The 57,671-nt window shown below is 41.7% G+C and carries 57 protein-coding genes (1 of these 57 running past the window's edge); 12 read left to right on the top strand and 45 right to left on the bottom strand.

Going from position 1 to position 57,671, the window contains the following annotated elements:
- Positions 1-262: the end of a GT4 family glycosyltransferase PelF gene (gene pelF, locus BMZ06_RS04740; RefSeq protein ID WP_089750640.1), read on the top strand. 1,160 nt of this gene lie to the left of the window's left edge; only the last 262 of its 1,422 coding nucleotides appear in the window; the start codon falls outside the window, past its left edge; it ends in the stop codon at positions 260-262.
- Positions 243-1,715 (top strand): exopolysaccharide Pel transporter PelG, encoded by a 1,473-nt coding sequence (gene pelG, locus BMZ06_RS04735; protein WP_089750639.1) that lies wholly within the window; start codon positions 243-245, stop codon positions 1,713-1,715. Before pelF ends, pelG begins: the two co-directional genes overlap by 20 nt.
- Positions 1,716-1,768: 53 nt before the next feature.
- On the opposite strand, the gene BMZ06_RS04730 is transcribed toward pelG, so the two are convergent.
- From BMZ06_RS04730 to BMZ06_RS04680, 11 genes are all read right to left on the bottom strand, one after another.
- On the bottom strand, positions 1,769-2,218 hold the full coding sequence (locus BMZ06_RS04730) for a hypothetical protein (RefSeq protein ID WP_089750637.1): 450 nt from the start codon (positions 2,216-2,218) through the stop codon (positions 1,769-1,771).
- A gap of 113 nt (positions 2,219-2,331) precedes the next feature.
- On the bottom strand, positions 2,332-4,407 hold the full coding sequence (locus BMZ06_RS04725) for an LTA synthase family protein (RefSeq protein ID WP_089750635.1): 2,076 nt from the start codon (positions 4,405-4,407) through the stop codon (positions 2,332-2,334).
- A gap of 251 nt (positions 4,408-4,658) precedes the next feature.
- On the bottom strand, positions 4,659-5,480 hold the full coding sequence (locus BMZ06_RS04720) for a carbohydrate ABC transporter permease (RefSeq protein WP_089750634.1): 822 nt from the start codon (positions 5,478-5,480) through the stop codon (positions 4,659-4,661).
- Between the two features lie 11 nt (positions 5,481-5,491).
- Positions 5,492-6,376: a carbohydrate ABC transporter permease gene (locus tag BMZ06_RS04715; protein WP_089750808.1), complete on the bottom strand. Its 885-nt coding sequence runs from the start codon at positions 6,374-6,376 to the stop codon at positions 5,492-5,494.
- Positions 6,377-6,525: 149 nt separating this feature from the next.
- A complete protein-coding gene (locus BMZ06_RS04710; protein ID WP_089750632.1) occupies positions 6,526-7,809 on the bottom strand; it encodes an ABC transporter substrate-binding protein in 1,284 nt (427 codons plus the stop codon).
- Positions 7,810-7,842: 33 nt separating this feature from the next.
- Complete coding sequence (locus BMZ06_RS04705; protein WP_089750630.1) at positions 7,843-9,957, bottom strand: amylo-alpha-1,6-glucosidase; 2,115 nt, start codon at positions 9,955-9,957, stop codon at positions 7,843-7,845.
- A 78-nt stretch (positions 9,958-10,035) separates the two neighbouring features.
- A complete protein-coding gene (locus BMZ06_RS04700) occupies positions 10,036-11,061 on the bottom strand; it encodes a LacI family DNA-binding transcriptional regulator (RefSeq protein WP_089750628.1) in 1,026 nt (341 codons plus the stop codon).
- Between the two features lie 225 nt (positions 11,062-11,286).
- Complete coding sequence (locus BMZ06_RS04695; RefSeq protein ID WP_089750626.1) at positions 11,287-12,324, bottom strand: LacI family DNA-binding transcriptional regulator; 1,038 nt, start codon at positions 12,322-12,324, stop codon at positions 11,287-11,289.
- 164 nt (positions 12,325-12,488) lie between these two features.
- Positions 12,489-13,331 (bottom strand): sugar ABC transporter permease, encoded by an 843-nt coding sequence (locus BMZ06_RS04690; protein WP_089750624.1) that lies wholly within the window; start codon positions 13,329-13,331, stop codon positions 12,489-12,491.
- A gap of 1 nt (position 13,332) precedes the next feature.
- Positions 13,333-14,622 carry a carbohydrate ABC transporter permease gene (locus BMZ06_RS04685; RefSeq protein ID WP_089750621.1) on the bottom strand — a complete coding sequence of 430 codons (1,290 nt, stop codon included), beginning with the start codon at positions 14,620-14,622 and terminating at the stop codon, positions 13,333-13,335.
- A gap of 77 nt (positions 14,623-14,699) precedes the next feature.
- Entirely contained in the window at positions 14,700-15,992 is a 1,293-nt protein-coding gene (locus tag BMZ06_RS04680; protein WP_089750619.1) for an extracellular solute-binding protein, read from the bottom strand.
- A 276-nt stretch (positions 15,993-16,268) separates the two neighbouring features.
- Here BMZ06_RS04680 and BMZ06_RS04675 point away from each other — a divergent pair, with 276 nt between their 5' ends.
- The 4 genes from BMZ06_RS04675 to BMZ06_RS04660 all read left to right on the top strand — a co-directional run bounded on the left by BMZ06_RS04675 (position 16,269) and on the right by BMZ06_RS04660 (position 20,478).
- Positions 16,269-17,999 carry an alpha-glycosidase gene (locus BMZ06_RS04675; RefSeq protein WP_089750617.1) on the top strand — a complete coding sequence of 577 codons (1,731 nt, stop codon included), beginning with the start codon at positions 16,269-16,271 and terminating at the stop codon, positions 17,997-17,999.
- A 514-nt stretch (positions 18,000-18,513) separates the two neighbouring features.
- Positions 18,514-18,969 carry a LytTR family DNA-binding domain-containing protein gene (locus BMZ06_RS04670; protein ID WP_089750615.1) on the top strand — a complete coding sequence of 152 codons (456 nt, stop codon included), beginning with the start codon at positions 18,514-18,516 and terminating at the stop codon, positions 18,967-18,969.
- Entirely contained in the window at positions 18,970-19,383 is a 414-nt protein-coding gene (locus BMZ06_RS04665) for a DUF3021 domain-containing protein (RefSeq protein WP_089750613.1), read from the top strand.
- Positions 19,384-19,587: 204 nt separating this feature from the next.
- Positions 19,588-20,478, top strand: a complete 891-nt coding sequence (locus tag BMZ06_RS04660) for a fructose bisphosphate aldolase (protein ID WP_089750611.1) — start codon at positions 19,588-19,590, stop codon at positions 20,476-20,478.
- A 127-nt stretch (positions 20,479-20,605) separates the two neighbouring features.
- On the opposite strand, the gene BMZ06_RS04655 is transcribed toward BMZ06_RS04660, so the two are convergent.
- From BMZ06_RS04655 to BMZ06_RS04555, 21 genes are all read right to left on the bottom strand, one after another.
- On the bottom strand, positions 20,606-21,868 hold the full coding sequence (locus BMZ06_RS04655; RefSeq protein WP_089750609.1) for a PucR family transcriptional regulator: 1,263 nt from the start codon (positions 21,866-21,868) through the stop codon (positions 20,606-20,608).
- A gap of 128 nt (positions 21,869-21,996) precedes the next feature.
- Entirely contained in the window at positions 21,997-23,544 is a 1,548-nt protein-coding gene (pruA, locus tag BMZ06_RS04650; protein ID WP_089750608.1) for an L-glutamate gamma-semialdehyde dehydrogenase, read from the bottom strand.
- A 31-nt stretch (positions 23,545-23,575) separates the two neighbouring features.
- On the bottom strand, positions 23,576-24,493 hold the full coding sequence (locus BMZ06_RS04645; protein WP_089750605.1) for a proline dehydrogenase family protein: 918 nt from the start codon (positions 24,491-24,493) through the stop codon (positions 23,576-23,578).
- Positions 24,494-24,777: 284 nt separating this feature from the next.
- Positions 24,778-25,536 (bottom strand): PRC-barrel domain-containing protein, encoded by a 759-nt coding sequence (locus BMZ06_RS04640; RefSeq protein WP_089750603.1) that lies wholly within the window; start codon positions 25,534-25,536, stop codon positions 24,778-24,780.
- A gap of 146 nt (positions 25,537-25,682) precedes the next feature.
- The gene (locus BMZ06_RS04635; RefSeq protein ID WP_089750601.1) at positions 25,683-26,630 is read right to left on the bottom strand and encodes an ArsA family ATPase; all 948 of its coding nucleotides are present in this window, start codon (positions 26,628-26,630) and stop codon (positions 25,683-25,685) included.
- Positions 26,631-26,655: 25 nt separating this feature from the next.
- On the bottom strand, positions 26,656-26,919 hold the full coding sequence (locus BMZ06_RS04630) for a cory-CC-star protein (protein ID WP_014644354.1): 264 nt from the start codon (positions 26,917-26,919) through the stop codon (positions 26,656-26,658).
- A gap of 3 nt (positions 26,920-26,922) precedes the next feature.
- A complete protein-coding gene (locus BMZ06_RS04625) occupies positions 26,923-27,306 on the bottom strand; it encodes a hypothetical protein (RefSeq protein WP_089750599.1) in 384 nt (127 codons plus the stop codon).
- 821 nt (positions 27,307-28,127) lie between these two features.
- Entirely contained in the window at positions 28,128-29,864 is a 1,737-nt protein-coding gene (locus BMZ06_RS04620) for a carbon starvation CstA family protein (RefSeq protein ID WP_089750598.1), read from the bottom strand.
- Between the two features lie 261 nt (positions 29,865-30,125).
- Positions 30,126-30,491: a gas vesicle accessory protein GvpU gene (gene gvpU, locus BMZ06_RS04615; protein ID WP_089750596.1), complete on the bottom strand. Its 366-nt coding sequence runs from the start codon at positions 30,489-30,491 to the stop codon at positions 30,126-30,128.
- A gap of 30 nt (positions 30,492-30,521) precedes the next feature.
- Complete coding sequence (locus BMZ06_RS04610; protein ID WP_089750595.1) at positions 30,522-31,736, bottom strand: hypothetical protein; 1,215 nt, start codon at positions 31,734-31,736, stop codon at positions 30,522-30,524.
- A 21-nt stretch (positions 31,737-31,757) separates the two neighbouring features.
- Positions 31,758-32,072 carry a gas vesicle protein gene (locus tag BMZ06_RS04605; RefSeq protein WP_089750593.1) on the bottom strand — a complete coding sequence of 105 codons (315 nt, stop codon included), beginning with the start codon at positions 32,070-32,072 and terminating at the stop codon, positions 31,758-31,760.
- 18 nt (positions 32,073-32,090) lie between these two features.
- On the bottom strand, positions 32,091-32,390 hold the full coding sequence (locus tag BMZ06_RS04600; protein ID WP_014644360.1) for a gas vesicle protein K: 300 nt from the start codon (positions 32,388-32,390) through the stop codon (positions 32,091-32,093).
- Positions 32,371-32,631 (bottom strand): gas vesicle protein, encoded by a 261-nt coding sequence (locus tag BMZ06_RS04595; protein WP_014644361.1) that lies wholly within the window; start codon positions 32,629-32,631, stop codon positions 32,371-32,373. The genes BMZ06_RS04600 and BMZ06_RS04595 overlap by 20 nt, the downstream gene beginning before the upstream one ends.
- 3 nt (positions 32,632-32,634) lie before the next feature.
- Positions 32,635-33,447 carry a GvpL/GvpF family gas vesicle protein gene (locus BMZ06_RS04590; protein ID WP_089750591.1) on the bottom strand — a complete coding sequence of 271 codons (813 nt, stop codon included), beginning with the start codon at positions 33,445-33,447 and terminating at the stop codon, positions 32,635-32,637.
- Between the two features lie 18 nt (positions 33,448-33,465).
- Complete coding sequence (locus BMZ06_RS04585) at positions 33,466-33,720, bottom strand: gas vesicle protein GvpG (RefSeq protein WP_089750589.1); 255 nt, start codon at positions 33,718-33,720, stop codon at positions 33,466-33,468.
- On the bottom strand, positions 33,717-34,481 hold the full coding sequence (locus tag BMZ06_RS04580; protein ID WP_089750587.1) for a GvpL/GvpF family gas vesicle protein: 765 nt from the start codon (positions 34,479-34,481) through the stop codon (positions 33,717-33,719). The genes BMZ06_RS04585 and BMZ06_RS04580 overlap by 4 nt, the downstream gene beginning before the upstream one ends.
- 14 nt (positions 34,482-34,495) lie before the next feature.
- Positions 34,496-35,404, bottom strand: coding sequence for a gas vesicle protein GvpN (gene gvpN / locus BMZ06_RS04575; protein WP_089750585.1), 909 nt, complete (start codon positions 35,402-35,404; stop codon positions 34,496-34,498).
- Positions 35,405-35,421: 17 nt separating this feature from the next.
- Positions 35,422-35,688 carry a gas vesicle protein GvpO gene (gvpO, locus tag BMZ06_RS04570; protein ID WP_089750583.1) on the bottom strand — a complete coding sequence of 89 codons (267 nt, stop codon included), beginning with the start codon at positions 35,686-35,688 and terminating at the stop codon, positions 35,422-35,424.
- Positions 35,689-35,758: 70 nt separating this feature from the next.
- Positions 35,759-36,061 (bottom strand): gas vesicle structural protein GvpA, encoded by a 303-nt coding sequence (gvpA, locus tag BMZ06_RS04565; RefSeq protein ID WP_089750581.1) that lies wholly within the window; start codon positions 36,059-36,061, stop codon positions 35,759-35,761.
- A gap of 20 nt (positions 36,062-36,081) precedes the next feature.
- On the bottom strand, positions 36,082-36,825 hold the full coding sequence (gene gvpQ / locus BMZ06_RS04560; RefSeq protein ID WP_089750578.1) for a gas vesicle protein GvpQ: 744 nt from the start codon (positions 36,823-36,825) through the stop codon (positions 36,082-36,084).
- 334 nt (positions 36,826-37,159) lie between these two features.
- Complete coding sequence (locus BMZ06_RS04555; protein WP_089750576.1) at positions 37,160-37,918, bottom strand: fumarylacetoacetate hydrolase family protein; 759 nt, start codon at positions 37,916-37,918, stop codon at positions 37,160-37,162.
- A gap of 205 nt (positions 37,919-38,123) precedes the next feature.
- Between BMZ06_RS04555 and BMZ06_RS04550 the strand changes: the two genes are divergently transcribed.
- Entirely contained in the window at positions 38,124-39,221 is a 1,098-nt protein-coding gene (locus BMZ06_RS04550; protein ID WP_089750574.1) for an acyltransferase family protein, read from the top strand.
- A gap of 41 nt (positions 39,222-39,262) precedes the next feature.
- On the opposite strand, the gene BMZ06_RS04545 is transcribed toward BMZ06_RS04550, so the two are convergent.
- From BMZ06_RS04545 to BMZ06_RS04535, 3 genes are all read right to left on the bottom strand, one after another.
- A complete protein-coding gene (locus BMZ06_RS04545; RefSeq protein ID WP_089750572.1) occupies positions 39,263-39,460 on the bottom strand; it encodes a hypothetical protein in 198 nt (65 codons plus the stop codon).
- Between the two features lie 17 nt (positions 39,461-39,477).
- Complete coding sequence (locus tag BMZ06_RS04540; protein ID WP_089750570.1) at positions 39,478-40,080, bottom strand: pyroglutamyl-peptidase I; 603 nt, start codon at positions 40,078-40,080, stop codon at positions 39,478-39,480.
- 126 nt (positions 40,081-40,206) lie between these two features.
- Positions 40,207-40,425: a DUF3899 domain-containing protein gene (locus tag BMZ06_RS04535; RefSeq protein ID WP_089750568.1), complete on the bottom strand. Its 219-nt coding sequence runs from the start codon at positions 40,423-40,425 to the stop codon at positions 40,207-40,209.
- Between the two features lie 222 nt (positions 40,426-40,647).
- Here BMZ06_RS04535 and BMZ06_RS04530 point away from each other — a divergent pair, with 222 nt between their 5' ends.
- Positions 40,648-41,511 (top strand): STAS domain-containing protein, encoded by an 864-nt coding sequence (locus BMZ06_RS04530; protein ID WP_089750566.1) that lies wholly within the window; start codon positions 40,648-40,650, stop codon positions 41,509-41,511.
- Between the two features lie 93 nt (positions 41,512-41,604).
- Here BMZ06_RS04530 and BMZ06_RS04525 read toward each other — a convergent pair whose 3' ends face one another.
- The 7 genes from BMZ06_RS04525 to BMZ06_RS04495 all read right to left on the bottom strand — a co-directional run bounded on the left by BMZ06_RS04525 (position 41,605) and on the right by BMZ06_RS04495 (position 50,004).
- The gene (locus BMZ06_RS04525; RefSeq protein ID WP_089750564.1) at positions 41,605-43,785 is read right to left on the bottom strand and encodes an FUSC family protein; all 2,181 of its coding nucleotides are present in this window, start codon (positions 43,783-43,785) and stop codon (positions 41,605-41,607) included.
- 206 nt (positions 43,786-43,991) lie between these two features.
- Positions 43,992-44,858: a MurR/RpiR family transcriptional regulator gene (locus BMZ06_RS04520; protein ID WP_089750560.1), complete on the bottom strand. Its 867-nt coding sequence runs from the start codon at positions 44,856-44,858 to the stop codon at positions 43,992-43,994.
- Between the two features lie 14 nt (positions 44,859-44,872).
- Positions 44,873-45,712 carry a carbohydrate ABC transporter permease gene (locus BMZ06_RS04515; protein ID WP_089750558.1) on the bottom strand — a complete coding sequence of 280 codons (840 nt, stop codon included), beginning with the start codon at positions 45,710-45,712 and terminating at the stop codon, positions 44,873-44,875.
- A gap of 18 nt (positions 45,713-45,730) precedes the next feature.
- Complete coding sequence (locus tag BMZ06_RS04510; RefSeq protein WP_089750556.1) at positions 45,731-46,624, bottom strand: carbohydrate ABC transporter permease; 894 nt, start codon at positions 46,622-46,624, stop codon at positions 45,731-45,733.
- Between the two features lie 82 nt (positions 46,625-46,706).
- On the bottom strand, positions 46,707-48,077 hold the full coding sequence (locus BMZ06_RS04505; protein WP_245755955.1) for an extracellular solute-binding protein: 1,371 nt from the start codon (positions 48,075-48,077) through the stop codon (positions 46,707-46,709).
- 58 nt (positions 48,078-48,135) lie between these two features.
- Complete coding sequence (murQ, locus tag BMZ06_RS04500) at positions 48,136-49,044, bottom strand: N-acetylmuramic acid 6-phosphate etherase (RefSeq protein WP_089750554.1); 909 nt, start codon at positions 49,042-49,044, stop codon at positions 48,136-48,138.
- A gap of 18 nt (positions 49,045-49,062) precedes the next feature.
- Positions 49,063-50,004 (bottom strand): N-acetylglucosamine kinase, encoded by a 942-nt coding sequence (locus tag BMZ06_RS04495; protein ID WP_089750553.1) that lies wholly within the window; start codon positions 50,002-50,004, stop codon positions 49,063-49,065.
- 266 nt (positions 50,005-50,270) lie between these two features.
- Between BMZ06_RS04495 and BMZ06_RS04490 the strand changes: the two genes are divergently transcribed.
- The 3 genes from BMZ06_RS04490 (at position 50,271) to BMZ06_RS04480 (ending at position 54,052) form a co-directional block, all read left to right on the top strand.
- On the top strand, positions 50,271-50,801 hold the full coding sequence (locus BMZ06_RS04490; RefSeq protein WP_089750551.1) for a YceI family protein: 531 nt from the start codon (positions 50,271-50,273) through the stop codon (positions 50,799-50,801).
- A gap of 132 nt (positions 50,802-50,933) precedes the next feature.
- Positions 50,934-52,331, top strand: coding sequence for a hypothetical protein (locus BMZ06_RS04485; RefSeq protein ID WP_089750549.1), 1,398 nt, complete (start codon positions 50,934-50,936; stop codon positions 52,329-52,331).
- 266 nt (positions 52,332-52,597) lie between these two features.
- Complete coding sequence (locus tag BMZ06_RS04480; RefSeq protein WP_089750547.1) at positions 52,598-54,052, top strand: outer membrane protein assembly factor BamB family protein; 1,455 nt, start codon at positions 52,598-52,600, stop codon at positions 54,050-54,052.
- 68 nt (positions 54,053-54,120) lie between these two features.
- Here the strand turns inward: BMZ06_RS04480 and BMZ06_RS04475 are convergent, their stop codons facing one another.
- Together BMZ06_RS04475 and BMZ06_RS04470 are read right to left on the bottom strand one after the other, a co-directional pair.
- On the bottom strand, positions 54,121-55,389 hold the full coding sequence (locus tag BMZ06_RS04475; RefSeq protein ID WP_342708465.1) for an L-lactate MFS transporter: 1,269 nt from the start codon (positions 55,387-55,389) through the stop codon (positions 54,121-54,123).
- Between the two features lie 217 nt (positions 55,390-55,606).
- Positions 55,607-55,789 (bottom strand): hypothetical protein, encoded by a 183-nt coding sequence (locus BMZ06_RS04470; protein WP_089750545.1) that lies wholly within the window; start codon positions 55,787-55,789, stop codon positions 55,607-55,609.
- A 202-nt stretch (positions 55,790-55,991) separates the two neighbouring features.
- Between BMZ06_RS04470 and BMZ06_RS04465 the strand changes: the two genes are divergently transcribed.
- Positions 55,992-57,380 (top strand): glycoside hydrolase family 18 protein, encoded by a 1,389-nt coding sequence (locus tag BMZ06_RS04465; RefSeq protein WP_245755954.1) that lies wholly within the window; start codon positions 55,992-55,994, stop codon positions 57,378-57,380.
- Between the two features lie 45 nt (positions 57,381-57,425).
- Here the strand turns inward: BMZ06_RS04465 and BMZ06_RS04460 are convergent.
- On the bottom strand, positions 57,426-57,671 hold a 246-nt coding region (locus tag BMZ06_RS04460), incomplete at its 5' end, for a zinc ribbon domain-containing protein (protein WP_139205799.1).

Raw genomic sequence — 57,671 nt, 5'->3', positions numbered from 1 at the left:
TGACGTAGGGTCCTGTTCCGAACTAATTTATGGACGTGATGATGACCCCTATGGCCCCGCCGGTTTTGTCGTTCCTCCTGTTAATCCTAAGCAGATAGCTGAATACTGTGAGTGGATCTATAATCATCCTCAAGAAGCGATCAAATTAGGAAAAAACGGTCAGAAGCGTGCAGAAACTTACTATCAAATTCATCAGTTTATTGACCAGTATTCTGAACTCTATAAAGCAAGGGGGCAACAATATGGCCGGTATAGGATTTAAACTGCAGAGATTATTTCAGGAGGATTATTTTTCTTCCCGTATAAAAGCCTATACATTTGCAGGACTGGTTACCTCAGGCCCCTGGCTGGTTGTGATTGGCACCATCGCTCTTATCCAGTGGATTACCTCCTCCTTTCCCTTTTTGAACCTGGAAGAAAGAAGATTATTTAACATCTCTGTGGCTTACTGCTTTATCTTCTCGCAGGTCTTGTTTGGCATTCAACAGTTAATTGTTACACGTTATACCGCAGACTTGTTTTATCAAAAACGGACAGGGGAAGTTTTTTCTACTTTTATAGGTATGACGAAGGTGACTCTTGGGCTTTCTCTATTAAGCTGGAGCATCTTTACTGGATTGTCCTCTCTCCCTTTTATCTATGAACTGCTAATACTTACCCTGTATGTCACTGTAAATATGATTTGGGTGCTATTCCTGTTTTTAAGTGCTGCAAAGTTTTATCAGGCGGTGGCTTACAGCTTTTTGAGCGGAGGCATTGTTTCCTTCGTACTGGTATGGCTGGTCGGAAGAAATATGAGCAGTCTTCCTGAATTTTCTCACTCTGCCAGCTTCTTTTTACTCCTCAGCTTTACGGGAGGCATGATTATTACCCTGTTCGGTCTGCTAATGTGTATGCTTATGACATTCCCTGAACGTTCAAAACAAGGTCAATACAGCTACCTTAGTTATTTTGATGAATTCCCGTCCCTGTTCTGGACAGGCTTTCTATACAACGTGGGGATTTGGGTTTGCAACTGGGTTATTTGGTTTGGAGAAGGTGGATCCACGCTGCTGGACTCCTTTATTTATCACCGGATTTATGACACGGCTATCTTCTGGTCATACTTAACGATTATTCCAGCCATGATTATGTTTGTGGTCTCATTGGAAACCCGTTTCTATGAACGATATCGTGTTTTTTATGGTTATATCAATGAAGGTGGAACGCTTCAGCAGATTAAAAAGTCGAAAAAAGCGATGCAGCTTGTGCTAAAACAAGAGATGGGAAAACTTATTAGAAGTCAGGGCGTAATCTCTCTGTTAATTCTGCTCTCTGCAGGTTACATTGTGTCCTTTGTTGCTCTTGATTCGCGTATTATTTCGATCTTCCGTTTCACTACAGTGGGAGCGTTCTCCAATGCAATGGTACTTGTGATCACACTTATCCTTCTTTACTTCGAAGACCGGAGAGGGGCTATGTACACCTCCATTGTATTTTTTGGTTTAAATCTTTCTTTGTCGCTCGTCTTTATCCCCTTCGGTTATGATGGTTACGGCCTCAGTTTTTCGATAGGTTCCACCTGTGCCTTTCTTTTCTCAGTTTTACGTTTAGTATTCTTTATCGAAAAAGTGGATTATTACGCTTTCTGTCAACCTCAGGCAATTTTAACAGATAAAAAAAGAACTCCTTTCTCCAAGATGGGGAGTTGGCTGAATAAAAACACCATACTTTAAATTGGATAAAAGAGGTGCTGATTTCTTTTACTGAGGAAATCTGCATCTCTTCCTCATTTTTTATAATCCCACGTCACTACCCATTTCTCTTTCACTTTTGTGACCACCACCTTCTGATGTAGTGTGAACAAGCCATATTTTCCTCGAAAGGTCTGGGCCACCGTCATGCTGTAAGCAATGGGAAAAGGTTTGGCTCCCTTTTCCATACGCCAATTTTTGATCTTCTTCATTTCTTCTATAGTAAAAGTAAAGGTATCAACCCCAAAGTGATTCATGAATACATGCGCCCGGTCCTGAATGTAGGGGCCCTTCGCAAATTTTTCTTTCATAAGGGGATGAAAAAGCTCCCAGGAATTCGAGTATTCACCTCTTTGTTCAAACGAATAGAAGTTTTCAACAACTGTTTTCGCTTGTTGAGCAGGACTCGTCTTATACATCACCACCCCTGTAATTCCGCCCGCGATAATCAGTATCCCAATGATCAGCGCTATCTTGCCGTTCATCACTCGTCCTCCTATTTCAGACTCCCTATTACCCTATGCACACAAAGCTTAGAATACGAATAGGACCTCAGGTCATCCATATTCTGGATGACCTGAGGTCCTATAAATTAGCTTTATTTCAAATCATACAATTCTTGGGTAACGTGTTGTTTTCCAGTCAGCACATCATATTGAAAGTGATGGTAATCTTTTAATATCTTTTGAGTGGATGATGGCAGCTCATCAGGTGAAGGAACGGTTTCGCCGTCTGGAGTCATATAAATCATGTCTCGAAAAGCCGGAAGTTCCTGTTGCATTCCTTCTAAAAAGTCATAAAATTTCGGTGTCTCATAATGAAGAGCATCTGCCACCATAGGCGCGAGGTAAACAGGACTTACTGTTTCAAATTCATTTTTCATATCCATTTCGAAATTAGACAGAAATAATAACGGAGTTTCATAGAACTTCGCCTGCCGTTTCTGGTCCTCTTCATCCCCAAATCCTGTCTCTTTATAAGCTTTCAAATTTGCTCCAATCGAAGGAAGATGGTCACCAAAGAAAACTACTACGGTCGGTTCGTCCATTTCCTGAATACTTTCATTAAGTTTTTTAAGTGTTTCATCTGAGCGTTTGATCCCCTCTGAATACACTTCAATCTGTCTCTTGGTATCAGGAGAAAGCCCCTCTCCACTCACATCAATCGTGCTTCCCCCCTCATACTTATCTTCACTATAGGGAAGGTGATTGGCAATTGTGACCGCATGGATGAAAGCCGGTTGTTCCTGCTGTTCTACCGTAGAAAGCAGTTCTTTCACTACAGAGCTGTCTGAAACGAACTGTTTATTATCTTTTTTAGTATAAGTCATATCATCAAGGAACGTAGATTGATCAAATCCAAGATTCGGATACACTCGCTGTCTGCGGTAGAGATTGCCTCCATTTGGATGAATAGCTTCACTGTAGTATCCGCGATCGTTTAAATACGACACGACCGATGGATAGTTGTCATTCGCTAAAATATGATTGAAAGGATTCCCTCCCGGATTGATATAACTCATCGAATAGCTGGTCAATGCCTCAAATTCTACATTAGCCGTTTCTCCACCAAAAGAAGGGCTCAAAATCTGCCCTGAAGGGTACTCTTCCATGAGACGTCGTGTGTTTTTCATTGGGTCTTCTGAGAATTTGACATCCAGCTTGGTTGGATCCCAGAAGGTCTCATTCATAAAAAAGATAATATTCGGCTGTACCGATTTTTCTTTTTCATCGTCTGGTCGTGCGGAAACTTCATTCGCGTTTACCACGGAATCTTCCATGACTGTTTGATTGTATGGATCAGGCTTTTCTACTACATCCAACTTAATGTTAGAGATCATCCCAAGCACAGGACCATTGTAATAATAATTGTTTTGCTGATTCCAAGGCATGAAGCTTGTATATTCTTCATAGTAGCTCTCTGTAAAACGATCATCATAGAGCAGAAAGGAATACAGTAGATAAGCCACCGGCACAAATATAACCAGCCGGGTAATCCACCCTATTTTTATTTTCGGCATTTTATACCAGGCAAACAAACCAGCTACTATGACTCCTATGATTAGCAAAGTAGCCGTTATGGAAATGGAATCTGATATTAATGGAATGACATCCTGAATCTGGCCGATTTGAATAAAATCATTAGGAAACAATGGTTCATTCCGATAGATCTGTTTGTAATGATTCACCAATGCCAGTATAAAGGACACTAGTATAGCAATGCCTCCACCCATGTAAGTTTCTCCTACAAGGAGAATAAGCGCCAAAGTAAAGAGGGATAACAAAAAAGCCGTAAACATATAACGCTCCGGATATTCCTGAACCCATTCTGTTGCCCTGCCCAGCGTAATATCCAGATGGAAAACCATGAATAGATAGGAAGCAGCCGCGCCAATCATTGCCGAAACGAGCAGGGCTGTTCCAACTCTGTAAATACGAGATTTATATAAAGTGTCTATCTTATTTCGTTTATGCAGCCACCAGGCAGCTGTCCCCCACATAACCAATGAAAGTACTAGAATAGATGTTCCTAGACCAACGGTATGAATTTGAGCCCAGTCTATTACAGTGTTCCATCCCGAAGAAATGGAATACGTAAGAATGCCGTAGCATAAACTTAACGCTACGGTAAAGAAAAGAAATAGCGGAAATGTACGAATCAAACTCTTTCCCATCCAAGGTACCTCCCAGTTCTCTATTAAATCCGAAATAGTTCTATATTCTTCTCATTTTAGTATTAAATGTAAACAAAATCTATATTTTTGTTAAGATAATGTAATTTTTTTAATAAATATCTTCCAATTCAAGTATCATAGTTTTATAATTATAAGTTTTGATAATATACATATACCAAAAACCCCCACCTCAGGTCATCCATAATATGGATGACCTGAGGTGGGGGTTTTTGGTAGTTCTTTAATGTTTATTATTTCCCTCCGGTAAAGGTTACGCCTTTAATAAAGAAGCGGTTGAAAAAAGCATAAATGAGCAGTGAAGGTAGCGTCATCAATGTCGAAGCCGCCATAATTAAATTCCAGTAGCTAATATACTGTCCTTTAAATGTATTTAAACCAAGGGTAAGGGTAAACATGTCCTTATCAGACATAATAATTAATGGACGCATAAAATCATTCCATGAGCTCATAAAAATAAATACTGCCTGAGCTGCCAGGGCGGGCTTTGCGAGCGGCATAACTATTCTAAAAAAGGTACCAAAACGGCTAAGACCGTCCATTTGCGCTGCTTCCTCCAGTTCCTTAGGAAAGTTCAAGAAGAATTGACGCATCATGAAAATGAAGGTGGCGTTCACCATACCGGGAATAATTAGACCCTGATAAGTATTCAGCCAGCCAAAAGTTTTCAGGATTAAATAACTTGGAATAAGCGTTACCTGAAAAGGGATCATCAACACGGCAAGAATCAGGAAGAACCAGAACTTTCTACCGGCGAACCGGATTCGCGCTAGTGCATAACCTGCCATCGAGTTAAATACTATATTCAAAGCCACCATACAAGCGGTTATGATTACACTATTTAACATCCATCTGAAAAACAACGGTTCTCTGGAAAAAACTTCAGTGTAGTTCCCCAGTGTAAAGTTTTCGGGAATAAAAGTAATCCCAGATACAATTTCCGATAAAGGTTTAAAAGAAGACAGTACGGCCCATAAAAACGGTATAAAAGTTATGACCGCATAACCAATCAGAATAGTATAGACGAGTATTGAAGTAATTCTTTTTTTATTCAAATGGGGCCCTCCTAATCATGTAATTTTTCTTCGCCAAAGAATACTTTCTGAATTACTGTAACTACCATGATAAGGATCGCCAATCCAACGGCAAGTGCTGATGCATAACCCATATCTAAGGACTGGAAGGCATACTGGTAGATTAACAGCACTATGGTAAGCGTTGAACTATTCGGCCCTCCTGAGCCTCCAGAGAATATATAGGACTGGTCGAACAGCTGAAATGTACCAATTAGTCCCATAATAACTACAAAGAACGTCACTGGTTTTAATATCGGTACTGTAATATAAATAAACTTCTGCCACCAATTAGCACCATCAATTGTCGCAGCTTCATATACGGTGTCCGATATATCCTGCATGGCCGCCAAGTAGATGACCATAAAGAAAGGTGCTGTAGCCCATATATTCATAATCATAATTGAGCGAAGGGCAATCGCAGGGTTGGAAAGCCAGTCATAAGTCGGCAAATGAAGAAATGATAAAAAGTTATTGATCAGCCCGTCCGGATAGTACATCCACATAAAAATCAGCGTTAAAACTGCGGAAGAAGTCACAGTGGGTAAAAAGAATATAATTCGGAAAAGATTTTTACCTTTAATATTTGAATTCAAGGCAGCGGCTAATAGTAAGGCTAGAATGGTTTGCACGGGAACCACAATAGCCACATATTCCGCTGTATTTAGGAGAGCAATTTTTGCTCTTTCATCATCAATCGTTCTCGTATAGTTATCCAATCCAAGAAATTCATAGCCTATTCCACCCAGCAAATCGACATCATTAAAAGACAGAAATAAAGCATACAGAATTGGGACGACCACAAATATACCAAGGGTGAAAATTGTCGGTGACATGAATAAGTAACCGGACAAAGATTCTTTCAGTTTCTTACCCATAGGATGTTTTTTAGGTGCTTTCGGATTAATTTTAGGCTTTGGCTTCTTAGGCTTGAAAGACTCAGAGTATTCGTTCTGTTTCGCCGGTTCCATTACAACACCTCATTCTTTAGAAATAGAAAAGGGAGAAGATCCCCCCTTTTCAAATTTTAATTGGATGAGCTAATTTCGTTATTAGCCGTATCCTCGGCTTTTTTCAGAGCTTCTTCCAATGTCTGTTCTCCTAATAGAGCGCTTACAAATTGGTTATCAAAGTTGTTCATAATAATAGGTAGATTCTCCCCAGCTTGCCATGGCTGTGCATATGAAGCTCCTTCTACGAAAGAAGACCGTAGTCCATCGTCGGCGTAACCTAATTTATCGGCTACAGATTTCCTCGTTGGAAGAGCGAATCCTTTGCTTGTCCATATTTCCATTCCTTCTTTTCCGGTCATAAATTCAATAAATTCCCAGGCTGCATCTTTAACTTCTGAATTTTTGTTCATAACATAAGCCACGGTAAAGGCAGCGGTTGCTTTTTCACCGTTAATTGCTGGCAGCTCAGAGGTTCCATAATCGACGTCAGGGAAATTGTTTTCTAGAAAAGGGATCGTCCAGTTACCTTCAATTACCATAGCCGCTTTTTGCTGCCCAAACATATCTCCACCGAATCCTGCTCCTACATCTGAAGGCAGTCCAGCAGTTTTCTCATTCTTGTACATGTCCACGATAGGCTTCAATGCTTCTACGGATTTCTCGTTTGCGAATGCTGCTTTTCCATCCTCTGTAACCAACTTACCGCCATAAGGCTGGAACTTATAGAACTGACGAGCTAATTCTTTTGCAAAACCAAGACCATAACGTTCCGGAGTGCCATCTCCGTCTTCATCCACAGTTAGCTTTTCTGCATACTCCCTCAGTTCCTCCCAATTCTCAGGAGGACCTTCCAGTCCTGCTTCCTCAAATGCCTGCTTATCATAAAACAAAGCTAGCGTTGAAAAGTCTTTAGGAAAACCATAATGAGTTCCCCCACTTTTGAAGGCGTTTACAAGAGGATCTTCAAAATCTCCTACATCGAAGTCTTCTGTCATATAGTCATTCAATGGTTCAAGAACGTCCTGCTGCATTAATGATGGAGCATCGAGAGCATCCAGGTAAAAGACATCAGCAGCTTCTCCTCCTATTAAACGTGTTTTGATGACGTCCATATACTGATCCGCGATCACCTCATGTTTAATCTGGATATTTGGATGCTCTTCTTCAAAAGCAGTGATCGTCTCTTTCAAAAGCTCTTCCTCTTCAGGACTTGAACCCCATCCGTTTAATTCAACCACTGTTTTTCCATCCGAGTTCGTTTGACTTGATGATTCTTCACTGTTACTGCACCCTGCTAAAGCACTCCCCAATAGTAAACTTGAAATTCCTAACGCTGCGAACCACTTGTTACCTCTCATATAAACTTCTCCTTTTTAAAGTGATTTATTTTATTATGAACTCGTAGTTTGAGTGGATTGCAAGAACACTTCAAAGCCCGTGGTATTCTTTAATACCTCTATTTCATAACTTTGCTTTACGCGATAAACTTTCAACGACAACTGACCATCTCCTAGTGATATATCTTTAACCACTAGTTCATTCATATCTGGAAGCAACTGAGGCTGCAATTTCATTTGGCGCTCATTTAGTTCGGGATAGATCCCAAGCATAGTTTGAATAAAAGTCAATGCCGTACCAGCGGCCCAGGCTTGCGGCGAACAGGCGACAGGATAAGGAACAACCTCTCTTTTTTCCATACTATAACCGCAGAATAATTCAGGTAGCCGGTTATACTCAAAGTGAGAGGCTGCTTGCAGCAATCCTTCAATTACACGTACAGCTTCTGTCTGACGGTGCTGCTTTCCCAACCCAAGCAAAATTAAACTGTTATCATGCGGCCATACACTTCCATCGTGGTAACTCATAGGATTGTAAGCCGCTTCTCCTTCAGCCATCGTCCGAATCCCATAGCCTGAAAACATTTCTTTAGAGAGCAGTCTGTGAACAACACTTTCCAGCTTCTCCTGAGGTATTAAATCAGCAAGTAATAAATGTCCTGGGTTAGAGGTAATCGTACCCACCTGCTGCTTGTTATGATCGAGAGCAATGGCATAGTAATCATGCTCATCCATCCAAAAAGCAGTGTCATACTCTGACTTTAATTTCTTAGTTTTTCTTTTTAGTTCTTCGGACTTTTCCGGAAGGTTTAAAGATTGATAAATATCTGCCATACCAGTCAATGCGTGATATACATAGCCCTGTACTTCTGCTAATGCAATAGGCGATTCAGCGAAGTTTCCGCTCCTATGTACAATGGAATCTTCAGAATCTTTCCATCCTTGATTAGCAATGCCTTTAGAAGCTTCCTGATGATATTCAACGAAACCATCACCATCCCGGTCACCATATTCTTCGATCCATTTGATAGCTTTTTCAAGATTTGGCCGGAGCTCTTCAATGAATGAAAGATCCTTAGTCCATTTAGCGTATTCTACAGCCAATACGACAAAAAGTGGGGTGGCATCAACTGTTCCATAATAAGGGGTGAAGGGAATCTGACCTGTACGTGCTAATTCTCCATACCTGATTTCATGCATGATTTTTCCTGGTTCTTCATCCCTCCAGGCATCTTTTTTCGTTCCCTGGTATTGGGCAAGTGTTCGCAAAGTACCTTTCGCAATTTCCGAATTGAATGGAAGCATCTGCAAAGCAGCAATCAAACTGTCTCTTCCAAATGGAACTCCAAACCAAGGAAGACCTGCAACCAGAAACGGACCATGACCTACATCTGTTACCAGGGTGTGCATATCACGAAGACTGCGCTGAACAACCTTCTGTAAAAGAGGGTGATCCGTTTCGATCTTCGTCGATTTGCTATTCCATTCTTCTTTGCGTTGTAAAGATTCTTCAATAGCTTGAGTTTTCGGTATAACTTCAGCTGTTACACCATAAATGAAAGGTGTGATAGTAAAAGTTACTTCATCAGTCTCCGAGTGATTAAGGGTAAAAGGCACTAGTAGATCTTCCTTTTTACTTTTAACCTCTTTGCCTTTCTCCCAGGATATTATGGTTTCACGTTTGATGTTATCTGCTCCCATATAGCCAAAAACAAGAGAGTCCTGACTGCTTATCGTTTCCAATTTCTGCCCTAACTCTCCATTTTGAAAGCCTCGGACAACAAACATATCTGCAAAATCAGCCTGGAATGAAAACTCTAAAGAAAATTGGAGGGGCTTAGGATTGTAATTTTTAACCTGAACAGTTTCATAGAGAATATCATTAGATATGTACCTAGTACGCATAATCTCTATCGATTCTCTCCAAAGTTCCACTTCTCCGTTTTTTTCAATATGAGGATTTGTAAGCATGGTTACTGGTCGATCATTTTGGTCTATATTCGACTGAAGCAGTATCGGCGCTTCTCCATTTATGGTGACATTCATTTCGCTTAAAAACCTGGTATCTTCTTTATAAAGTCCGAGTCCATAAGGATGATCTAGTGGGATATTTCCATAAAGATCCGTTAGTAAAAATAGTTGGTTATCTTTTAACACTTGATAGTTCACAATACCGCCTCCTACTTAAACGTTTCGGTTAATTTCAAAAATGAAATCCGAAACGTTTTGGAAAACCTATAAAAAAATTTATTTCTTAATTTTTGCTTGTTTAATTGTTGTTTCTCGAATCTTTAATTCGTTGTCAACCATGCAAATTCTTTCTACCTCTGTCTCCTCCAGGATTCCTACCAGCAATCTAGCGGCCGCGTACCCCATTTCAAAAGTATCCTGGGCAATGGTTGTAAGCGGAGGTGATACATAAGACGCAAGCGCAATATCATCGTAACCGACAATGGAAAGGTCTTCGGGAACTCGCAACCCATGTCGTCTGGCTGCTCTCATCACACCAAAAGCCATTAAATCACTTGCGCAGAAGACTGCCGTTATCTCGGGATGATGCTGTAATAATTGAAAGGCCTTCTCTTCTGAAATAGCCTCATCATAATCACCATTAACAACTAATCTAGGATGAAAAGTCTTTTCAAGATTTTCAAGCCCTAGCTTAAACCCTTTTAATCGCTCCTGGCTTACAAAAGCCTGATCGTGCCCGTTTACCATAGCAATTTTATCATGTCCAAGACTTACAAGATGGTCAATTGCTTTCATAGCTCCTTCAACATTATCAGTTGTTACGAAACCTACTTTTTCCCCTTCTGCGGGAACATCTACTAATACACAAGGGATGTCACTATTAAGAATTTCAATGAGATATGGGTCATCTTTTTTAATACCTTGTACAATGACACCATCTACACGACGCTCCCGGCATAACTGTGTGTATGTTTTTTCACCTTGGCGAGACGTAGAAGTACTGAAAAGAACAATATCATATTCATACTCCCCGCAATACTCGTGGATCCCTGTAAGGACGTCCATAACTATATGATCCTTTGAACCGCTTCGATTTAACCCTGAAACTAACAATCCGATGGTCTTTGTTTTTTTCATGACAAGACTACGGGCTAGGGCATTAGGACTATACTCAAGTTCTTTAGCAATATCGTGGATACGCTGCTTTGTTTTTATACTCACATCCGAATAACCATTTAGCGCTCTCGAAACGGTTGTGATGGAAACACCCGCAGCTTTAGCAATGTCTTTTATTGTACTCATCGTATTCTCCTAGCTTTCCAAAACGTTTTGGTTATTGCTTGTGATTAAGTATAAAACAAAATGAAAACGGTAACAACCATTTTCAGAAAATTTATAAACTCATTTTTGATGATTGGTTTTCTATTTCTAAACTAAAAACCTGTGGATATCAATGGTGCCATTAGAGAGGGTCCATAAGGGGAGGGAAAAGAAACCTAAATGAAAGAATTAAAAAAGAAGCATCCTCTACACTTTAGAGGATGCTTCCTTTTCTGTCGCAGACGCACGATGCTTAATCTCATAGGGAATAATGATACGCTTCGCAGGCTCCGACCGGTCTTTCACTTTTTCAATTAAACACTTAGCCGCCTGGCTGCCGAGCTGGTAAATGTGAATATCTACAGTGGTAAGCGGTGGCCTGGTTACCTCGGACAAATACACGTTGTTAAAACTGACAATCGAAACATCCTGAGGCACCCGTTTACCGAATTCCTCAAGCATATTCACCACGCCAATACTCATAAGATCGTCTGCAATTACGAGGCCGGTAGGAGGGTCAGGAATACTAAACAACTCATGCACCGCCTGGCGCCCGCCTGATTTTAAGAATTCGGTATGAATCCGGTAATCCTTTAAGAATGGTAAACCTGCTTCTTTTAGGGCCAGCTCGTAACCTCTCATTCGATCTATCGTCACTATTCTGTCCTGAGAGCCGCCGATGAAACCAATATTTTCGTGGCCGAGATTAATGAGATGGCTCGTAATGTCTTTACCGGCTCTAACATTATCGTTATCCACATGAGTGATTTCATCCACACGTTCTGACGGCTTTCCAACTACGACGAAGGGAAAATCCTGCTCGAGCAGAAAATTCACAACCGGGTCATCGATTTGGGAATATAGCAGGATAATTCCATCGACACGGTTGCTGTAGACCATCCGTTCGACGCCTTCCTGCATTTCTTCATCCGTTTCCCCTGTACTCAGAAGCAGAGAATAATCTAAGTGATGAGCAACCGCACTGATTCCCCTCAATACTTCTGGAAAAAACGGGTTTTGAAGCGCCTTGTCTGCACTGGTAGGCATAACCACTCCAATGGACTGGGTTGACCGATTAGCCAAGTTTCGGGCATTGGCATTCGGATGATACCCCATTTCTTTCATCGCTTTTTTTACACGCTTCTTTGTTGCCGTGCTGATCCTTGGGTGGTCAGCAATGACTCGTGAAACGGTGGACGGCGCTACCCCTGCAGCTTTAGCTACTTGTTTAATGGTTACTCCCAACACGATCACCTTCTATTTTTAAACAGTCTTTTTTAAATAATATATCTAATGATAACAGAAATCCAGACAGGCTTATAGAAACCGCTGATTTCATTCACAAAAAGAAGATGCCCTATGTAAGTACAAAAGACATCCTCTTTAAATTAAGCTGAACACCTTACAGATTAGCCCTTCGTACCTCCGGCTGTCAATCCTGAGACAAAGTATTTCTGCAAGGAGAGAAACAATATAGAAATTGGCAGGGCGATCAAGACCGATCCGGCTGCAAAAAGGGTGAATTCATTCCCAAATTGATCAGCAATTAATTCATATAAACCTACAGCCAACGTGAATTTTTCTTCTGTACGGAGTAAAATTCTGGCTAAAATAAAGTCGGTAAACGGTGTAATAAAGGTAAATAGAGAAACGACAGCAATCATTGGTTTTGCAAGCGGAAGCACAATTTGCCAGAATACACGGAAATTCCCCGCTCCATCCATACGTGCTGATTCATCCAGCTCTTTTGGTATCGTATCTAAGTACCCTTTCATTAAGTACGTATTCATCGGTATGGCTCCTCCTGTGTACACAAGAATGAGCGCAAGATGCGTATCCAATAGATTCGTTAAGTTCGCGAGTGCATAGATGGCAATGAGGGCGGCAAAGTTTGGAATCATTTGCAGGATCAAGAACGTCATCAGTCCGTTTTTACGTCCGTAGAAACGAAACCTGGAAAAAGAGTAGGCTGTCATACAGACAAGCGCTACGGAAATCGCCATCGTCAACAGGCAGATCTTTAACGTATTCCAATACCAGATTAAATAATTACTTTTCTCTAAATCAAATAACTCCCGATAGTGCTTTAATGTGGCATCGGATGGAATGATTGATGAGCCTGATAAACTATTCCCAGGGTTAAGTGAAGAACCGATAATCCATAGGATCGGATACAGGATAATCACTACCATGGCAATGATCACTACATAGGATAGGGTCAACTGTAAAATTCGTTGTTTATTTGGTCTCATATTACATCATATCCTCTTCTTGAAATGATTTCGTTCTTCTGAATTGCCATAAGGCCACAGTTATAACGATAAGGGAAAGGATCATAGTAATGGCGGCCGCTTTTCCATATTGCGCCGATGTCATAGTCAGGGAGTAGATCCACGAAATCAGAATATCGGTTCCTCCTGCATTTTGATCAGGAACGGCAGGACCTCCTCCATTAAAAAGGAAAATAACGTTAAAATTATTAAAATTAAACGTATATTGCGTAATCAGAATCGGGGCTGTTGCATAAAGCACAAGCGGAAGTGTAATGCCTTTGAACTTCTGCATAATTGTTGCTCCATCGACTTCTGCCGCTTCATATAATTCATTCGGAATCGATTGCAGAACCCCTGTAACCATTGCGAAGATAAACGGGAAACCGAGCCACGTTTGAATCATGATTAAAGCAATCTTGGTGTAAGTAGGATTAGTCAGCCACGGAATATCCCCCAGGCCGAAAATAGCCATAATGTCTTCATTAATCGTACCAAACGTTTCGTTAAACATCCCTGCAAATACGAGAATAGACACAAATGCCGGAACGGCCCAAGGCAATATGAATATGGTACGGATCGTTTTTTGCAGAACGATCCCTTTCTGGTTCATTAAGACAGCAAGGAAGATTCCAAGAGCTACTTGCAGCGTAGTAGCCCCAAACGTCCAAATAATCGTCCACGCAAGTACACTAAAGAACGTGTTACGCCAGATCGGGATCTGGAAGATCTCTATAAAATTCTGGAAACCGACCCACTCTACTAAATTGGCAGGCGGCGAATGGTATAAATCATAATTAGTAAAAGCTAATAAGATTACAAAAAGAATTGGAAAGATAACCACAAATATCAGCAGCAGAAAACCGGGAGTCATCATTAAATATGGGAATCCTCCGCCTACCAGGTTTTGATATTGCTGCCGTATGGAATTAGGGTGTTCATTTAGGTCCCTCTGTTTCCCCACTTTAAAAGCATCATTAAGATTCAGTACATAGATACCTAAACCAAGAATGGTAATTAATACGGTAAGTATACCTTCTACAAGCAGGACAATGGAGTGATCATATGCGGGATCGCTTCCAAGGGTAACTAATCCCCAGAATCCAAACTGCAGTAAATCCGAAAAGGCCACGAAGAAGGATCCAGTCAATACGAGAAAGATCAACCCTTTCAGCCACTGTTTATTATAAAATTGTCCGAAGCCTGGAATGATTGAAAGCGCGAGCGCAATTTTGCGTTTATTTGTTGAAGGTTTATTTCCCTGCTCCCCCATGTTCAGTCTCCTTTCACTTTCTGTATGTATGGGTAAAAAAGGAAAGCAGTACCCGGTTAAAGGGGTACTGCACAGCCCTATTCGTTCCCTGAGTGATTCAGTTCAATTTGCTTACTAATTGTGTCTGTCGCCTCATTTAAAGCATCTTCTGGTGACGACTTTCCAGTTGCGATCAATTGAAGCGCTTGAGCCATTGGTTCCCACACTTCACTCATTTCAGGAGTGTTTGGCATAGGAATGGCACGCTCAGACTGAACAGCTACCGCATTCGCTCTTTCATCATCGGCAATAATTGGGTCTTCAATTAATGATTTGATCGGTGGAATTTCATTCGTTTCTTCAAAGCGGATCTTTGAATTTTCTTCGTTCGCAATCCACTTAATCAATTCAGAAGCCCATTCTTTATTTTCAGAAGCTGAAGATAAATGCCAACCCTTCACACCAACGAATGTTTGTGGATACTCACCATTAGGTAACTTAGGAAGTGGTGCTACACCATAATCAATCCCGGCTTCATTAAGCGCCTGGAAAGCCCACGGTCCGTCCATCATTGATGCAACTTTTCCATCCTGGAAAAGACCGTCTTTGGCTGATCCACCACTCTCCCCAACGATACCCGCCGGGAATATCTCTTCATACCATTTCTGAATATAGTTGGCACCTTCAATAGCTCCTTCATTGCTTAAACCAAGATCCTGTGGATTAGGAGAACCGCTTTCTTCGCCAAATACATAGCCTCCATAACCGCTCATAACAGAGTTGGCAAAGTAGAAGTTATCCCACAAAGCAAGAAAGCCGTACTGTTCACCCTGTGTAAAGTCTTTAGAGAATTCGAGTACTTCCTCAAAGGTTTCAGGTGCTTTGTCCATATGTTCTTTGTTGTAGATAAATACCGGGGTTTCTGTTGCTTTTGGAAGACCGTAAAGTTTTCCATCATAGGTTTCAGCTTTAACAGAAGCTTCCGTGTACTTGTCCGTAACGGATTGCTCATATTCAAGAGGAGAAATCAAGCCTTCAATTACCAACTGGCCGATTTGATCATGAGGCAGTGTCAATACGTCTGGCCCTGTGCCTGCCGGGCCATCTAAACGCAGTTGTTCACGCATTTTAGAGGACATGTCCAATTCTTTAAACTCCACTTTAATACCGTGTTCTTCTTCAAAACTTTTAATTGCCGGCTCAAGAGCGACGCCTTTATCTTTATCCTCCCAGATCACCAGTTTTTCTGGTTTTTCAGGCATTTCACCTTCCGCAGAACTGCTGTTTTCTTCACTATCCGAGCTTGCTTCTTGCTCTCTTTCTGGTGCACAAGCAGCCAAAATTCCTACGGTCAGAAAAACAATTAACAATGCACTTAACCATCTCTTCATCAACATAGACCCCCTGATTTTTTACTATTCTATGTATGCGATCTACCAATCTAGTGAAACCGATTGCACACATCTCGGTTTTTATTATACAAGCTTTTACAAATAATGCAAGCGGTTTCACTAGAATCTATTTAAAGGAATATTAGAATTAAAATCCCTACAAAATAATCAATTATACGTTATTTCTTAAGATTGACGGACCGCTCTTTTCTGTTATAGATTATTAGAATAGCTAGAAAAAATAATGCAATCGGTTGTTCAGAAAGGATGATGATTTTGATAAAAGAAGCCGTCTATCACAGACCCGGCAATAATTTTGCCTATGCTTATGATTCTGAAACCATTCATATTCGACTTCGTACGAAAAAAGAAGATATGAGAAGGGTATCTCTCATTCATGGAGATCCATATATATGGAAAAAAGGGGAATGGCAGACAGAAGAAAAGCCGATGGAAAAGACCGGTAGTGATGAGTTATTTGATTACTGGTTCACCTCTTTACAACCTCCATACCGACGACTCCGTTATTCATTCAAACTCGAAAGTGAAAAAGAGACGGCTGTATTTACGGAAAAAGGGTTCTTTACTGAAGCACCTCTCGATGAAATCGACTACCATTTTTGCTTTCCTTTTCTAAATTCTGCTGATGTGTTCAAGGCTCCCCAGTGGGTAAAAGACACGGTCTGGTATCAGATTTTCCCGGAACGGTTTGGGAATGGTGACCCTTCCCTCAATCCGGAAGGTACCCTGCCATGGGGTAGCGAAGCACCTAAACAGGACAGTTTTTTTGGCGGAGATTTCCAAGGCGTAATGGATCACCTGGATTATCTAACCCAACTTGGAATTTCCGGGATCTATTTTACGCCGATTTTCAAAGCTCACTCTAATCATAAATATGATACAACGGACTATATGGAAATTGACCCGCAGTTTGGGGATAAAGAGACCTTTCGCAAGCTGGTAAAGGCCTGTCATGAAAAAGGGATCCGTGTGATGCTTGATGCGGTCTTTAATCATAGCGGCTTTTATTTTGCACCTTTTCAGGACGTACTTAAACGCGGAAAGAACTCCCCCTATTCGGAGTGGTTCCATCTTTGGGAAGACAAAGTGAGCACAACTCCCTCTCCAAATTACGATGCGTTTGCTTTTGAATCGTATATGCCCAAGCTGAATACCGAGAATCCTGAAGTAAAGCAATATCTCCTGGATGTTGCCCGCTACTGGATTGAGGAATTTGATATCGATGGCTGGCGACTGGATGTAGCCAATGAAGTCGATCATTCGTTTTGGCGTGAATTCCGCCGCACCGTTAAAGAGATCAAACCGGATGCTTACATCCTCGGCGAGATCTGGCATGACTCCATGCCGTGGCTTCAGGGAGATCAATTTGATGCAGTTATGAATTATCCGTTTACCAATGCTGTTATCCACTTTTTCGCTAAACGTAACATAAGCCTTACCCGATTTAAGCATCAGCTTGCTCACGTACAGCATATGTATCCAGCTCCGGTGAATGAGGTATCCTTTAACCTGCTTGGCAGTCATGATACACCGCGGGTTCTGACCTATGTGGAAGAGCATAAACCAACCGCAAAACTCATGTACTTGTTCCAAATGTCCTACGAAGGGACCCCTTGTATCTACTATGGGGATGAGATAGGCATGACCGGTGGAGAAGACCCGGGATGCCGGAAATGTATGGTATGGGAGGAAAATGAACAAGATCAGGAATTATTCGTTTTTCTTCAGAACATGATTTCATTGCGCAAAACAGAGCCAGCGTTTGGAAGTGGGGGCAGCTTTCAATTTATGGATTATGGTGAAGAACTGCTTGCTTATGAAAAACGTTCGGATGAGCAGAGACTTCTATTTTTCATCAACCCTTCTGATCAATCTAAAAAGGCTGAGGCTTCTGCAAGAAGAAGTATTGAAAGGGACGAAAATTCAACCGTTCATGATGATGGAATAGTCGTTGCTCCATATGGTTATGTCATCATTGAACTCTAATTAGCATATATAACAATCTTCTTGAGGTGGCGCACCCTTTTTTCATTCTCATTGCAAATTTAAACGTATAGTGAATTTCTTTTAACCCGAAGAAGATGAAGGTTTACTCTACCATTAGAGGGTAATAAATAATCTAAAACGTCAGGCTCATTGAGAGCCTGACGTTTTCTATTTCTATCTGATTACGAGTTTATGTCCGCTAATGATCTTTTCGCTTTTATTTTTCCTCTCGTATCCCATCTTATGTTCCCACAAGTCCCACTTTACAACATTAAACTTAAAGAAAGTCTACAGGTCAGTAGTTCCTTTTCACGTTCTGCTTTTTCCCTGGTCTTCAAGAGTCTTTTTGGAAGGTGACCTGGTGAGACTCGCTCCTCTTCGAAGGGGTGCAACACAGTTCCTTAATTGTGCATTTTATCGATCTTAAAAGACCTCTTACCTTTATTCCCATGACAACCTTGGTTTTCAATCTTATACTAACCTTAAGAAATCAATAATTTAAAGGATGATCCAAGTGAAAGTCTTACTCGACGTCGACCATAAGTATGAAGAAACAAGCGTCACTATTCACTGCATGGAAATGGATGATTCCATTAAAGACATCTTAGATTACTTAAATCAACAAAAGACGGAATTCATCATTGGAAAAAAGGGGGAGGAACAACACATTTTAAAGCCGGATCAAGTGCACTACTTTCATTCTGAGGGAGATTCAGTACTGGCTGCTACTTCAGAAGGCAGATTTAAAGTAAAAGAGAAACTATATGAGCTGGAAGAAATTCTATCCCCACGGAAATTTATACGCCTTTCCAAGTCTGTGATCGCCAATCTCTATGAAATCAGTCATTTTGAACCTTCCTTTAACGGAACATTATCGGTACATTTTCGTTCTGGAGTAAAAGAGTATGCTTCTAGACACTATGTGGCAGGTATTAAAGAAGTCTTACGAATAAACAGGAGGGAGAAATAAATGAAAACGTTTCTATTTAGAAGTTTAATCGGCATCTTTTTTGGGGGATTTTTAGCTGTACTAATTACGTATTCGATCATTTTCTTTGGCGATCAAACTACGCTTGATTCGAGTCTTTTTGTAAAGAACTCTTTAGGTAACATATTTTGCGGATGGTTGTTTTCGGTGACTCCTCTTTACTTTGAGATTCGTTCTCTGAAGCTTTCCCAGCAAACGGCCTTGCATTTTGTAACCGTCATGGCCGCATACTTTATTTTGGCTTATGGTATTGGATGGATTCCACAAGGAATAGCCAGTGTCTTACTATTTACAGTAGTTGCTCTCCTTCTCTACAGTGTCATTTGGACAGCATTTTATCTCTATTATAAATACCAAATAAGAAAAATTAACGAGGATCTAAAGCATATTCATTAAACAACTATTCAGGCCCTTCTAATAAAAAGCGGCAACAAGCGTTCACGAACCTCAGCCTGGACGCTTGTTTGATTATCCATCATAATAGAGGAAGTGACATTTCTTCTTCCCGAACCACATTTGGTGTTAGGTTACCTGTAATAATGGGAAGACTGTATAAGGAAGTCATTTTGAGAAACTAGAATTAGAAAAGGAGTGGATAACATGAACAACAGTCATTTTGACAAGATTAAGAACGGGGAAGGTTTCATTGCTGCGCTTGACCAGAGCGGAGGCAGTACGCCAAAGGCATTAGCAGATTACGGTGTACCGGAAGATTCTTATTCAAATGAGGACGAAATGTTCGATCTGGTTCACCAGATGCGTACCAGACTTATTACTTCACCTTCCTTCAATTCCGATCAAATTCTAGGGGTCATTCTATTCGAACAAACGATGGACCGCGAAATTGAAGGCAAATACACGGCCGATTACCTGTCCGACAAAGGGATCGTACCTTTCTTAAAAGTAGATAAAGGACTGGCCGATCAGGAAACTGGCGTTCAACTCATGAAGCCTATTCATGATTTGGATGATACACTGAGCCGTGCTAATGAACGCAATATTTTCGGTACAAAAATGCGTTCTGTCATCCACGAACCGAATACAATCGGTATCAAAGCTGTCGTGGAGCAGCAATTCGAAATCGGCAAACAGATTCTTGACTATGATTTAGTCCCTATCATCGAACCAGAAGTTAACATTCACAGTGAGGATAAAGAAAAATCCGAAGAAATCTTAAAAGATGAGATCCTTAAACAGTTGAATGAATTGCGTGAAGATCAAAATGTTATGCTGAAGCTTTCCATTCCAACGAAAGCAAACACATACAAAGAATTGATTGACCACCCACGTGTACTTCGTGTCGTCGCTCTGTCAGGCGGTTATTCCCGCGATGAAGCGAATGAAAAATTGAAAGAAAATCATGGTCTTATTGCAAGTTTCTCCAGAGCGCTTATCGCTGATTTAAATGCCAATCAGTCTGAAGAAGAATTTGATGCATCACTGAAAGGTGCTGTAGATTCTATTCATGACGCTTCTGTTAATAAGAAATAAAGCACATTGAAAGTGTCGGGTTTACTTTTACGTAAACCCGGCACTTTTTTACGTTTACCACAAGTAAAAATACCATCATTGCTTTTAGGCAATGATGGTTCCCTTATACGAGCATGAATATTTTAGATTATAGCGCTTCTTTGTAGCGCTGATAATACGCTTCCACATTATTGAGCAACAAAAGCTCTGTGTACAAATAGGTTTTTACATTAAAATCGTTAAAATCAATATTGGTCAGCTCTTGAATTTGTTTAATCCTGTAGTTAAGGGTATTCGGATGGATGAATAACTCGTTAGCGGTCTGCTTTCCTTTTCCATTGTTCGCAAGATAGACCTCTAGCGTACGAAGAAGATCCGTTTGTTTCTCTTTATCGTTCTGGATCAGGGTCAACAAATCATCGCTGTAGTAATCTTCAGAGCTGTTTTTTTCATATAAAGCCGCTAGATAGCGGTAGATACCAAGTTTGGAAAACTCTCTGGGCATCGTTTCTGGACGAGGGGTAATAAAGTTCGCAATCTCGATTACCTCAAGGGCCTCCAGAAAACTCTTCCGCATGTTAGCGAGGGTGGTATATTCTTTCCCTACCCCAATTAGGAAGTTGTAAAATTCATCTTCCTCACTATGCTCTTTGATCTCATCAATCAAGAACCTCGCCAGGTTGCGTGAGGAGAATTCTTCCTGTTGAACACCGTGAACGACAAGAATCATCTGGAATTCGGTCTTAAGAAAATGAACACTTTTTCTTAAGGAAAAGTCCTGAATAGCTTTTTGCAGATAATCCAGCATGTACTTATACCGTGGAGCAGTAACTGAAAAAACGACGACAGAAAAACGATCCGGGATGGTGAGTTTAGCGAGAGTGGCGTCATGACGAAACTGGCTTTCACTGTCGTATTCATGGTGAAGAAGTTTCCAGAGGAGATCCTCTCTCCTTCCTTCCTTAGCATTCATCCGTTCATAAACATCATAGATTAATTTGCCAAGATGAGGCGTTACCTCTTCCAAAAATGTCAGTTCTTCAGTGGTGAGCAGTTCATCGGACTCCTGCACCCAAATGTACCCCATTGTGTATCCTAAATGCTTAGCAGATATAACGATGCGCTGATGAAAACCCAGTTCCTCAATCGGTTGAATCCGGATCGGATCCTGACGTTTCTCGAGCCTTTGCACGATTCCCTCTTTTTTTAAACGATCAATAATGAAGAGGGGGCATTTCTTTGAGAGAATTGTCTTTTGCTGGGTTAGATCGAATTCCTCAATAGAAGAGCTGTAAGAAATCAATTCAAAGTTTTTATTTTCAATAATGACGGGCTTGCGCAGTTTGGAACTGATCAGCTCAGTTGCTTTATGGATATCCTCTACTTGAAGAATTAACTCGTTAATTTCCATCTGAATCCTTACCTTTCCAAGTAGAATGGTTGCACTTGTTTATTCTCCATTATAGCGATATCTTCAAGAAATCAAAAGCAAAAGAAAAAAGCTCCCCCGAAAACGGGAGAGCTTTATACTCATTCATCTTAGAATTTTTCTGAAATGGTTTTCGCTTGCATGTGAAGAGCCAAGTAATCTGGGCCGCCGGCTTTAGAGTCCGTACCGGACATTTTGAAGCCGCCGAATGGCTGGTAGCCGACAATTGCGCCTGTGCAATTACGGTTGAAATACAGGTTACCAACGTGGAAATCTTCTTTTGCTTTTTCCAAGTGTTGACGGTTGTCAGAAATAACCGCGCCTGTCAAACCATATTCGGTGTTGTTAGCAATATCGATCGCTTCATCGAAGTCCGCTGCTTTTGTGAAGCAGACTACTGGGCCAAAGATTTCTTCCTGCTGCATGCGGGAATTAGGTGCAAGATCAGCGAATACAGTAGGATCGATGAAGTAACCTTTAGAATCATCGCCTTTACCGCCGGTCATTAAGCGACCTTCTTCTTTACCTACTTCCATATAGCCCATGATTTTATCATAAGCAGACTGATCCACGACAGGTCCCATATACACATTGCCTTCAGAGGCATTTCCTACTGTTAATTCTTTCGTGCGTTTTACAACCATATCAAGCAGTTCGTCGTAAACGTCTTGATGGACTACAGCACGGGAACCGGATGAACATTTCTGTCCGGAGAAACCGAACGCAGACGTAATAATGGCATCTGCTGCCGTTTCAAGGTTCGCCTGGTTATCGACGACTACGGTATCTTTACCGCCCATTTCAGCGATAACTTGTTTCAAGTGGTTCTGACCAGCTTGAAGCTCGGCTGCACGCTTGATAATACGTGTACCTACATCACGGGAACCTGTGAAGGAGATTAATGCGGTTTTCGGGTGATCGACAAGATAGTCACCTACATCTTTACCGCTTCCTGGTACATAGTTTAATACGCCTTTTGGAAGACCGGCTTCTTCCAGTACTTCTACGAATTTAGCAGCAATAACCGGGCTGTTACTTGCTGGCTTCATGACTACTGTGCTTCCTGTTACAAGAGGAGCTACTGTAGTACCTGCCATAATAGCAAAGGCAAGGTTCCATGGTGGAATTACAACAGCTACACCAGTAGAAGTGTAAATATAACGGTTTTGCTCGCCTGGACGGCTTTCTACAGGTTTACCATCTTTTAATTCGATCATTTGACGACCGTAATATTCAAGGAAATCAATCGCTTCAGCAGTATCAGCATCCGCTTCTTTCCAAGGTTTACCTACTTCGTAAACTAAGTATGCAGAGAATTCATGCTTACGGCGGCGAATAATGCTCGCTGCACGGAATAGTAACTCAGCACGTGCGCGCTCAGACCATTTTCTCCAGCTTTCAAAAGCCTCTGATGCAGACTGAACTGCTTTTTCAGCAATGTCCTGGTTAGCTTTGGAAACAGAGCCTACAAGCTGCTTTGTATTAGCTGGGTTAGTGGATTCGATTTGCGCATCCGTACGAATGCGCTCCCCATCTACTAATAAGTCATGTTTTTGACCTAGTTCTTCTTTTACTTGTTTTAGTGCCTCTTCAAATGCTTTTACATTTTCCTCTTTTGAAAAATCTGTGAATGGTTCGTGTTTGTATGGTGTGACCATGATAAAAACTCCCTTCAAGAATTAAATTAAATTATTTACTAAAGATTCCTTTTATAGCAAAGGCTATGTTGGCTGGCCTTTCTGCTAAGCGCCTCATAAAGTATCCATACCAGTCTTCTCCATAAGGAAGATAGACGCGTACGGTGTATCCTTCATCTTTCAAGTCTTTCTGCATTTGGTTTCTCATGCCGTAGAGCATTTGAAACTCAAATTGATCTCTTGAGATTCCGTGTTCTTCAGCTAATTTCTTCGTATAGTCGATGATAGCATCATCATGACTGCCGACAGCTGTGTAGTGGCCATTCAACAGATTCGTTTTAATCAGTCGTTTTAAATTCTCATCCACTGATTGCTTCTCCGTGAAAGCCACTTTCCCTGATTCCTTGTATGCTCCCTTCACGAGGCGCAAGTAAGGATCATAAGGCAGAAGTTCCTTTAAATCTTCCTCTGTAGAATAGAGGTACGATTGAAGCACGGTTCCGAGATTGTCATATTTCGCCTTCAAGGTTTTGTACATATCAAGGGTGGCCTGGCACCTCGAAGAGTCTTCCATATCAATCGTTACCGTTACATCGTATTTCTTGGCTTCTTCCAAGATTTCCTCCATATTTTCCTTTACAAGCTGCTCACTGATATCCATTCCGAGTGAGGTTAATTTCAAGGAAACTTCAGAGTTCAATTGATTACGAGCAATGGACTGGATCGTTTCGATGCATTCCTGCTTCCGCTCTTTCGCTTCTGATTCGGAATTGACGAACTCACCAAGGTGGTCCACTGTCACTTCCAAACCTTCCTCGTTAAGTTGCTCAATCAATGGAATTGCCTGGGAGAATTCCTCTCCGCCTACAATCTTGTCAGCCCCAAACCTGGATCCATATCGTTTTGCTAAGCGGTCTAATACCTTGTTGTTTGACAGGTACAAGAAAAAGTTCTTACTTATGGCTTCCAAGACCACCACACTCCTTCAATCCTCTATTTCTTGTTTATTTGGAGTTTTAATTTCGATGGAATTCAAACAATTTCATCTGTTAAGAAAATTATAACGATTAATGGGTTGGAGCTTCAACGTGCTCCAACCACAATCTTTACCACCTTGTTTTATGGTAACCCCACAATAACGAAACTGTTTTAGCTAATTTAAGCAACTCTAGCTAACTATTATTTCAATATATCGAGCGTACTAGCAGGTGTTCCCACTTCAATAAAGGATCAAACCATTTCCACTCTTTTCTTTTATTTCCAATAGGCAGGTTTCCCGTAGCTATGATACAGCTCTTCTTCAAATCCCCGGGTAACCGATTTATTTTTTTGATACATCGGTCCTTTTTCAATTCCTTCAAGGGTTAAGGAAATGTGAATTTCATCTTCGCTCCAATTGGCTTCCTTAATCCAATCTGGAGATATTAGCGTCAACGGATGGGTGGACCAGCTGCCCGTATTAACTATAAAATAACGGATAGTCCATGATTCTTCTTCAATAAGAATATCTGTGATATAACCGGCGTGTTCATCTTCAGCAAATACATCCGCGTGACTGAAGACCCCTTTCATATGGTTGACACTTCTTAAATGATTAGATCGATCTGGAGCACTGACGGCTGTCTGCTGGCTCGCTGCTTCTGAAGCGGAGTTGAGCGGTGTATCCTGTTCGCCCCAGACGCTTTCACCAGCCCAGTATTGACTCCAGTTGAAACGGTCAGCAAACTCAGCTTCTTTTTCGGGGTCCATTTCTTTCTCATTACGTAAGCCGGCTCCTTCCCGTAAGTCTTCACGAGTGTGGTTGACTTCAATAACTTTCTTTTCAAAATCAATTCGGCTGATCGCTGAAGGGGATAAGTAAATAATTTGATCTGGGAACCATTTCTCGGATGCAATGGTTAAATAACGAATCGTATAATTCTCATCATCAAAATATAAATCTTTGATTTTTCCCATTTCACCATCTTGAGCTACGAGAGTTAACTTCTCTAAACTAGTAGCATTCAAAAACATAGTCTTTCACCTCTTCATAGAATTTGTTTATTACTAGACAATTCCCACTCCCCTTTAAGGATTAAACGGGAAAATAGTAGTTTTTGTTATATTAAAATAACCCTGGAAGGTTTTTATACCTTTCAGGGTCTTTGAAATAAACGATCTCAGCTTCCAACGACAGCTTTTCGTAAATGATCGGCAAACGCCATAAGCTTGTCCATATCCGATACATCTTCTTCGAATAAAGGGACTTCTACTAATTCCTGCGCTGAGAAACTTTCTTTGATTTGTTTAAGGTAGGTCTGTTCCTGTCGTCTTCTCCGCTCTAAGAACGTGCCATCAGCGTGTGAGGGAAGTACTTTATTTATAATTAGTGTCCGAATGGGAAGGTCATGCTGGGCAAGCTGTTTGATCGCCTGTTTTGTCTCTAGTATAGGCAGCCGCTCCGGAATGAGAACAAAAATAAAGCCCGTTTGCTTTTCATCAAGAATAATTTCGCGGACAGCTGCAAATTTCTCTTTTCGTTTTTGTAAAATAGTAAATATCGGATCTTCTACAGGTTCTCCGTCATTGAGCAGCTCCGTATAGTTCTCGTTTGTTTTTCGACGGCGCTCAAGCATTCCGTCAATCCAGACCGACATCAGCTCAGGTAAGGAGAGCAGCCGCACTGTGTGGCCGGTAGGGGCTGTATCAAACACGATTTTATCAAAGTTCGGTGCTTCATCTAGAATGATAGAGATCAGCCGGTCGAACAAGGCCGCTTCATCCGCTCCCGGCGAAGCACTGGCCATGTCGATCTGCCGGTGCACTTCCTCCACCATTTTGGATTTCACCAGTCCTTCTAGGTTTTCTTTTACTTCCTGAATGTAGCGCTTTGATTCCTGTTCCGCATCCACTTCCATTCCCCACAGATTGGCGTCAAGTTTTGTTTTCTCATGCTCCAGCTTTTCATGGAATATATCCCCGAGATTATGCGCAGGGTCTGTGGAAACAACCAGCGTTTGATACCCTTCTCTGGCAAATGCTGCTGCCATTGCAGCGGAGGATGTCGATTTACCGACACCTCCTTTTCCACCAACAAATACGATCTTATTCCCCTGTAAGTGATTCATAGAATATCTCTCCTTCTTTTCTTTGTCAGCAGCAGCGGATTCCATCGAGCGGTGATTTCTCCATGCCCATCCGCAAATGCCAGTCATGGAATTTTTCGATAATGTAAGGGTACAGTTCCAACGTATAATAAAAAGCAGGGTTCGGGATGCCGAGCATGTCTGAATAGACTAGCAGCATAAATAAGTCATCTTCATCTCTCAGTTCTCTGGCAATTTCCTGCTTGTGAGGGAGACTGAGCACTTCATCGTACCACTCAATAAGATTCTTCAATGAAAATTTTTTGTCCATTCATTACCCTCCTGTTTCAGCTTGAAGCTCGCGCTTATAGGCTTCATGGTTTTCAACGAGCTTTCCATTTATAAAAATAGCATTGTATTTCATTTGGAATAGAATATACTTCCCGGCTTTTACAAAAGAGAGATGCCGTTCCTTCACTTGTTTTAGAAAATAGAGGGAAATTGCCAGCATATTTCTAGGGTCAAGGAATGTAATCTGCACTAGGTCTCCGTATTCCCGTTCTGTTTCCTGATATAGTCTTCCTAAGGCTTCCCTGTCTTCTTCATGATGTTTGAATTCATCCTGCATATGAATCAATCCATCACGGTCGCTGCAAATTCCGCCGCAGCACCCCATCCCGACCTCCTGCTCTGGACGAATGATCATGACTTCCACCATTATTGAATCCTCCTTTTATTCCCTCTAAATTCCTTGTTAGTTTCCCAGTAAAGGTCACATTTGTTGAAGACTCAGTTTCGAGATAAATGGGTCCTTTACGTTAGATGGATAAGGGTTGGTGGGGAAATAACTCGTCTCGTTCTTACACGCTCATAAGTCATAAGCGTAAATCAGGACATAAACGACGATAAGTGCTATCCAGCTCCAGCACCTATTGAGACTTCCCTCATTTCTGTACGATAAGTCAACATCGAATCGCTTCGCTCTTCGTGTTTCCTTTATTTCCGCAGCTCAGTCCATACGCCGCTGACCAAGGTGCTTCCGCTTTTAACCAGGGAGTCTTGCCATTTCCCCACCAACCCAGCGATTTCTTGTGAACGGACCCTGCTATAGGAGAAAGGAGTCATACTGCATCTGCCTCGAATGCTTATAGTACAGGGTTCCTACACTTAAATACACGTAAAAACCAGGGTTTAATCATAGATTATCCTTGTTCATTGGAAGGTGTTTATGGAGAGAATTTCGAGCTCTCCATGATCGCAATGGGGCGGAAGGGAACGGCGAAGACTCCTGCGGGATGAACATGATCGGTGAGATCCCGCAGGGCTGCTAAGCCCGAGGAAGCTCAGCACATGCCCGCGGAAAGCAAGACGTTCCCTGAAGCCCCTTTCTCTACCCAATACCTCGAAATCGAGTCTTCAACTCTCCGGCCCTTTTGTTTAAGAAGACTCTTTTGAAAAATCTATACAAGCTTTTTCTACACGGTCTCCATTAAAGATGAAAATAGGAAAGCCGCACGCTGGTACGTGCGACTCTTATTTTTACGCACTCTTTTGTACAGAGTCGCGGTCACTCTTAAATATAGCTGATGCAGCTGTTAATAGAATCCAGAAAGTGAAGATAAGAATGATGGCTCCAAAAGTAAATAACATCCAGTCACTGCCTCCTGCCCAAGGCGCCCATTCTCCAAGTACCTGGGTAATCATCGCCCATAAAGTCATGAACATAAGGAAAACCATCGGAATCAGGGTTGGCCAGTAGCTTCGTCCCAGTCGTTTCAGCCAGATAGAAACAAGTAATAAACTGATGCCGGCAAGCAATTGGTTGGAAGTACCAAACAAAGGCCATAACAGATAACCGCCAGAACCAAATCCTTTAGGTCCCTGAGGAATCAAAGTCAAGGCCGCACTGGAAACTACCGCAACGGTAGTAGCTACATGCATTTTCGTAAGGGGAGTGACTTTATACTCGGTCCCAAGTTCTGCGATGATATAACGCATTAATCTGACAGACGAGTCCAGCGTAGTTGCGGCAAAACTCACTACAATAACGGAAACAATCGTTGAAGCAACAGCTACGGGAATCCCCAGTCCTGATGCGAGCTGTCCGGCTCCCTGGATAAACACCCCAAGACCTGCACTGCTTGCAGCTGTAAAACTGCTGTAAGTTGCTGTGAATTCTCCTGCTGTAGGGAAGAAAGTAACTACTGCAATAATCGCAACTAATGCGAGCGCCCCTTCCCCTACAGAACCTAAATAGCCTACAAATCTGGCGTCCATTTCATTGTTCAGCTGTTTGGAAGACGTTCCCGATGATACCAGCCCGTGGAAACCAGAAATCGCTCCGCATGCAATCGTAATGAATAAAAGCGGGAACCATGACGTATCTGCTGTAGAATTCGTCACGGGAGCCGTGATTTCCGGATTGGTGAAAAGTAAACCTAAATACAATAATCCAAGCCCGACGATCAGCTGGTGAGAGTTAATGTAATCACGAGGCTGAAGTAGCTTCCATACAGGAAGAGTAGAAGCGATATATACATAAACCATCAACACCACAATCCACACGAAAAATGCCATGGATGTGGCACTAAGTCCAAAGGCAGAGGATGCTCCTTCGCCCCCGAAATATTTTACTAAGTCAATTTGCAAAACATCAACGTAGCTAGCTACAATTGCTGCCAAATACATAACAGCCAGTGCTACGATGGAAGGAAGCAGCATATTCCCTTTTTTCTTGTACACGCTGTATCCAATCCAAATCGCCAGAGGAATTTGAATAAACACAGACACTACACTTGCTGGGAATGAAATGAACAAGTTGGCAATAACCCAGGCAAACACAGCATTGACCATCAGTACTAATAATAGAATTATGAATAAAAACAGCACTTTCGCTTTTTGACCGATCAGCTTGCTCGCCAGGGTCCCCACTGATTGTCCCTTATTCCTAACCGATAATACTAACGTACCAAAATCGTGGACTCCCGCTGCAAAAACGGTACCAAGTAGCACCCACAGTACCGCCGGCAGCCAGCCCCAATACACGGCAATAGCGGGACCAACAATTGGCGCAGCTCCAGCAACAGACGTAAAATGATGCCCCCATAGTACAAACTTATTAGTCGGGACAAAATCGACCCCATCCTTATATTGATGGGCGGGTGTTACATAGTTCGGATCCAGCTTATAAATTTTCTCAGCAATGAATTTCGAATAATATCTGTAGCCGAGAATAAAAACAATACCTCCAACTACCGCAAGCCAAATACCACTCACAATACCCCTCCTTCATTATGTATGCGCTTCCATACTTATGATATTATACTACAATTTTTTCCTATTCATCAACGCTATTGACTGATTTATCAAAAAATTCAGCCTAATGTAGGAGGTATTGTCGATTGTGATATTTGTAAGGAGGACTAGAAAGTTAAGCAGATATGAATGACGACCTTTAGTGTTAATAAGCAGAAGAACCTATACAAAAAGCTTACAGACTCAATTTGAATAAGAGCCTGTAAGCTTATAATTACAAAACTATTCGGATGCAATACGGCCCAGGAAGAAGCCGTCAACTTGATCCATTCTTCCGCGCCAGAAGAATTGACCTTCGGCGGGAGTAGGGCTTGAATCCCCGTTATATACTTGAGCATTTTTCAGATGAATATAGCTTACGTCTTCTTGATTTTGATCCTCAGCATTTTGGCTGGCCTCGGACAGCTTTTCGCTGATTTGTTTTGAAACATCATTTCCCCCTTCAAAAGATTGACTGGCGGAATCTAGATATTTCTGCGCTGATACCGTTGTCCCAGTTACCAAAGCACCATTAATGTTCAAAGTGATATCCAGGGAAAAACCGTGTTGATTAGCAGCTTTCACATAAGTCATGAGTAAATCGTCCATATTATCTTCTCCCTTCTATAATTACTACTTTTAGTTAGTAGTATCATCATTGCTTGATAGTGACGTTTTATGCTTTTTACTTTGAGAATCTTTGTTTTCATTATCCTGTTCTTTGGATGCTGCTACTTCTTCATGTGAAGAGTTTGCAATTTTCTCTTGAGTGGTTGAGGACTGCTGTTCATCGGCAGAAGAATTTTCTTCTTGCTGCTTGCTTTCTCCGGAATTACTTGGCTGTTGACTCTGTTCTGATGAATTATTGTCTGGCTCAAACTGCTTAATTCCTGAAGACTCGCTTCCTTGCTGGTTATTTTCTTCTGATGTGTTTTTTTCCTGCTGTTGACGTTCCTCAGAAGAATTGCTTGTCTGCTGGTCATTATTAGACGATGCGGAATTTTCTTGTTGATTCTGCTGCCCGTTTCCTTGAGAATTACCTGATTGCTGGTTGGATGCTTCAGAGCTTCCACTCGGCTGCTGTTGGCGTTCCTCGGAAGAGTTGCTTGATTGCTGCTCGTTATTAGAAGGTGCGGAATCTTCTTGTTGATTCTGCTGCCCGCTTCCTTGAGAATTACCTGATTGCTGGTTGGACGCTTCAGAGCTTCCACTCGGCTGCTGTTGGCGTTCCTCGGAAGAGTTGCTTGGTTGATTTTGCTGACTGTTTTCCTCGGAAGAATCACTGGATTGCTGTTGATTCTCAATAGGATTCGTATTGATTAAGGTCGTTTTAGAGCTTCCACTAGCATTATCGCTTTCAGATCTTCTGAATCTGCTGGCTACACTGCTGGTTCTTTCTTTCGTTTTGTCTTTAAAACTCTTAAAGCCAGAACCCGCCTTTGAGCCTGCTTCACTCACTTTAGTTCCAGCACTTGAAGTTGCTTCTCCTACTTTGCTGCCAGCTTCGCTAAGTTTAGAACCTGCTACAGTACCAACTTTACTGACTTTTGACCCGGCTTTACTTACATTTTCTTTCAAAACCGCTCGTTTACTTCTACTGCCTTCTTCTTGATCATTCGTGTGCTGGTTTTCTGGTTCAGAGTTGCTATTCTGATTTTCAGTAGAATTATTATTTTCCTTCTGAGACGTATTCTCATCATCAGAGGATTTCAATTTCTTAGCAGTTGTCATTAACCCAGCTGCCAAACCTATGGCACTTCCAATAACCGCTCTTGAAGTTGTACTATTTACGTCAAATTTTGACTTCTTTGCACGGTCATCTTCAGTGTGTAGACTAGTTTTTTTATCACTCATGATTGGTCCTCCTTTTTTTACTTAATATCGAGTGTTTTGGCTCATGTTTTTTTCCAATTGTTCTAAACGCTTGGAAAGCTGTTCGTTTTCTTTTTCTAATTCCTTAGTGTTCTGCTCAGCGGCTTTGGAGCTTAGGAATGGATCTGTTTCCCACCAGTCCATACCAATTTCTTTTGCTTTATCTACAGAAGCGACAATCAGGCGGATTTTGATGGTCAATAGTTCAACATCTGCTATACCGACCCTGATATCACCTGCAATTACAACACCTTTATCTAATACCGTTTCCAGTACATCTACGATACTATTAGACTGTGTGGACTGTTCGATAGCCATGTGTTGAACCTCCTTTTATTACAATAAGTTTCCTAATGGACCCAGATCGATGTTCAAATCCTCATCTTCTAATTCAAAAATATCTTTAAGCTCATCCATTTTCACTTCCAGATTCATAAGGGCTACCCCTAACTTCTCAATTTCTTCTTCGGTTAAGGTGCCGCCATCCACTCTCCTTATAGCATGGCGTTCCACAAGCTGGCGGAGTAATTCTATCACTGTTAAAACCAGCTGGGCGAGACCTTGTTCTGCCCCTTCTGGATCTAATTCAATCCGTCCACTTTTCACTGGCTGATGCTCAAGATCGCTCTGTGACATATTCGAGTGCCTCCTTTTCTTCATCCATACGTTCAGAGGAAATGGATTTTGCTCCTTGCTGGTTCGATTGCACTAAAGTTTCTACGGCTGAAATCAATACTCGTAAATCCAGATAGACGAGATCAATCCCGGCAATGGAAATGACAAGGTCTCCTTTAATGGCTACTCCTTTATCCAAAACGGTATCCAGGATATCAATCAGAGAAATATCTTTATTTTCGTATTGTTCTCTTTCACTCATCACTTAGACCTCGCTTTTTGAGAGATTGACAAAATGATAGGCAGGCCATGGTCCGGTCACTTCGAATTTCCAGCCGGCGTGCTGATGCTCACTGTTAGCTGTAGTTACTTCTTCTAAAAAGCCTTCCACCTGGTCTAATGGGAGCAGAAAAGCGGCGTTCCAGCACATTTCTTCATCTTTACCTGTTACATCTTTGTTCCAAGTCTTTTTCACTAAATCCTGATCACAATAAGTATTCAATTTGTCGTGAAAGCTTTTAGAAAAAGAATTTAGTTCTTTTTCAACTTGTTCATCCACCAGCTGGTCCAGCTTTTTACGCTGCAAATACTGTTTCCCCTTAGACATACCTTCAATTTCTTCTTTTTTCTCTTTTATCGTTAAATCATGCTCGGCTACTTTCTCTCTTAAGGAAGGCCGGTCACAATAAATTTTCAAGTTCCATTCTTCTTTGTCTTTAAGATTTTCAAGCAGTTGAACCCAGTCATCTGCGTGAGTACTCACCATGTTTTCCAGACTATTTTCACTTTGATAAATCGTACAAAATTTCATTGGAATAATGGTCGTTCGCTCTCGCAGTTTAATTAATGTCTCATGGTGATGGAAAGCTTTATCTTTCACCCATTCCATATCCTTGGTTTTGTCCTCAAGGACTTTCTCTCCATAATCTTTCTCATCCACATGGCACACTACTGCCGCACAGTTATCAAAATTGATCGTATGAAGAGCATGTTCTCCGTCGATCCCATCCAAGTCAGATAAGGATTGCCTATCTTCTTGAACAGGAACTATGCCGTATAAATAAATTAGCTCGCTCATTATAAATACTCTCCAATCCTACTTCCGTTTCGTCATTTCTTCCCATTGCTCAAGCTCCATTTTCTTAGCTATTTCATACCGTTCGAGCAGTTCCTCTTCCTGAGATTCATACACTTCTTCAGAAATTTCATCCAGCTCATACATCATTTGAAGGTTAACGAGCTTTTTCTGAATATGCTCTAAATCATACAACTCTTTATCCACTTCTTCCTTAACGTGCTCACCGACTTTCACAATTAAATCAATCGGGGAAGTGAATAGTTTATGAATCATGTGGTTTCCTCCACCTTCAGTTTGATATTGATGAAATTATAAGCAGGCCATGGCCCTGTATATTTAAATTCCACCCGGTCTTTCCAGCGTTCATGAAGCTCATTCACTTTTTCGTCAAATGCCTGTTCGTTGTCACGATCAATCAAGTAAGCTCCATTTAACAACATTTTTTCCCCAACCGTATCATTGGATTTCGAGGATTCAGACAACCTTACAAGCGGTGTATGAATATCTTTTTCGATTTCTGCTTTCAAATTGTTAAAGAAATCCTGAGCCATTTCACCGAGTTTAATCCGGTCAAAATATCCAGCGTCTTCTGACTTTCTAGAGACGGTTTCTTTTTGCTTCATTACTTTATTATTCTTGTTAACTTCGTTTTCGAGCCATTCTTTTTTGCCCACCACTTTAAGCCCGATTTCGATTTTGTTTTCAACTTCCGGAAATAGGCGGGCTAGCTGAGGATATAAATTTTCGAGAAGGACTTCTGTGTCTTCCCGGGTTTGGAATACGTTCCCGAAACTAATTGGTACCACAGAGGGCTCACTTTCCATCACCCGGGAAATAACATTTTGGTGAGTCATTAGATGATCTTTTTTCGGAGTGTAAATTTTCACCGGTGCTTCAGTGGCTACCATCGCAGCATCTTTATAATGGATGGTAAAAATAGAACGCTCTTCACCTTCAAACTCAATGGTGCCAAAATTTTTTTCCTCATTTGTTTGAATGCAGCAAAATACATAAATACCTAATTCTTCAGCCATATCTTCTACGCCTCCTACACCTTTTTACATGCCTCTATAATTTTTTTGTGTAGTTCTTCTTCGTGGTCGTCCGTGCATAAATCCAAGGTGAAGTACGTGATATCAAGGCAAAGTTCTTGAAACTCTTTATCCTCTCCATCAATCGGTAGTTGATAACGTTCAGCCACATCCGCAATCATGATAGATGCACGTAAACTTAAAGAAGAATCACGATTTTTGCATAAATCTTTTACTCTATGAACAAAACCTACAATAGCTTTTGCTTTATCCTGATCAATTTTAGTGCGTTCAGTCACGATAGTGGCTTCTGCTTCTTGATCCAGCGATTTCAATGGCAGCGATATCATACGATCCAGGAGGGCATCCTGTGTTTCATATACACCCACGTATTCAGATGGATTACTCGTAAAAATGATGGAAAAATCCGGATGAACTTTTATATGAGAATCCTTCCGCTTCGTACCATACAATGGTAGGATTTTTTCTTCGAGAACGGATAAAAACAGATTGTTAACCTCCGGCTTCGATCTCGTAAATTCATCGTAAACAACCGTGTACCCATTTTTCACAGCTTCATATAAACGGCCAGAAACCCAGCCTTCCGTGACGTTTTCCTCAATTTTCCTCACGGTACGCACATAATTATCATTGACCTTTTTTCGATTGTAGCCCTTGAACGCCCCAATTAATTCAGCGTTTGATAAACTCTTATTACCGCTGATCAGCACAACCGGACGTTTTCTGGACTTAGCGATATGAAGAGCTAATGTCGTTTTTCCGATTCCTGTAGGTCCCGTAAAGTGTACCGGATAACCTAACGATAAATATCGATGCGATCGTTTAATCAAATTCTGAAAGAAGGGATGGGCGTACACGCCTCGGTCTTCTTGAGGTTTAGCTTTTGTTTCCGTTAACTTAGTCATTTCCACCCCTCCATTTCCTAGTGTTCAGCTTCTGTTTTTTCTTCTAAATCACTACGGTAGCGTAAGCTTATTCTGGAAAAACCGGTTACTTCATGGTTATTGTCTAAAAACACTTCATAAAGCCCGATCATTTGATCATTAGCATACTTTTTCATATAATCCTTTTCCTCAATAATTTCTACTAATGCTCTCCAACCATCATCCTGCTTTTTAGCAGATATAATTTTATGAGGGGGAGCAATATTCTGATTAAAGAATTGAGTAACATTGTCTAACAATTTCATATGGAACGACCCGCCTTTCTACTGAATAGAATAGAGAAGGGGTTGGCGCAAAAACCAACCCTCCCCTGTTTTAAATACTGAATTCGCCTCGTTCATTGGATTCTTCAGAGTCTTGAGATTGGGAGCCTACACGTTGCTCTGCAAGACGACCTCCAATACCTTCATCTTCTACTTCATCGCGCAGGAGACCTACAGCCTCTGCATAACGGAGCCAAGTATCTACACTTGCGATAACCACTCTTGCTTCTACTGTAATTAATTCGATACCGACGACAGATACTCGTGCAAATGCATCGATTACAATCCCTTTATCAAGAATACGGTCTACTACCTCTGCAAGACTGGAACTATCTGTTGATTTTTGAATAGCCATTTTCATTCTCCTTTCAATTTTTATCCATGATAAGTTTTGATATCTTCAATTCCCTTCACATCTTTAGGGCTTTTGACGTTTGGAGCGCTTTTGATTTCATTCAGCCCCTTAGCGTCTGTTGGACCCTTAATGTTATTGGAACTTTTCAGCTCATTTACACCTTTTAAATCAGTTGAGCTTTTTACCTGAGGAGCACTTTTCATTTGACTGAGCCCCTTTATATTAGAGGGGCTTTTAAGCTTGGACGAACTCCTAACGTTCGAGATACCTTTAATACTTTCTACACCTTTGGCTCGAGTATTAGAATTTCGGGAGCGCTGACTTTCTTTGATTTTTTCTTGAAGTTCTTCGCCAGATTCTTTCACATAAGCGATCTTTTCACGGAGTTGTAAAAGTTTTTCCTGCAGCTTTTTCTCTGCTTCCTCCGCTCTTTCATGAACCTTCTCGGCGTTTTCCTGTTGCTTCTTTTCGAGATTGGTCCTTAATTCTTCCATTTCTTTTCGCAATTGTTCTTTAAATTGCTGAGCTAAATAGTCACTAGCTTCATCCTGTGCTTCTTCTCTCACTTCTTTAGAAGCTTCTTGGATTTCATCAGTCGCTTCATCCGCAAATTCAGCAGGGTCATCTGTCCTTCTCATCAGCTCGGACACGTTAGGTATTTTTTCACGAAAACTTTCAGCCTTCTCTTTAACACCTCCCCCAATGTCATCAAGGAGGGAGTCGTCGTTAGAAGATGACTTGTGATTACGATCTTCTATACTCACTTCCATCCTCCCTTTTCCCATATTTACATTTGGTCTAACCAATATTGTGCTATTTTTTATTCTTAGTTCCCATGAGAGCTATATTGAAACCTTATTCGAAGGAATATAAGCGAAAAATGGTTATTTTTTCATCAATTATTACAGAGCACTCCAACTTTTCCCCTAGTAATTGCAACGGTTTGAGAGGCTTATTGATTCATATATTACATTTTTTACATTTTAATTATTTAAAGATAGTTTTCAGCGAATCGTCTGTTGATCGCAAGCTTTAACATTTAATAGCTTTTGCTAACAAAAAAGAGCCTTGCGTTAGAATTCGCAAGACTCTTTTTTGTTATTTACTCACATAATTACGCAACTTACCTATGCCTTCGATTTCAATTTCCAGTTCATCTCCGGGAGTAAGCGGTCCAACTCCTGATGGCGTTCCGGTCATGAGCACATCTCCTGGGCGAAGGGTCATTACTTTAGTGACTTCTACAAGAATGTCTTCTACGCTGTGGATTAAGTCACTTGTATTAGAATCCTGCTTTAACTCCCCATTCAGTGTAAGTTTAATTGGGGTTTCACTGGGATCAAGATCGGTCTCAATGACTGGTCCGAGCGGCTTAAAAGTAGCATAGGACTTGGCCCGGGTATACTGGCCATCTTTCTTTTGCAAATAGCGGTCGGATACATCATTGCCACACGTGTAACCAAACACATAAGATAAAGCTTCTTCTCTGGTTAGATCCTTCGCTTCTTTCCCAATTACTACAGCTAATTCAGCTTCGTAATCAATCCGGTGATCTTCTGTTGGCAAGGTAATACCAGCATTATGCCCGATGACGGCTGTCGGTGACAGCATGAACATCATCGGCTCTTCAGGCAGAGGCTTTCCCTGTTCTTCAGCGTGAAGCGCATAATTCAGACCTATAGCAATAAGCTGCCCTGGTTCAGTAGGAGCCAAAACTTCTACCTCGTCCAGCGAATCGACGGCAGATAACTTTTGGACAGGGCCTTCTATGTAATTGCCATCCAGTCGGGTTATTGTCTCGCTTTCGAGCACCCCATAATAAATGGTACCTTCTTTACGATAACGGATATACTTCATTGGAAAACTCCCCTCTCTAGTAGTGACTCTATTATAAATCAAGACACCAGACTAATCCTACCAGAACCTTCCACCTCAGGTCATCCATAATATGGATGACCTGAGGTGGAAATAAATACCTGTATTAAATATCATGAAATTGTTATATCAATCTAGCTGAAATCGTAATACAATGACAGAGTATAACTAAAGGAGGCCTCTACTTTTGAAAAAAGGCTTTATAAATGAAATTTTCTTCATTCGATTTGTCGCTTGTATGTGTGTTGTTCTTATTCATTCTATTACAATGGCCCGAAGCAACTTAGATGTATCAGCTTCTACAACAAGCGTCACCTATTTAATTAATATGAGCATGATGTTTGCCACTCCGGTCTTCGTCATGATTTCGGAGTTTTTGCTATCTTACTCTTATCCTGACCGCCTACCGAAATCATTTTGGAAGAAAAGAATACTATATATTCTGGTACCTTACCTCGTGCTCGCAGCTATTTATTCCATGTATGCCCTTGGCCTCGACGGATTAACATGGTCAGCCTTTAGCGAGTTATTCTTTAAGAAAACACTCCTTGGTGCCTGGCACGGATATTTCGTACTGATTATTTTTCAGTTTTATGCGCTGCACTTTTTATTGAAGAAATCCTTTGACCGCTTTCCGCCGCTATTGGTTATCGGTCTTGCGTTAATAATAAACCTTATGTATCTCGGATTTTTCAACTTTAAAGGTACGATCTCAGGTCTTGAATTTATGTGGGAGTACTATCAGCTTCCATTTCTCGGCTGGTTTTTCTACTTCACTGTTGCTTATTACGCAGGAAAACATCTCGACGAGTTTCTTTATTATCTGAAGAAATATAGATTTTGGGTTATCGGCGGAGCAGTCTTTGCCGGCCTAATTCCTATCTATTTAAGAATTTCCGGAATATTGACGGCTGTCAGCTCAAAAAGGTTTGATATCATTTTCTACACGTTCCTTGTATTTTGTGTTCTCTATCTAATTGCTATGAAATTAAATAAGGTACCGAAGCCTGTCCTTTGGATCAGCAGCTGTTCCTACAGCATTTATCTGCTTCACCCCTTGTTTCAATATAATGCGGTCGGTTGGTTTGAGTCCATGCAGCTACCGTCGAATTTAGTCGTTTATATTTCGGCATTCTTTGCTTTAGGTGTAGCAGGCCCCATCGTTATGAGCTATCTATTCAATCTGGTTCCTTTTGGGAGTTTGGTAACCGGTCGAATTAATATGCCGAACCTCGGCTCCTCTTCTTCTCAAAAACCAGCTATCAACAAAGGGAAAGCATCCTAATAAAAAGGCACCCATGCCGGGGTGCCTTTTTATATTCCATTTTAAAAACGGCTGACGCGGATTTGATCGATCTCACTTGAAAGTGGGTATTTCACACGGAACTTTCGATTAATCGCGTGAATGAGGCCATGCTTCGCCTCTTCACTTCTAATTCCACGTTCTGAAATATCCTCATGCTGGTAATTAACTTCAAAGTCAATATGATGGTTTTTATAATGAATTTGCCCAGATACTACCATAAAATAAATCCTCCTTCTTACTCCAGGGTCTGAATCATCGTTTCTATACCTTCTTGCAGAGTTGATAAAGGCCACGCCGGCATCTCAGGTTCGACCATCGCAATTTCAAAAGATGCTGGTATATGGACAAAGCCTGCAGGAATCGTTTTCTTCGTTTGATGGAGTTCATGCAGCAGCGAATACATCACATTATTACAGAGATAAGTACCTGCCGTGTTAGAAATAGCTGCGGGAATTCCTTTTTCTCTTAGACATGCTACTATATTTTTAATAGGAAGCTTAGAAAAGTAAGCATCGGACCCCTCTTCCTGAATCGGTTCATCCTCAGGGACGTATCCATCATTATCCGGAGCTCCGTCTTTAATATTAATTGCTACCCGTTCGGGTGTAATTCTTTTGCGATGAGCCGCCATTCCTAATGTAATGACTGCATCAGGATTTATGTGGTGATAATGAGTGATCAGCTCTTCAGCTGAACGATTAAAATCTACGGGCAGGACAACCCCATGGATGGTATAGTTTCCGATCGTCCGTCCATCCAGATATTCTACGATTGATTCGGTCGGGTTAAACGCAAAATTTAAAAAAGGTTCAAAACCTGTTAATAATAATTTTTTCATGTGTAGACCGCCTTTCTTAATTATAAGAGGAGCCACAAGAGAATAATAGAATACAGTATGGATCCGCTCCCTGCTGCTAAGAAGATCGAAATCTCCTGAGATTCTCTCATCTACGCGCCCCTGAGCTCACGAACGTGGAACGATCAATTGAGAAAGTCTCTTACTTCCGAAAAAAATTTGAGGAAATCCCGTTTGGCCAATATAAAAGCTGGCTCCAATAATAAGAAGAGTGAGCCCCCAATAGAAGAATTCATTGATCACTTCTGCTTCCTCAAGACCCATTCCCCAATGAATCAAAATCCATGCAGGAAATGAGAATAACAATGTAATTATGTAAATCTTCAACTGGCTGACCCTTTCACGGAAATTGTACAAAAGGACACCAGAGTACTTATTACGACGGGACTCAGAGGTTACATACCTCCATTGATAAGCTACGTGGAAACTACATACATTGTCGGAGCGTGTGACCTTTTTAAAAAGGACGAATCTATCATTCTTCTGAATGATTATTATGGTAGAATAGAATAAGGTTTTTCACCATAAGAGGTAAAGGGGAAGGTATTTATGTCCAGTCAATATAATTTAGCCTCTTCCGAATTTCATTCACTAAAAACGGTGTCCCGTAAAATGTTTGAAATCATCAGCAGGCAGTTAAATGTAAATACAGCATATGTTACAAAGCGCGGCAAGACAGCGATGACGGTTCTTAGCTCGTTTAATAGAGAAGATGATATTATTCCAGAAGGCTATAGCGTGGAGTATGGCGGCACTTACTGCCGTCTTATTATTTCTGAAGATGAGGACTTCATTTACACGGATAATTTATCGGAGGATGAATTAACGAGAGAACTTGAAGTCACGTCTCAGTTGGAAGTGAAGGGATTTCTTGGTGTCACGTTAAAAAACACGAATGGTCACGTTTTTGGTACCTTATGTGTGATGGATAAAGAGGAAAAGAACTTCAGTAATGAAGATGTCGAATATTTAAGATCAATGGCCGAGATTCTTTCTCATCTTATTGACTTGGATGAAACGAAATATAACATGGGGCTTTTAAACGTTCCCATTATTCCGATCACGAGCGGTGTTTCTATTCTGACACTGCAGGGCATTATTGATGGTTACAGAGCAGATAAGATTATGGAAACGGTACTTCAGTACGGGGTTGATAATGACATCGACTCTTTCGTTATCGACTTGTCCGGACTCGTAATCATCGATAACACCTTTCCAAGTGTGCTGATTGAACTGGTACGATCTTTAAAACTGATGGGGATGGAAACCATCATGACAGGCATTACGCCGGAAATTGCAAAACATGAAGTCAACAACACTCAGCTTCTTCATCTAAATACTAAAACGGTGCCGAATCTGGAGTCCGCGCTTGAGTATATTGGATTTAGATTGATTGAAAAGCAGGAAACGTAAACGCAGTTTAAACTAATTCATAAGAAAGAGCAGCCTCCATCATCGGGAAGCTGCTCTTTTTGTACATGTATGAAAAAAGGGTGCTTTAAGCTGCTATTTTCTTTTGTCTATTCCCATATGATTACCCAGCAACAAGAGCGACTGATTAATCTTCCAAATATAGTATAAGTGATGAACAAGATCGCCTTGATTGTCTTGATGACCGGGGGCGAATCGTTCAATTTTTTCCCGTTCTTCCTGTAAATCATGCAATGTCCCTGTCCATTCATCTGTTTCAATCATCTTCGTTAACACTTGAATGTTATGCGTAAATTTCTCTTCCACTGTTAGGAAAACGCTGCTCACTTCTTTTGGATAGTGGAAATTCTTCTGGTAGGAAGAGGCGACTAAATGCTTGGCATAATAGTTAATAGCCGTAAAGATGGTAATCCAGCGTGGAAGTCCAGAATATTTCCGGACACCAGGCCCCTGAAGAACAGGTCTCGATTCATCTTCAATGGTTTGAATTTTACCATCCAGTTCGAAGGCAATATCCGCCATGTCTTTAACACCTGTCGGCTGCTTTAGACTTTGAATATATCGTTGGACATAAGAATCCAGTTCATTTAAGTAATCTTTGAAAGCTTCCGATACCTTGTCCATGGTTTTGGTGGGATAAATGAAAGCGGAAACTCCAAGAGCGATAGCGCCTCCTGCAATAGTATCTATAACGCGGGCCCCTAACAGTTCCATACTAATCCCGCCGAGGATCAAGTCATACATAAAGGCAATCAGCATGGTGATAAAAAGACTCATAATGGTGTAGGAAACCGTTAATAAGTAAAAAGCTAAAAAAATCACGGAAAATAGAAGTATCACTTCAAGTGTCGGGTTTCCAGACACAAGAGTAGCAAGGATAAAACCAATTATGGCACCAATCAGCGTTCCTACCGAGCGCTCTAATCCTTTCAAATAAGTCCGGCCTACCGTCTCTGTACCCAATTGAACAATAAATGTAGTCAGCAGTACCCAATATGGCTGAATAGGAGAGATGAGGTAACCTACTATAATGGCAATTGTCCCGGCAATGAGTGATTGAATGGCTTTTTTTGTGGTGGGCTTCAGCCCCTTCTCCTCTTCCTTCTCTTTCTCATCTTCCTCATCTTCTTCCGCTTCATCCTCTGCTTCTGCGTGTGGAAAGTCGATCGTTTGCAGAGAATACTGGATGCGGAGTGCCCCTTCAGTAACATGACTTGCAATGGCCTCTATGCGGCGAAGTAAGTAAATCCACCCTTCCGGACGCGAAGGATGCTTGTTAAATAAATCGTTTATGAATGACTGCAACGACCTAATGACATCTTCCGCTTCCACGAGGTTTTTCTCCTTATAGTCCTGATCAAGAACTTCAGCTGCCTGCAATGTGGATATAACCTGTACAAGCAACTTGCGCAGTTCAGCCATCTCGAGTGCGTCATCTTTTTTCAACTTTTGTAAACTGTCAGCCAGCGTCATAACAAACATAGCCGTATCGAACACATAGAGCTTAAGCTGCTTTGCTGTGAGACCGGGCCAGATGCCTTTAATATCCTGAGCACTTAGGTCAGTCGAAACATTATTCGCGTATTCCCTCAACTTCCGAACGTTGTACTCAAGTTTTCTTCTTCGTGATTCACTCGTTTCAGGATCTTGAATAATTTCGATCAATAGTTGAAATGTAAGGTTTGCCTGGCGGTGAAAAGAACGCATACTTCGCTTGAGAAGCTGAACGGAGTCCTTGAAAATGACAAAATTATAAAGGAATGCATAGATGATTCCAATGGAGATCGCCAAATAAAATAAGGGAAATTGAGCGGGTGATAGTTTTAAAAAAGAAGAAAAATAGACTGTAAAAAAGCCTATCATACCAAGAGAAAAGTATCGGCTGCCGTACCTTGAGAAGTAAAAGCCACTAAATATAATAACAATCATTAATGCGGAAACGAGGATAGCGTTCCACGCTAATAAAGAGCCTAACGTCACGCCGCATCCAGCGGCCAGCGCAAGCAGCAGGGTAGTCAATTGCTTCTTTTCTTTCGTATCATCCATTACGACCATGATTCCCATGAGTCCGGCAATTCCTGAGATGATAGAGGGCAAAAGCGGCTCAAGACCCAGTAGATTTAAAATAAGAGTAGTTGTAAAAACGGAGGAAATTAAACTAATGGTCGCTTTACCAGCCTGATTCAAACGTTTCCGTCCAGGATCAGAGGCTAGTAACCGGCGGAGCCAATAGGATCTATATAGGAATTGCTTCACTGCAGCATCCACCTTTTCATGTTCATTGCTTATATTTTACTCCTTCTATGGTAAGGGGTTTTAGATTTTAGAACAACTGTTATGCCCTGACTGAAAAGCAAAAAACCACCTGCAGATCCGCAAGCAGATGGATAAATGGAAATTTATGCAAGACCTGAGGTGGAATAATATGGATGATTTGAGGTGGGAATTACTGGATTTAATAGTTATTTTCCTTTCAGCTGGTTCATCACATCTGTAATTTCATTAAAGTAGGCGGAGGCTTGCTCGTACTGCTCCGTAACAAGGTTCACAAACAGGATATCAATCATGTGCAGCTGAGCTAGCCGGGAAGAAGTCGCACCACTCCTGAATGGCGCTGGTATTTCCCGGGAAGCGGAAATAAACAAAGAGATGTCAGCTGAATTCGTCACCGGTGACTGGCCATATCTTGTCAGGCTGATCGTTTTTGCACCTTTTTCCTTCGCGATCTCCATAACTTTAGCTGTTTCATACGTTTCCCCGGAAAATGAAATCCCAAAGACCACGTCCTGCTCATCTACGTTAGCAATATTCATTACTGCATTATGAAGATCTGTAAAAGCAGATGTACTTTTGTTCATCCTCAAGAATTTCTGCTGAGCATCTTGCGCCACAATGCCAGACGCCCCCACACCAAAGAAGTGGATTCTCCGGGCGTTCTTAAGCACCTCAACTGCCCGTGCCAGCGTTTCATAATCGACCAGCTCAGTCGTTTCATTGATTGCCTGCATGCTGTTACTTGTTACTTTTTCAACAATAGAGTCCGGCTGCTCACCCGGCTGAATATCCCGGTATTTCGATCCGGGCTTTTTCTGTAGATCGCCGGATATACGCAGTTTAAGTTCCTGTAATCCTTTTAACCCAAGAGATTTGCATAATCTCATGACGGCCGCGCTGCTGGTAGAACTTAATTCTCCCAGTTGACTGGCCGTACAATGGATCGCCTCATGAGGCTGATCAAGTATAAACTGTGCGATTTTACGCTCAGATGGGGGAAGCTTATCCTTCATTTCGTTCAATATCACGAGCCCGCCGGTTAAAGAGTTCTTCATCCATATCACCACGCTTATCCTTTAATAGCTCCTTCAGTCATGCCTTTCACAATCCTGCGCTGGAAAATTGCATAGAGAATAATAACAGGAACAATGGCAATGACAAGACTTGCAAACAGCGTTCCCCATGCATTGGTATATTGTGTCTCATTACTAATGTAATCAATTGCGAGTGCCAGCGTATAGTTCTCCTCGGATTGTAAAAAAATCAACGCCATAAAGTATTCATTCCAAAATTGTATCATGTTCATTATGGTTACGGTAATGATCCCTGTTGTCGAAAGCGGCGTGATAATTTTCCATAAAATGCCGTAGGGACTCATCCCATCAATCGATGCCGCTTCTTCCAAGGATTTAGGGATCGTTGCCATAAAGCTGGTCAGCACGAAAATACTGAAAGGAAGCTGACTGACGGCATAAACGATAGCGAGTCCAAAGATATTATCAAGCAGATTCAGCTGCATCAATAAGAAAAACAACGGGATCCACCCGAGCACCATCGGAATCATCATCGCTGAAATGTACAACGTAAATAGCAACCGGTTGCCGCGAAACCTCATCCTCTCCAAAGCATAAGAAGTCGGAATGGCCATAGCGAGCGTTAATAACGCCCCAAGACCGGTAACAATTAAACTATTAAACACACTAATATCGATATTATAATTGGTCCATGCGTCCACGAAGTTACTGAAATTAAATGATTCAGGCATACCCCAGGGATTGGAGTAAATTTCAGCATTGGATTTAAATGCGCCGAGAATCATCCACACGATTGGGTATAAAACAGCGAGCGACCAGATAATAAGTGGAATGCGCACAAAAGATCGTGAGAAAAATCCGCCTTTACGTTTCACTTTCTCCCCTCCTGCCGGTTAATATTCTACTTTCTCTCTTCTCATAAAGAACTGCATAATCAGCACGGTAATTAGCGATAAAACCAGGATCATGACACCAATCGTCGCTCCGTAGCCGAAGTTATATTTTACAAAAGCCTGTTCATAAAGGTACGACCCCATTACGTGTGTGGAGTTATTCGGACCGCCCTTTGTCATAACCTGAACGATAATAAACGACCCATTCAATGTGGTAATAATAATGTATAGAATGGATATTTTTATCTGCGGCCAAATCAACGGCAGCGTTACTTTCCAAAACTGCTGCCATTCCGTGGCTCCATCAATTTCCGCTGCTTCATAGTAGCTTTTCGAGATATTTGAAATTCCGCCCATCAGCATAAGCATGAATAATCCAATCCCTGCCCAGACGGAAGGCAGGACAAGACTTGGCAGCGCCCAGTCTTCACTTCCAAGCCATGGACGCGTCCAGCTTTCAAGGCCGATAAATTCCAGACCTGAGTTAACAAGTCCAAGACTCGGGTTGTAGATGAACATCCACAGAATACCGATAACCACGACCGACATAATATTCGGGAAGAAAAAGACGATGCGGTAAAAGGGGGCTTCTTTTATTTTCATCTGGGTTAACGCGACCGCAAAGAAAGTAGCCAGAATCATGATGCCGATCACTTTCGTAACCACAAGAAAATAGTCATGAAGTATAGTTAAGGGGATAATATCATCGTTTAAAAGCCGTTTATAATTATCAAAACCGACAAACTCTGCGAGAGACGATGCACCCGACCACTCAAAAAAGGAGTAATACAACCCGTTGAACAATGGATAGAGAGTAAACACCGAAAACATTAAGAACGTAGGTACGAGACAAAAAGCAAGAAATAGATTACGCTGCTTTTTCGACTGAACCATCTCTTTCACCTCTTTTCAGGATAGGTAGTAAAAATGGAATGTGGAATTGGCTTGAGCCTCCACATTCCATCCCTTTTATGTCTTATTCCAAATTGCTGCGATACTCACTGGCTGCCTTTTCAGCTTCTTCTACAAACTCTTCCGCTGTAATATTACCAAGCATCAGGGAAACGAGTGAGTTACTGATTGGAGTTTCTAAATTTGAACTCATCGGATGTGGTTTCTGATAAATTTGAACCTGATCCGGATCGTTGATCATCTTATTCGCTTCAATTAAGAATTGTGGAACCTCTTCACTGGACGCTAAGTCCACACCTTGAAGGTTCATAATCGCACCGGTGTGCTCAGAGAATAATTTCGCATATTCCTTCGTAAACACAAATTCTACAAATGCTTTGGCTGCTTCCGGATTCTCCGCTTTCTCAGCTATGGCAAGCGGTCTTAGGTCCGGTACAATCGCATATGGTTCTCCTTCATCCTGCATAGGAGACGGAATAAAACCATACTGGAAGTCTTCCGGTGTATCTTTTTCCATTTCATTCGGAAGCCAGAAGCCAACTGGAATGAACGCGTTATCGTGCATTAGAAAGTTCATTTGCGACTGCGTATGGTTCAGAGCCCCAAATCCAGGATCAATGTAGCCCTCTTTCTGCATCTGTTCTACTTTTTTCATTACATTAAGTACCGGTTCACTGGTCCAGGCACCCTTTTCTCCTTTAATAACTTGATTAAGAAGTTCGTCACCGCCTGCAGCACCGAATGCTGGATACAGCATACCGCGCAAGAAGTAATAAGGATACTGACCCGTGGTTACAAATGGAGCAATGTCCTCTTCTTGTTTAATCTGTCCCATGGTGTCCATGAAACCTGAGAAGTCTTTCGGTACATCCCAGCCTTTTTCTTCAAACCAGGCACTGTCATACCATGTGCCCCAAGTATCAAAAACGAGCGGCAGACTATACACATCGCCATCATATTTAGCCGGGTCTACAATAAAGCTTTCACTTAACGGCGTACCGTCTTCAAGTTCGATGCCGTTCATCCATTCCGTCAAATTCATTAGCTGGTCATCTTCCACCATTTGAGTTTCACTGGATCCTGCACCATCAATATAAACAACATCTGGCGGATCATCCGATACCCAGCGCGAGCGCATCTCTTCATTGATATTTGGACCCGCATGTTCCGTTATGGTTACATCAGGGTATTTCTCTTCAAAATCACCGATAACTTCCTTCCACCAGGAATCTCCATACCCTCCGACGAAATACTGAATTTCAAGCTCCCCGGAAATTTCTCCGTCTCCGCCAGATTCTGAACTTCCTTCCGAATCAGACCCTTCACTTTCACTGCTTGTGTCCTCCGATCCTGCTCCCGGAGCGCACGCTGCTAAAACTAAAACCAAAAATGCCACCAACATGAACCAGGCCGATTGTTTTCGCCAAATGGTCAATGCAAGCTCCCCCTTTTATTTGGTAAATTTATTTGAAACCCACTGTGTGGTGTTCAAATCATTCATCCTGTGCTTTCAGCGCCTGCCGAAGATGACCTTCATTCTTATCCAGCAGGTTCAGCGCTTTCTCATAAGAAACTCCTGCCTGCAGCATGACAATAGCCGGCTTCACTTGAAAATCTGCTTCGACTAAGGCCTGGTCAGCTACTTCATAGGATGTCTGCGTGCACTCCACAATGATCCGTTTGGCCCGCTCACGGAGCTTATGATTACTTGCATGAACGTCCACCATTAAATTCTCATATACCTTCCCGAGGTGAACCATCGTTGTGGTGCTGATCATGTTCAATATCATCTTGTGGGCTGTTGCTGCTTTCAACCGAGTAGAGCCTGTCAGAACTTCAGGTCCCACCACTACTTCAATAGAAGTTTCAGCAAAAGCACTAATTTCCGATAAGGGATTGCAAGAGAGCGATATCGTATAAGCACCTTTCTCCCTTGCGTATTTCAAAGCCCCGATAGGATATGGGGTACGGCCGCTTGCTGTAATTCCTACCACCACATCCAGATCAGTGAGCTGTTTCTCTTTAAGATCCATTTTTCCCTGCTGCTCATTGTCCTCCGAATTTTCCCTGGCACGGGATAGCGCACTACCTCCCCCTGCCATAACGGCCTGAACTCTTTCCGGCGGAACCATAAACGTAGGCGGACATTCAGACGCATCAAGGATTCCAAGTCTCCCACTCGTTCCCGCCCCTACGTAAAACAATCGCCCACCTTTTTTTAAAGCCGCAGTAATATGTTTGATCGCTACCTCCACTTGCGGAAGTACGGTTTGCACAGCTTCTGCAACCTGCTGGTCTTCTTTATTCATAACGGTGAGGATTTCACCTGTCGACATTTGATCCATATGTTTAGACCGCAGATTCCGCTGCTCTGTAGTTAATAAAGCTAAAGAATCTTCCATATTCCTTACCACCTTTCTTTACTTTGCGATTAAACAGGCCCCGAATTCCGGCGGTCCGAAGGCTTTACAATAAGTTCCCAGCCTCCGCTTATGTAATTGTTCAATGAAATGCTGCTTTACCACCGATGAATGTTGAAAAATAGATCCCGCTACCGTAACCGGTGTTTCTGATGTAAACGATGAAGATTTCCGATATAAGCTTGCTGCATGAAGGATCAGTTCCTCCGCTGCCTCTTGCAATAGAGCAATCGCAACTTCATCTCCCTGCTCAGAAGCAGCAATTACATGCCTGGCTAATCTCGCAATCTCGTACTTTTCATGTGGACGGCCGTATAAATACGATATTAGCTGCGCCGGTTGTTCTAAATTAAGCTCGCTTAAAAGTAACGATGTGATCGCGGTATCCGGGCCACGGCCATCCGCGCTTTTCGACACTTTTGATAGCGCTTTCAAAGATATGTAATAACCGCTGCCTTCGTCGCCAATCAGATGTCCCCATCCACCGCAGCGGATGATCTTTCCGCGTTCATCCATGGCAATTGCATTGGATCCGGTACCTGAGATGACTAGCATGCCGCTCGCAGCTTCTTCAGGGAGGGCCCCTTTTAAGGCAATCAGACTATCCGACGTTACAAACAAATTTAAATTTTCAGAAAAATTAAGAGAGTAAAATTTTTTCCTCAGTAATTTCGTCATATTTTCTTCATCGTCTTGGCGTCCAACACCAGCCAGTCCGCATCCCACTCCAACAATCTGTTGCGGCGCGATCGCAAATTTCTCAAGCCCCTGGCTGATTAAATTTACCAGTCTCGCACCTGCTTCCTCAAAACCAATAATATGAGGATTCGTGCCTTCTCCTATCATTCGTTTCGGCTGGTCCGGGAGCTTTTTTTGACCGGTTTCCATAAACAGACAGGTTGTTTTCGTCCCTCCGCCGTCAATCCCAATGACATAATTCATGGCCATCCCCCAAACTATTTTATGAATTAAGTATAACGTCCATGAATTTTTATGTCAATTAAACTATTTAAATTTCGACATAAAATTTTAGTAGTAATGAATAATTTAAAGAATGATATTTGGGATTTTATGGATGACCTGAGGTGGAATAATTTGGAGGAGTGGAAAGACTTTGCTATGTACTCTTAAATCATATATCTTGACTTCAAACTATTAACTACGTTACGTTTAATCGTGCAGATAAAAATCAAAAGGAGGAATGCCAAATGTCAACACTAACACTAGACCAAGCACACAGTGCTATCGACTTCCAAATTAAACACATGATGGTTTCTAAGGCTAAAGGAGAATTTACTGATTTTAATATAGAGGTGCATGGTGACTTTACAGATCTTGAATCTGCTAAAATCACAGCAACCATTCCTGTACAATCAATTGATACTGGAAATGAAGATCGTGATAATCACCTTCGCGCAGGTGACTTCTTTGCAGCAGAAACGTACCCGAATATGGTTTTTGAAAGTAAATCCATCCAAAAAGTAGATGATGATGAATACAAAATTACCGGAGACTTTACGATTAAAGGGGTAACTAACGAAGAAACATTTAACGTAGAGTATAACGGAACTTCCAAGAGTCCTTTAGACGGCAGTACAGTAGCTGGCTTCGACGTAACCGGAAAAGTCAACCGCGAAGCGTATGGCATGACATATAACGCTGCCATGGAAACCGGTGGCCTTATGCTAGGTAAAGATGTAAAATTCGAAGGAAACCTTGAATTTATCGTATCTGAATAATACAGGCAGAAAATCCAATCCTCATGCACGAGAGGGTTGGATTTTTTATTTATCTCTTCTGCCATAATGCCCCAGCTATCTTTCCCCCTCTCTTTCGTGGTAAGATAATAGTAACGATAAGGAGGTTGATTTATGCCCTTTTCTACTGTAACGGTTAAAGAAAACAAGCAGGAATCCCAGTTGCAAGTCCAGCGTATGGCGATCTTCAACCAATGTAAAATTATTGAAGCCGTCAATGATCAAGATCAAACGTACTATCTTTTCTTTCATAAAGATCAGTATTTGAATTATGCTTCCGCGAAGAAATTGACCAAGCGTTCTTATGTGAATAAAGCATTCCAGAAAGGGATTGTATTCACACCTCCTCACCCGCTGATTGATTTCGTCCTCTCCTCCCAGCCTCAGTTCAGCAAGCGAAGTTTTAACGGATTATTTAAAAAACTCCAGAAATACTATAGTTTGCAGGAAACGGCTTTGATAGCCACCTACTTCGAATCCTTTATTAACAAAGAAAAATTATCAAACTTTATCGAAACTCTTTTTTACAAAGAACGCCGTGACGGAAAATTACTGTCATGTTATCGAATTCTTTACATCCTTAAAGACTTCTCCCCACATCATCGTTTAGCGGACGCATTTTCAGGAGATCTTGATTTCAACCGATATGATGAGCGTTACAAAAACAATGATGAAACCATTCTATCCTCCGATCCAATTTATATGGAGAAAAAACTTTATTCTTCTAAGCACCATGATCAGTCATTTCAGAAATTATCAAATATGTATGATAAACAAGGCCGAATAAATGACTTGCTCGCGATCTCGATTCAGCAAGCTGTCCACACACAGGATCCAAAAGATTATGCAGTCCTGCATACACTTATAGACAGCAGATTCGAGGACTTAGACCGTCTCCACCTGCTTGAAGATTTGTATAAACGTGGACTGAGTATTGAGACGTTGCAGCAGGATTTACTGCATGCTTATATTGAAAATGAAAAATTCAAGGACATTCTAAAATTGATCCACCAAAGCGGACTCACTTTAACTCCTCATCAGTCTGGTCAATTAGTGAAGATGGTTAAAGGAAATGAGGACGCAGCTGAGGAGCTGACCCCGGAGGAATTACAGATGCTCCTCGGGCATTTGCTGGAGAGCGGAGACCCGGAGGCAGCTGAGATTCTTACCCGCGCGATTAGTTCCTTGCTGGATGAACATGAGATTTCGTATATCAAAAAATGGGGCGAACCGCTCAAGCACTACCCCAAGGCAGAACCCATTATAAAAAAAGTTGACCTGATGAACGAACTAATAGAGGATCCTAACCAGCAATTGAAGTTAGGCGAACTTTATCATGAATTCCGCCAGCCTGAGAAAGCCATTGAGTGTATGAGTTTTGATATGGAACTTCGTGAAGAAGACCATCGACCGGTCCAGTGGCTTGCTAAACTGTACCATGAAGTTGGCATGAAAGAAGAGCATCACGCCTACAAACAGTTGTACATTGATATGGTGAAACGCCAAGCATAAGGATTCAAGAAGCACAACACGAGACTGGCAGCGTGTTGTGCTTCTTCTATTTGCTGACGCATTTATGATTAGCCCCGGACTCCCATATGTTCCCATCTGCCCTACCCGCTATTTAAACCCAGCCTTGCCTATAATTTTCACATTCCCTTTTTAAGAAAAATACTATTAAAACACGTATGGTTGTTCAATGGTGCATTGGTAAATAAAGAGTGTTAGCCTTTAATATAAGGGAATACATACCAAAACAAGATAGGATGTGTACATAATTGAAAGTAAAAGTTAAACATTTGATTTGTCTCTCAGGACTTGGGCTCCTGCTAAGTTTTCTGCTCCCTGTCAATGTTTCGGCCGCAGTGTTCGGCCCAGACTCCTGGGAACAATACCGGTTAAACAAAACAAATAACCCTGTCCACGGAGGATCCGTAGATAAAACCATGCGAAAAAAATATCCCACCGACAACCAGCTCCGGTCTACTCCAGTAGTGGTTAATGACATCCTCTACATCGGAAACCACAATACCGGAAGCCTGCAAGCCTTTAATGTAAAAAGTGGTGAGCGTCTATGGAAGTCTTCTGCCCCTAACTGGGTACATTCAGAAATGATATACAAAGACGATGTTCTTTTTGTAGGCTACGGGAACCGTTATTATCAGGAGAATGGTAACCGCGGGACCGAAGAAAGCGGTGTGCTGGCTGTAGATGCTGAAACAGGGGAAACCGTATGGAAGTTTGATACGAATGGTGAAGTCATGCCTACACCCGCCATCCATGGAGATAATGTCTATATTACGGCAGGTGATGAACAGCTATATGGCGTGAACCGGGAATCAGGGGAACTGGACTGGCAGTTTGATCTAGGAAGTATAGTCAGTATGTCCTCTCCCGTCATCGAAGAGGATACTCTTTATGTAGGTGGAGGCGGAAGTGCAGACCAGTTTCATTTTAACGCCATCAATCTCGTCAATCAGGAACGGGTATGGGAGACCGAGTTCGACCAGGTAGCCGCTGGACTGGATGATGTCCCTCCTGTCGTGAGTGAAACTTCGATCTATACTACCGCCCTCGTAAAAGCAGAGGGAGACAATATGTATGAGCACATGTTATATGAAATGGACAAAGAAACTGGTGAAATCACTCATAGAGAATCTCTGGGAACAGGAGAGCATGTAAAAAATAATAAATCTGGCGCTCCTGTAATTCAGGATGGAACTATTTTTGTAGGCAGCCCGATTACTCAAAAATTCTATGCCTTTGATACGGAAGCTAAAGAGATGAAGTGGGAGTATGAAGGCGGCGTCAATAAAGCCCCTCCTGTTGCCTATAACGAATATGTTTATTTTGGTAACGCAGCTGGGGACGTCTTTACCTTTGAAGCCGAATCCGGCGAATTGGTTAATCAGATGAAACTTGGTGGGACGCTTGCCCCGGCCGGCGCGATTATTATAAACGAACATTATATATCTGGAAGCCAAGACGGAAATGTTTACATTCAGCCGCTTGAAGATATTCAAACTCTAAGTGAATCCGAACTTTACACTGGAGAAAAGTCAGAGGAATTTACCGAAGTATCAACCGATCAGGCAAACGCTGGCGACTCCACATCTTCATCAGATGGCTCTGAAGAATCCAGCAGCTCTAACACCACCCTGATCCTCATCCTTGTCGTATTAACACTAGTCATCTTCTTAGGTATCTATTGGTATCGTAAAAAATCGAAATAAAAGAAATCTCCACCCAAAAATATCTTTAAAAAGCCGCTCTTACGATAAGAGCGGCTTTTTGCTTCCTGTTATTGAGCTTTTCGTTGATCTTCCGAATGTCTAATATTAGCCTTTAAGCGGCGAATATCCACTTTCGTTAAAATAGAAACAATAAAAGCAATGACGAACAAACCAGCAAAATAAATCAAGCTGCTTTCATAACTGCCCACTGTATCCCGCATGAATGCGGCAAAAGATGGACCTACTAAGCCGGCCGCTGCCCAGGCTGTTAAGATATAACCGTGAATAGCTCCAAGTTCCTTCGTTCCGAACAAGTCACCGATGAAGGCAGGGATGGTTGAGAATCCTCCTCCATAACACGTATAAATAATCCCGAAGAAAATAACAAACAGCGTGACCGATGTCGTCATAGGCAACACGATGAACAGCACGATTTGAAGAGCAAAGAAAATTAAGTAGGTCGTGGAACGTCCAATATAATCGGATGCTGTGGCCCATGCAATTCGCCCGCCCCCATTAAAAAGTCCCATAATACCTACCAGAGAAGCGGCAGCTGCAGAGGTCATTCCTACACTGTTTTCCGCAAGCGGTTTTGCAGCTGATATTACAGCGATTCCACAGGTGACGTTGATAAATAGCATGATCCATAGATAATAGAAACGCTTTTTCTTCAAGGCTTCCTTGGCTCCGATGAATGCAAGATCCATCTTATCTACATCCTCTTCCTTGGAGTCATCATACCCCTCCGGCGTCCATCCTTCTGGCGGACGTGACATGTAGAGAGAAGATAGAATCATAATAACAAAATAGGAAACTCCTAAAATATAAAATGTCATAGCAATTCCTACTGAACCGATTAACCAGTTCATGACAGGACTGGCAACTGCGGCCGCAAAACCAAAGCCCATAATAGCCATGCCGGTTGCAAGTCCGCGTCGGTCAGGGAACCATTTAACCAATGTTGAGACAGGTGCTATATAACCTACACCAAGCCCAATGCCTCCAAGTACTCCATAAAATAAATATAAAGCCCACAATGATCCGAGATTAACAGCAAATCCTGAGCCGAATACTCCAATTCCAAAAAATATGGCAGCCGTAATACCAGCTACGCGCGGGCCATACTTTTCCACAAACCAGCCAAGAAAAGCAGCAGATAATCCTAAGAATAAAATAGCTAAACTAAATGTAAATTGTACTTGCGACGAACTCCACCCAAATTCCTCTATTAAAGGATTGGTAAAGTTACTCCACGCATACACGGAGCCAATGGAAATATGTATCCCTACCGCACATAAAGCAATCAGCCATCGATTCTTCACCTTCTGTTTTGCCATAATTGTCCTCCATTCGAGATAAGTATGAATCTCTTACCTCTTTCCTTTCTTATGAATTTTAAAACATACTTTGGCATATAAGGATATAATTTACATTTATTAGAACTAGTAAATAAGCTGGAGAGTCAGATACTCGTTTTTTAGAGATATTAATATAAAGAAGAGGGTATTTCCTGGGCATGGACCACCCTTTTCTTTTTACACTTTACATAATGAATCAATAAAAGCTCATTCCTAAGTAAATGAGGAAGGTTAGGAAAATTAGTCCAGTAAGAAATATGGCTCTCTGAACCTTTGTCCACTTCTTCATCCAGCCCCAGCGTTTTCGATCTACATCAAACCAAAAGAAATCTAAGACCACTGCTAATACGATAACGAATAAAGCAACAATTATCTCCACAGGTACGCCCCCCTCTATTCTGAAAAAGACTTATCTTCTATTATCAATTTTACGAATACGAAACAAATTGGTTTCAAAACTATAAAACCTTATATGGGGAAATCTATATTTCTGCTTCCTCAGCTATAAGCAAAGCTTAAAACTAGGACATGTCTATTTTGAATAACATGATATATAGTGACAATAACGAAGGAGCGTGGCTATGCAAATTCATGTGGTGGAGCAAGGAGAATCGTTATGGAGAATTTCACAAAAGTACGGATCTGATATGAACCAAATTGTTCTTCTCAACCAGCTTAACAACCCCGATACTCTCGTCATTGGACAGAGTCTTGTGATTCCTGACCCGGTTCGTGAATATGTAGTGCAGCCAGGGGATAGTGTATATGCCATTGCTCAGCGCATCGGCGTATCAATCGAAGAGCTAGCCAAAGTGAATAATATTACGAACCCTGCACAGATTTATGCCGGTGAGATGCTGATCCTTCCATACTTCTCCCATGAGGTGAAACCGGGTGAAAATCTATGGAGCATTGCTTCTCGTTACGGCACTACTGTTAATCAACTGGCGCAGGTGAATTCGATCGCAAACCCTGCTCTCATTTATCCTGGGCAGACATTAAGAGTCCCTGCACTGCCTCGCCCTTTAATCGAAGTAAATGCGTACACGACAAAGCTCAACGCGTCCGGCAGCCAGGAAGTTCGCGCGCTTGGCCGAAACTTTACTTACCTATCGCTTTTTATGTATGCCATTCAGGAAGATGGAAGTATAACGGAACGAGATGAACAGCCTGTATTGGATGCTGCTGCTTCGACTGGAGCACTCCCGCTTCTCGTCCTCACTAATTTCTCGAATGGATCCTTTGATTCCGATCTGGCCGCAACCCTTCTTAGAAGCGCACAACTTCAGGACGCACTAATCACCAATTTATTGGAGGTGATGGGTCAAAAAGGGTACAGAGGGGTGAATGTTGATTTTGAATACGTGTATCAAACGGATCGGGATAATTACAATGATTTCTTGCGCCGTTTGACTGAGAGGTTGCGCCCTCAAGGTTTTCTCGTCTCCACTGCCCTTGCCCCTAAAATCAGCGCTGACCAAAAGGGACTTCTCTACGAAGCTCATGATTATGAAACTCAGGCCAACATTGTAGATTTCATTGTTCTTATGACCTATGAGTGGGGATGGGCCGGAGGAAGACCGTGGGCGATTGCACCGATTAACAAAGTGAGAGAAGTGCTTGATTACGCCGTAACAGTTATTCCTAGAGATAAAATACTCATGGGGATGCCACTCTATGGGCGCGACTGGAAGATTCCCTGGGTGGAAGGAACGCTCGCCCGAACCGTAAATCCGGTGGAAGCCGTGCAGCTCGCCGCAAACTACGGAGTAGCTATTCAGTATAATGAAGAATACCAATCTCCCTTCTTCCGCTACACCGATAACAACGGCCAGGAACACGAAGTATGGTTTGAGGATGCACGAAGTGTTCAAGCGAAATATGATACTAGTGAACTACCCTCCACTTACCACCCTTACGGGTCGCTTGAAGTGGGGGCTTCTTGGGTAATCACCACTTTTGTTAGCTGACGAAATAGACCAAGCTAACCCTCTTGTTCCAAGAGTTTATATTCATTAGAGCAGTGCTAATAGCCGAACTCCTTCTTTTTTGATGTTGAGAGCCGAATTGTAATCTCTATCGAGATTCACCCCGCACGAACAAGTGTATGTCCGAATATTCATAGGCATCGGCTTTGTATTTCCACAATGCGAACAAGTTTGTGTAGATGGGTACCATTTATCAATCTTGATCAAATGCTTTCCTTGTTCGTTCAGTTTGTACTTTAAGAAAGATTTGAACATTCCCCATCCATTATCAGC

Origin of the sequence: Halobacillus alkaliphilus (assembly GCF_900113125.1) — a bacterium.
Taxonomy (GTDB): domain Bacteria; phylum Bacillota; class Bacilli; order Bacillales; family Halobacillaceae; genus Halobacillus; species Halobacillus alkaliphilus.
This window is presented reverse-complemented; position numbering and strand designations above follow the sequence as displayed.

Excerpts from the sequence above, each read along its gene's own strand:
- pelG (WP_089750639.1), top strand. The coding sequence starts at position 243 with ATGGCCGGTATAGGATTTAAACTGCAGAGATTATTTCAGGAGGATTAT.
- BMZ06_RS04730 (WP_089750637.1), bottom strand. The coding sequence starts at position 2,218 with ATGAACGGCAAGATAGCGCTGATCATTGGGATACTGATTATCGCGGGC.
- BMZ06_RS04725 (WP_089750635.1), bottom strand. The coding sequence starts at position 4,407 with ATGGGAAAGAGTTTGATTCGTACATTTCCGCTATTTCTTTTCTTTACC.
- BMZ06_RS04715 (WP_089750808.1), bottom strand. The coding sequence starts at position 6,376 with ATGGGTAAGAAACTGAAAGAATCTTTGTCCGGTTACTTATTCATGTCA.
- BMZ06_RS04710 (WP_089750632.1), bottom strand. The coding sequence starts at position 7,809 with ATGAGAGGTAACAAGTGGTTCGCAGCGTTAGGAATTTCAAGTTTACTA.
- BMZ06_RS04700 (WP_089750628.1), bottom strand. The coding sequence starts at position 11,061 with ATGAGTACAATAAAAGACATTGCTAAAGCTGCGGGTGTTTCCATCACA.
- BMZ06_RS04690 (WP_089750624.1), bottom strand. The coding sequence starts at position 13,331 with ATGAGACCAAATAAACAACGAATTTTACAGTTGACCCTATCCTATGTA.
- BMZ06_RS04685 (WP_089750621.1), bottom strand. The coding sequence starts at position 14,622 with ATGGGGGAGCAGGGAAATAAACCTTCAACAAATAAACGCAAAATTGCG.
- BMZ06_RS04680 (WP_089750619.1), bottom strand. The coding sequence starts at position 15,992 with ATGAAGAGATGGTTAAGTGCATTGTTAATTGTTTTTCTGACCGTAGGA.
- BMZ06_RS04665 (WP_089750613.1), top strand. The coding sequence starts at position 18,970 with ATGAAAACGTTTCTATTTAGAAGTTTAATCGGCATCTTTTTTGGGGGA.
- BMZ06_RS04660 (WP_089750611.1), top strand. The coding sequence starts at position 19,588 with ATGAACAACAGTCATTTTGACAAGATTAAGAACGGGGAAGGTTTCATT.
- BMZ06_RS04655 (WP_089750609.1), bottom strand. The coding sequence starts at position 21,868 with ATGGAAATTAACGAGTTAATTCTTCAAGTAGAGGATATCCATAAAGCA.
- pruA (WP_089750608.1), bottom strand. The coding sequence starts at position 23,544 with ATGGTCACACCATACAAACACGAACCATTCACAGATTTTTCAAAAGAG.
- BMZ06_RS04640 (WP_089750603.1), bottom strand. The coding sequence starts at position 25,536 with ATGTTTTTGAATGCTACTAGTTTAGAGAAGTTAACTCTCGTAGCTCAA.
- BMZ06_RS04635 (WP_089750601.1), bottom strand. The coding sequence starts at position 26,630 with ATGAATCACTTACAGGGGAATAAGATCGTATTTGTTGGTGGAAAAGGA.
- BMZ06_RS04630 (WP_014644354.1), bottom strand. The coding sequence starts at position 26,919 with ATGGACAAAAAATTTTCATTGAAGAATCTTATTGAGTGGTACGATGAA.
- BMZ06_RS04625 (WP_089750599.1), bottom strand. The coding sequence starts at position 27,306 with ATGGTGGAAGTCATGATCATTCGTCCAGAGCAGGAGGTCGGGATGGGG.
- gvpU (WP_089750596.1), bottom strand. The coding sequence starts at position 30,491 with ATGGACGATTTACTCATGACTTATGTGAAAGCTGCTAATCAACACGGT.
- BMZ06_RS04610 (WP_089750595.1), bottom strand. The coding sequence starts at position 31,736 with ATGAGTGATAAAAAAACTAGTCTACACACTGAAGATGACCGTGCAAAG.
- BMZ06_RS04605 (WP_089750593.1), bottom strand. The coding sequence starts at position 32,072 with ATGGCTATCGAACAGTCCACACAGTCTAATAGTATCGTAGATGTACTG.
- BMZ06_RS04600 (WP_014644360.1), bottom strand. The coding sequence starts at position 32,390 with ATGTCACAGAGCGATCTTGAGCATCAGCCAGTGAAAAGTGGACGGATT.
- BMZ06_RS04595 (WP_014644361.1), bottom strand. The coding sequence starts at position 32,631 with ATGAGTGAAAGAGAACAATACGAAAATAAAGATATTTCTCTGATTGAT.
- BMZ06_RS04590 (WP_089750591.1), bottom strand. The coding sequence starts at position 33,447 with ATGAGCGAGCTAATTTATTTATACGGCATAGTTCCTGTTCAAGAAGAT.
- BMZ06_RS04585 (WP_089750589.1), bottom strand. The coding sequence starts at position 33,720 with ATGATTCATAAACTATTCACTTCCCCGATTGATTTAATTGTGAAAGTC.
- BMZ06_RS04580 (WP_089750587.1), bottom strand. The coding sequence starts at position 34,481 with ATGGCTGAAGAATTAGGTATTTATGTATTTTGCTGCATTCAAACAAAT.
- gvpN (WP_089750585.1), bottom strand. The coding sequence starts at position 35,404 with ATGACTAAGTTAACGGAAACAAAAGCTAAACCTCAAGAAGACCGAGGC.
- gvpO (WP_089750583.1), bottom strand. The coding sequence starts at position 35,688 with ATGAAATTGTTAGACAATGTTACTCAATTCTTTAATCAGAATATTGCT.
- gvpA (WP_089750581.1), bottom strand. The coding sequence starts at position 36,061 with ATGGCTATTCAAAAATCAACAGATAGTTCCAGTCTTGCAGAGGTAGTA.
- BMZ06_RS04555 (WP_089750576.1), bottom strand. The coding sequence starts at position 37,918 with ATGAAGTATATCCGTTATCGTAAAGAAGGTACCATTTATTATGGGGTG.
- BMZ06_RS04545 (WP_089750572.1), bottom strand. The coding sequence starts at position 39,460 with ATGGTAGTATCTGGGCAAATTCATTATAAAAACCATCATATTGACTTT.
- BMZ06_RS04540 (WP_089750570.1), bottom strand. The coding sequence starts at position 40,080 with ATGAAAAAATTATTATTAACAGGTTTTGAACCTTTTTTAAATTTTGCG.
- BMZ06_RS04530 (WP_089750566.1), top strand. The coding sequence starts at position 40,648 with ATGTCCAGTCAATATAATTTAGCCTCTTCCGAATTTCATTCACTAAAA.
- BMZ06_RS04520 (WP_089750560.1), bottom strand. The coding sequence starts at position 44,858 with ATGAAGAACTCTTTAACCGGCGGGCTCGTGATATTGAACGAAATGAAG.
- BMZ06_RS04510 (WP_089750556.1), bottom strand. The coding sequence starts at position 46,624 with ATGGTTCAGTCGAAAAAGCAGCGTAATCTATTTCTTGCTTTTTGTCTC.
- murQ (WP_089750554.1), bottom strand. The coding sequence starts at position 49,044 with ATGGAAGATTCTTTAGCTTTATTAACTACAGAGCAGCGGAATCTGCGG.
- BMZ06_RS04495 (WP_089750553.1), bottom strand. The coding sequence starts at position 50,004 with ATGAATTATGTCATTGGGATTGACGGCGGAGGGACGAAAACAACCTGT.
- BMZ06_RS04490 (WP_089750551.1), top strand. The coding sequence starts at position 50,271 with ATGTCAACACTAACACTAGACCAAGCACACAGTGCTATCGACTTCCAA.
- BMZ06_RS04485 (WP_089750549.1), top strand. The coding sequence starts at position 50,934 with ATGCCCTTTTCTACTGTAACGGTTAAAGAAAACAAGCAGGAATCCCAG.
- BMZ06_RS04475 (WP_342708465.1), bottom strand. The coding sequence starts at position 55,389 with ATGGCAAAACAGAAGGTGAAGAATCGATGGCTGATTGCTTTATGTGCG.
- BMZ06_RS04465 (WP_245755954.1), top strand. The coding sequence starts at position 55,992 with ATGCAAATTCATGTGGTGGAGCAAGGAGAATCGTTATGGAGAATTTCA.